This is a genomic window from Halofilum ochraceum, from assembly GCF_001614315.2.
Lineage (GTDB): Bacteria > Pseudomonadota > Gammaproteobacteria > XJ16 > Halofilaceae > Halofilum > Halofilum ochraceum.
This window is the reverse complement of sequence record NZ_LVEG02000001.1, coordinates 339,696-397,366: the sequence shown is the minus strand read 5'-3', so window position 1 is coordinate 397,366 and position 57,671 is coordinate 339,696. Positions and strand designations below refer to the sequence as shown.

Annotated in this window: 45 protein-coding genes and 1 pseudogene (2 of these 46 cut by a window edge); 19 read left to right on the top strand and 27 right to left on the bottom strand. The window is 65.9% G+C overall.

Annotation, left to right across the window (positions count from 1 at the left end; all coding sequences use genetic code 11):
* Positions 1-706 carry the 5' portion of an adenosylcobinamide-phosphate synthase CbiB gene (gene cbiB, locus A0W70_RS01820; protein ID WP_070987765.1) on the bottom strand. Its footprint begins 212 nt before the window's first position, so 706 of the gene's 918 nt are visible here — the first part of the coding sequence; the start codon lies at positions 704-706; its stop codon lies beyond the left edge, outside the window.
* A 354-nt stretch (positions 707-1,060) separates the two neighbouring features.
* A complete protein-coding gene (locus A0W70_RS01815; RefSeq protein ID WP_217495357.1) occupies positions 1,061-1,915 on the bottom strand; it encodes a methylated-DNA--[protein]-cysteine S-methyltransferase in 855 nt (284 codons plus the stop codon).
* A 415-nt stretch (positions 1,916-2,330) separates the two neighbouring features.
* Here A0W70_RS01815 and A0W70_RS01810 point away from each other — a divergent pair, with 415 nt between their 5' ends.
* The 3 genes from A0W70_RS01810 to A0W70_RS01800 all read left to right on the top strand — a co-directional run bounded on the left by A0W70_RS01810 (position 2,331) and on the right by A0W70_RS01800 (position 4,678).
* Complete coding sequence (locus A0W70_RS01810) at positions 2,331-2,603, top strand: hypothetical protein (protein ID WP_070987760.1); 273 nt, start codon at positions 2,331-2,333, stop codon at positions 2,601-2,603.
* A gap of 81 nt (positions 2,604-2,684) precedes the next feature.
* Positions 2,685-3,182: a nucleoside deaminase gene (locus tag A0W70_RS01805; protein ID WP_070987758.1), complete on the top strand. Its 498-nt coding sequence runs from the start codon at positions 2,685-2,687 to the stop codon at positions 3,180-3,182.
* A gap of 191 nt (positions 3,183-3,373) precedes the next feature.
* The gene (locus A0W70_RS01800) at positions 3,374-4,678 is read left to right on the top strand and encodes a mechanosensitive ion channel family protein (RefSeq protein ID WP_070987756.1); all 1,305 of its coding nucleotides are present in this window, start codon (positions 3,374-3,376) and stop codon (positions 4,676-4,678) included.
* A 16-nt stretch (positions 4,679-4,694) separates the two neighbouring features.
* Here the strand turns inward: A0W70_RS01800 and A0W70_RS01795 are convergent, their stop codons facing one another.
* Both A0W70_RS01795 and A0W70_RS01790 read right to left on the bottom strand, forming a co-directional pair.
* A complete protein-coding gene (locus tag A0W70_RS01795) occupies positions 4,695-5,636 on the bottom strand; it encodes an NAD(P)/FAD-dependent oxidoreductase (protein WP_070987754.1) in 942 nt (313 codons plus the stop codon).
* 103 nt (positions 5,637-5,739) lie between these two features.
* Complete coding sequence (locus tag A0W70_RS01790; protein WP_070988261.1) at positions 5,740-6,138, bottom strand: thiol-disulfide oxidoreductase DCC family protein; 399 nt, start codon at positions 6,136-6,138, stop codon at positions 5,740-5,742.
* 203 nt (positions 6,139-6,341) lie between these two features.
* On the opposite strand from A0W70_RS01790, the gene A0W70_RS01785 reads away from it, so the two are divergent.
* Entirely contained in the window at positions 6,342-6,812 is a 471-nt protein-coding gene (locus A0W70_RS01785; protein ID WP_070987752.1) for a CYTH domain-containing protein, read from the top strand.
* Between the two features lie 213 nt (positions 6,813-7,025).
* Here the strand turns inward: A0W70_RS01785 and A0W70_RS17105 are convergent, their stop codons facing one another.
* The 3 genes and pseudogenes from A0W70_RS17105 to A0W70_RS01775 all read right to left on the bottom strand — a co-directional run bounded on the left by A0W70_RS17105 (position 7,026) and on the right by A0W70_RS01775 (position 8,791).
* Positions 7,026-7,316 (bottom strand): cation:proton antiporter regulatory subunit, encoded by a 291-nt coding sequence (locus tag A0W70_RS17105; protein ID WP_425402591.1) that lies wholly within the window; start codon positions 7,314-7,316, stop codon positions 7,026-7,028.
* Positions 7,293-8,216, bottom strand: a pseudogene (locus A0W70_RS01780) (ATP-grasp domain-containing protein); the annotation flags it as partial. The pseudogene A0W70_RS01780 and the gene A0W70_RS17105, both read right to left, overlap by 24 nt.
* Before the next feature lie 200 nt (positions 8,217-8,416).
* On the bottom strand, positions 8,417-8,791 hold the full coding sequence (locus A0W70_RS01775; protein ID WP_070987748.1) for a YajD family HNH nuclease: 375 nt from the start codon (positions 8,789-8,791) through the stop codon (positions 8,417-8,419).
* A 183-nt stretch (positions 8,792-8,974) separates the two neighbouring features.
* Between A0W70_RS01775 and A0W70_RS01770 the strand changes: the two genes are divergently transcribed.
* Both A0W70_RS01770 and A0W70_RS01765 read left to right on the top strand, forming a co-directional pair.
* Positions 8,975-10,489: a cobyric acid synthase gene (locus A0W70_RS01770; RefSeq protein WP_075109822.1), complete on the top strand. Its 1,515-nt coding sequence runs from the start codon at positions 8,975-8,977 to the stop codon at positions 10,487-10,489.
* An 84-nt stretch (positions 10,490-10,573) separates the two neighbouring features.
* Positions 10,574-11,371 carry a transglutaminase domain-containing protein gene (locus A0W70_RS01765; RefSeq protein ID WP_070987744.1) on the top strand — a complete coding sequence of 266 codons (798 nt, stop codon included), beginning with the start codon at positions 10,574-10,576 and terminating at the stop codon, positions 11,369-11,371.
* Between the two features lie 19 nt (positions 11,372-11,390).
* On the opposite strand, the gene A0W70_RS01760 is transcribed toward A0W70_RS01765, so the two are convergent.
* Genes A0W70_RS01760 through A0W70_RS01730 form a run of 7 tightly spaced genes read right to left on the bottom strand, consistent with a single transcriptional unit; the run spans position 11,391 to position 16,420 of the window.
* Positions 11,391-11,756, bottom strand: coding sequence for a DUF6164 family protein (locus A0W70_RS01760; RefSeq protein ID WP_070987742.1), 366 nt, complete (start codon positions 11,754-11,756; stop codon positions 11,391-11,393).
* Positions 11,753-12,394 carry a histidine phosphatase family protein gene (locus A0W70_RS01755; protein ID WP_070987741.1) on the bottom strand — a complete coding sequence of 214 codons (642 nt, stop codon included), beginning with the start codon at positions 12,392-12,394 and terminating at the stop codon, positions 11,753-11,755. Before A0W70_RS01755 ends, A0W70_RS01760 begins: the two co-directional genes overlap by 4 nt.
* 7 nt (positions 12,395-12,401) lie before the next feature.
* Positions 12,402-13,454, bottom strand: coding sequence for a nicotinate-nucleotide--dimethylbenzimidazole phosphoribosyltransferase (cobT, locus tag A0W70_RS01750; protein WP_425402588.1), 1,053 nt, complete (start codon positions 13,452-13,454; stop codon positions 12,402-12,404).
* A 36-nt stretch (positions 13,455-13,490) separates the two neighbouring features.
* Positions 13,491-14,021 carry a bifunctional adenosylcobinamide kinase/adenosylcobinamide-phosphate guanylyltransferase gene (gene cobU, locus A0W70_RS01745; RefSeq protein ID WP_070987737.1) on the bottom strand — a complete coding sequence of 177 codons (531 nt, stop codon included), beginning with the start codon at positions 14,019-14,021 and terminating at the stop codon, positions 13,491-13,493.
* A gap of 21 nt (positions 14,022-14,042) precedes the next feature.
* Positions 14,043-15,290 (bottom strand): molybdopterin molybdotransferase MoeA, encoded by a 1,248-nt coding sequence (moeA, locus tag A0W70_RS01740; protein WP_070987735.1) that lies wholly within the window; start codon positions 15,288-15,290, stop codon positions 14,043-14,045.
* A complete protein-coding gene (gene mobA / locus A0W70_RS01735; protein ID WP_070987733.1) occupies positions 15,287-15,898 on the bottom strand; it encodes a molybdenum cofactor guanylyltransferase MobA in 612 nt (203 codons plus the stop codon). The genes moeA and mobA overlap by 4 nt, the downstream gene beginning before the upstream one ends.
* Before the next feature lie 24 nt (positions 15,899-15,922).
* Positions 15,923-16,420 (bottom strand): Lrp/AsnC ligand binding domain-containing protein, encoded by a 498-nt coding sequence (locus A0W70_RS01730; protein WP_070987731.1) that lies wholly within the window; start codon positions 16,418-16,420, stop codon positions 15,923-15,925.
* Between the two features lie 119 nt (positions 16,421-16,539).
* On the opposite strand from A0W70_RS01730, the gene putA reads away from it, so the two are divergent.
* Complete coding sequence (gene putA, locus A0W70_RS01725) at positions 16,540-19,728, top strand: bifunctional proline dehydrogenase/L-glutamate gamma-semialdehyde dehydrogenase PutA (protein WP_070987729.1); 3,189 nt, start codon at positions 16,540-16,542, stop codon at positions 19,726-19,728.
* Positions 19,729-19,810: 82 nt separating this feature from the next.
* Here the strand turns inward: putA and msrB are convergent, their stop codons facing one another.
* Positions 19,811-20,317, bottom strand: coding sequence for a peptide-methionine (R)-S-oxide reductase MsrB (msrB, locus tag A0W70_RS01720; RefSeq protein ID WP_342670067.1), 507 nt, complete (start codon positions 20,315-20,317; stop codon positions 19,811-19,813).
* 55 nt (positions 20,318-20,372) lie between these two features.
* Positions 20,373-20,735, bottom strand: a complete 363-nt coding sequence (locus A0W70_RS01715; protein WP_070987727.1) for a DUF488 domain-containing protein — start codon at positions 20,733-20,735, stop codon at positions 20,373-20,375.
* A gap of 246 nt (positions 20,736-20,981) precedes the next feature.
* Between A0W70_RS01715 and A0W70_RS17290 the strand changes: the two genes are divergently transcribed.
* Positions 20,982-21,314 (top strand): hypothetical protein, encoded by a 333-nt coding sequence (locus A0W70_RS17290; protein ID WP_425402587.1) that lies wholly within the window; start codon positions 20,982-20,984, stop codon positions 21,312-21,314.
* A 210-nt stretch (positions 21,315-21,524) separates the two neighbouring features.
* On the opposite strand, the gene ppnN is transcribed toward A0W70_RS17290, so the two are convergent.
* The 3 genes from ppnN to A0W70_RS01700 all read right to left on the bottom strand — a co-directional run bounded on the left by ppnN (position 21,525) and on the right by A0W70_RS01700 (position 27,668).
* Positions 21,525-22,913, bottom strand: a complete 1,389-nt coding sequence (gene ppnN, locus A0W70_RS01710; protein WP_070987723.1) for a nucleotide 5'-monophosphate nucleosidase PpnN — start codon at positions 22,911-22,913, stop codon at positions 21,525-21,527.
* A 283-nt stretch (positions 22,914-23,196) separates the two neighbouring features.
* Entirely contained in the window at positions 23,197-25,971 is a 2,775-nt protein-coding gene (gene fdhF, locus A0W70_RS01705) for a formate dehydrogenase subunit alpha (RefSeq protein WP_070987721.1), read from the bottom strand.
* Positions 25,971-27,668 carry an NAD(P)H-dependent oxidoreductase subunit E gene (locus A0W70_RS01700; RefSeq protein WP_070987719.1) on the bottom strand — a complete coding sequence of 566 codons (1,698 nt, stop codon included), beginning with the start codon at positions 27,666-27,668 and terminating at the stop codon, positions 25,971-25,973. Before A0W70_RS01700 ends, fdhF begins: the two co-directional genes overlap by 1 nt.
* A 227-nt stretch (positions 27,669-27,895) precedes the next feature.
* On the opposite strand from A0W70_RS01700, the gene A0W70_RS01695 reads away from it, so the two are divergent.
* From A0W70_RS01695 to A0W70_RS01680, 4 genes are read left to right on the top strand one after another with little or no spacing between them, the layout of a single operon-like run.
* Complete coding sequence (locus A0W70_RS01695) at positions 27,896-28,675, top strand: ABC transporter ATP-binding protein (protein WP_070987717.1); 780 nt, start codon at positions 27,896-27,898, stop codon at positions 28,673-28,675.
* Positions 28,672-29,376, top strand: a complete 705-nt coding sequence (locus A0W70_RS01690; protein ID WP_070987715.1) for an ABC transporter ATP-binding protein — start codon at positions 28,672-28,674, stop codon at positions 29,374-29,376. The genes A0W70_RS01695 and A0W70_RS01690 overlap by 4 nt, the downstream gene beginning before the upstream one ends.
* 4 nt (positions 29,377-29,380) lie before the next feature.
* Positions 29,381-30,244, top strand: a complete 864-nt coding sequence (locus A0W70_RS01685; RefSeq protein WP_070987713.1) for a branched-chain amino acid ABC transporter permease — start codon at positions 29,381-29,383, stop codon at positions 30,242-30,244.
* A complete protein-coding gene (locus A0W70_RS01680) occupies positions 30,244-31,209 on the top strand; it encodes a branched-chain amino acid ABC transporter permease (protein WP_175443036.1) in 966 nt (321 codons plus the stop codon). The genes A0W70_RS01685 and A0W70_RS01680 overlap by 1 nt, the downstream gene beginning before the upstream one ends.
* A 71-nt stretch (positions 31,210-31,280) precedes the next feature.
* Here the strand turns inward: A0W70_RS01680 and A0W70_RS01675 are convergent, their stop codons facing one another.
* Positions 31,281-32,588, bottom strand: a complete 1,308-nt coding sequence (locus A0W70_RS01675) for a multiheme c-type cytochrome (RefSeq protein ID WP_070987711.1) — start codon at positions 32,586-32,588, stop codon at positions 31,281-31,283.
* Positions 32,589-32,889: 301 nt separating this feature from the next.
* On the opposite strand from A0W70_RS01675, the gene A0W70_RS01670 reads away from it, so the two are divergent.
* The 6 genes from A0W70_RS01670 (at position 32,890) to A0W70_RS01645 (ending at position 45,746) form a co-directional block, all read left to right on the top strand.
* Positions 32,890-35,313, top strand: coding sequence for a cyclic nucleotide-binding domain-containing protein (locus A0W70_RS01670; protein ID WP_070987709.1), 2,424 nt, complete (start codon positions 32,890-32,892; stop codon positions 35,311-35,313).
* 4 nt (positions 35,314-35,317) lie between these two features.
* Positions 35,318-36,256, top strand: coding sequence for a hypothetical protein (locus A0W70_RS01665; RefSeq protein ID WP_070987708.1), 939 nt, complete (start codon positions 35,318-35,320; stop codon positions 36,254-36,256).
* Between the two features lie 75 nt (positions 36,257-36,331).
* Positions 36,332-38,065, top strand: a complete 1,734-nt coding sequence (locus A0W70_RS01660; protein ID WP_070987706.1) for an FHA domain-containing protein — start codon at positions 36,332-36,334, stop codon at positions 38,063-38,065.
* A complete protein-coding gene (locus A0W70_RS01655) occupies positions 38,049-40,142 on the top strand; it encodes a GlcG/HbpS family heme-binding protein (protein WP_070987704.1) in 2,094 nt (697 codons plus the stop codon). The genes A0W70_RS01660 and A0W70_RS01655 overlap by 17 nt, the downstream gene beginning before the upstream one ends.
* Complete coding sequence (locus tag A0W70_RS01650) at positions 40,123-41,904, top strand: hypothetical protein (RefSeq protein ID WP_139150661.1); 1,782 nt, start codon at positions 40,123-40,125, stop codon at positions 41,902-41,904. The genes A0W70_RS01655 and A0W70_RS01650 overlap by 20 nt, the downstream gene beginning before the upstream one ends.
* 32 nt (positions 41,905-41,936) lie before the next feature.
* Positions 41,937-45,746 (top strand): LVIVD repeat-containing protein, encoded by a 3,810-nt coding sequence (locus A0W70_RS01645; RefSeq protein WP_083330689.1) that lies wholly within the window; start codon positions 41,937-41,939, stop codon positions 45,744-45,746.
* A 99-nt stretch (positions 45,747-45,845) separates the two neighbouring features.
* On the opposite strand, the gene A0W70_RS01640 is transcribed toward A0W70_RS01645, so the two are convergent.
* The 7 genes from A0W70_RS01640 to A0W70_RS01610 all read right to left on the bottom strand — a co-directional run bounded on the left by A0W70_RS01640 (position 45,846) and on the right by A0W70_RS01610 (position 56,945).
* On the bottom strand, positions 45,846-48,341 hold the full coding sequence (locus A0W70_RS01640; protein ID WP_070987700.1) for a cytochrome c3 family protein: 2,496 nt from the start codon (positions 48,339-48,341) through the stop codon (positions 45,846-45,848).
* A complete protein-coding gene (locus A0W70_RS01635) occupies positions 48,338-49,162 on the bottom strand; it encodes a hypothetical protein (RefSeq protein ID WP_070987698.1) in 825 nt (274 codons plus the stop codon). Before A0W70_RS01635 ends, A0W70_RS01640 begins: the two co-directional genes overlap by 4 nt.
* A complete protein-coding gene (locus tag A0W70_RS01630) occupies positions 49,159-50,883 on the bottom strand; it encodes a cyclic nucleotide-binding domain-containing protein (protein ID WP_070987696.1) in 1,725 nt (574 codons plus the stop codon). Before A0W70_RS01630 ends, A0W70_RS01635 begins: the two co-directional genes overlap by 4 nt.
* A gap of 18 nt (positions 50,884-50,901) precedes the next feature.
* Positions 50,902-51,933 (bottom strand): cytochrome c family protein, encoded by a 1,032-nt coding sequence (locus tag A0W70_RS01625; RefSeq protein WP_139150660.1) that lies wholly within the window; start codon positions 51,931-51,933, stop codon positions 50,902-50,904.
* Between the two features lie 46 nt (positions 51,934-51,979).
* Positions 51,980-53,245 carry a 2Fe-2S iron-sulfur cluster-binding protein gene (locus tag A0W70_RS01620; protein WP_070987694.1) on the bottom strand — a complete coding sequence of 422 codons (1,266 nt, stop codon included), beginning with the start codon at positions 53,243-53,245 and terminating at the stop codon, positions 51,980-51,982.
* A gap of 70 nt (positions 53,246-53,315) precedes the next feature.
* Positions 53,316-54,698: a hypothetical protein gene (locus tag A0W70_RS01615; protein ID WP_070987692.1), complete on the bottom strand. Its 1,383-nt coding sequence runs from the start codon at positions 54,696-54,698 to the stop codon at positions 53,316-53,318.
* A gap of 105 nt (positions 54,699-54,803) precedes the next feature.
* A complete protein-coding gene (locus A0W70_RS01610) occupies positions 54,804-56,945 on the bottom strand; it encodes a multiheme c-type cytochrome (protein ID WP_175443035.1) in 2,142 nt (713 codons plus the stop codon).
* A gap of 138 nt (positions 56,946-57,083) precedes the next feature.
* Between A0W70_RS01610 and ccmA the strand changes: the two genes are divergently transcribed.
* Positions 57,084-57,671 carry the 5' portion of a cytochrome c biogenesis heme-transporting ATPase CcmA gene (gene ccmA, locus A0W70_RS01605; protein ID WP_075109812.1) on the top strand. 87 nt of this gene lie beyond the right edge of the window, so only the first 588 of its 675 coding nucleotides appear in the window; it begins with the start codon at positions 57,084-57,086; the stop codon falls past the right edge of the window.

The following is a 57,671-nucleotide window of genomic DNA, read 5'->3' as shown; positions in this document are numbered from 1 at the left end:
TGGGGCTGTCCGTGCGCCCACCCTGCACCCGGGCACAACGCAGCGCCCGCAGCGGCGCGCGGCCCACCAGACCGTAGGTGAGCGCGGTCAGTCGCGCCGCCGGCCAGTTCATCAGGTCATCCAGCCGCGCCGCGGTCCAGCCGAACGCGGCCAGACGCGCCGTGCGATACCCCCACATGGCGTCCAGGGTATTGACGAGGCGATAGGCCAACGCCCCTGGCGCGCCGGCGACCGCGAACCAGAACAACGTACCGAACACGGCATCATTGCCGTTCTCCAGCACCGATTCGATCGTGGCCGCCGCCACCCCGCGGCGGTCGAGCGCGCGGACATCGCGACTCACCATCATGCCCACGGCGGCACGGGCCGAATCGATATCGTCGGCGTCGAGTGCACGCTGTACCCGACGCGCATGTTTGCCGAGACTGCGCAGCCCCAGCGCCAGGTAGAGCACGAGCACCTCGAAGGCCCAGCCGTGGGGTGCGGCCGCGAGCCACGCAGCGGCCACGACCAGCGGCGCCACCAGCAGCAGGAGTCCGAGCCCCCCGAGCAGGCGGCGCAGGAAAGCGGGGAAATAACGGCGATTCAGCGTGCGCTCCGTGCGCGCGGCCAGCACACCGAATCCGACGAGCGGGTGACCACGGCGCATCTCGCCGAGCAGGGCATCGGCGAACAGTGCCGCCGCGATCACGAGACCGGTCTGCATCCAGTGTCCTTTAACGCAAGTTCGTCGATCTTTCTCGGCGAGGCATCGTGGCGACTGGCAAGGCGCGCCGACGACTCATAGCGCCTCGTATGGCGAGGAGGCGCAACGCCGCCAGGCGCCTCGAGGCCCGGCGAAAAGACGACGAACCTGCGTTAGAGGGCACTTGGGCACGCCCCGCATTCAAAGGGAGCGCATGATACCAGCGCGCTCTGGCCCGCGGGCGCACCGGGAACGGCAGACACGAATGCCGGTGCGACGGCCCCGTAATCGCCCGGCGGCCTCGCGGGGCTCGGGGCTTACGGCGCAAATTTATGGCACGGGCTTACGGCGCGCTGCCGTGTTTCGATGGGCCGATCACTCCTCGTTGCCCCGACCCGCCGCTTCACGTTCCAGCAACGCCCGTTTGCGCGCCAGACCCCAGCGATAGCCGCCCAGTCCCCCGTCACCACGGATGACCCGGTGGCAGGGGATCACCACTGCCAGACGATTGGCGGCACAGGCCCCGGCCACCGCCCTTACGGCCGCGGGCCGGCCGATCGCGGCCGCCACGTCCGAATAACTGCGGGTCTCGCCGGCCGGGATCCGTTGCAGATATTCCCAGACCAGCGTCTGAAACGCGGTGCCGCGGACATCCAGCGGCAGATCACGCCCGTCCGGCGCACCATCCAGGCGCGAACGCAGACCGGCCATCCAGGCATCGAACGCGGCATCCGTGCTCGCCGGCATCGGTGACAGCGACGCCGCCGGATACTCCGCCGCCAGTCGATCGCGCATCGCCGCCTCGTCTTCCCCGAATTGTACGAAGCACAAACCGCGATCCGTGGCCGCCATCATCAACAGCCCCAACGGCGTCGAGACGGTCGCGTACGAAATCTCCAGCCCCGCCCCGCCGACCCGATACTGCCCCGGCGTCATGCCCAACCGCTCCGTGGCCTGTTCATAGACGCGACTCGCCGAACCGAATCCGGCGTCACAGATCGCATCGGTCACCGTCTCCCCCTCGCGCAGCAATTCCCGCAGGGCGCGTAACCGGCACATGCGCGCGTACTGCTTCGGGGAGACACCGGTAATGGCCTTGAAGCGCCGCTGCAGATAGCCCGGGCTCAGATGCACCCGCTCCCCGAGTGCCGCGAGCGTCAGGGATGCATCCGGGTGCGCCTCGATATACGCACACAGTTCGCGGATACGGGTCCGGGTTGAATCCCCCATCGATACCTCCCGATCTGCCGCCGCGTGCCGTATCTCCTCACTCATACCGCCTCCGGCAAAACCGACTCACCCCGGAATCCTGCCCGATCCGCGAACCGGTCACTATCCGATTCCTGCTCATCGCCTGATGGTAGCCGGTGTTTCTCTCCGGTTGGTCGACCGTTCAATCGGGGAACCGACAGGATTCGTCTCGATATAACCAGCCGCGCGCCGCCGCACTGCCGGTTTACCGATTGCACCCGCCCGGCCCACGGCCACGGGCATCCCGGCGGGATCCCCGTCTCTGGATCGGGCAGGCCCGGCGATGTAGGGTCGCGGTCAATGATCGAGAACCGCCCTGCCGCACGGTGACCGGACCGTCGCTTGCCGGGTGACCGGCAGCCGTTGCGCGGCAGCGTGAAGAGGGAGAGTCGGGATGGACGAGAACGAGGCCGCACAGCTGCGCAAGGCGGTGCTGGACGCGGTGGAGAAGCAGATCACGGACGGCGAGCCGCCAGAGACCGCGGAGACACTCGAACGACTCGTAGGCGAAGGCTATCCGCGCAATGAAGCCGTGTTGATGATCGGGCATGTCCTCGCGGTGGAAATGTTCGGGATCATGAAGGAGGAACGCGGGTTCGATCACGCCGGTTATGCCCGCGCGCTTTCCAGGCTGCCGCAACTGCCGGGCGATTCGCCTATCCGGTAGTCCATGATCGGGCCCCTGACGCACATCACCGGGATAGATTCATAGCGCCCGTCGCAAGACATCCCGGACGGAGGTAACCGGATGAACGAACAGGACCGTGCGCATCTGCAGCGCTGTATCGAACTGGCGACCGAGGCCCTGAACGCCGGCGACGCCCCGTTCGGTTCCGTTCTGGTCGATGGCGACGGCAATCGGCTCGCCGAAGACCGCAACCGCGCCGTCACGGACAACGTGACTCACCATCCCGAGTTCGAACTCGCGCGCTGGGCCGCACGGAATCTCGATCCGGCTGCCTGCGCTGCGGCGACGGTCTATACCTCGGGCGAGCACTGCCCCATGTGCGCGGCGGCACATGCGATGGCCGGATTGGGGCGGATCGTCTATATCATGTCATCGCGCCAGTTCGCGGAACGTCTGGCGGAATTCGGGCACCCGCCGGGCGCAGTACGCGATCTGTCCGTCCAGGAGATAGCGCCCGGGATCGATGTCGTCGGCCCGGTCACCGAACTGGTGCCGAGCGTGCTGGAACTCTACCAACGCCGATACGGACACGGCGAAACAACGCCGGATGCCTCATGAACGGCCGGCCCTGGCGGGAGTCCGGTATACTGGCCGCCTGAACCTCCAGGCAGCAGCATGGCCCTGCGCGCGGACGGGCCCGCCATCGAACGCCTTTCAGAACACCACGCGAGCGCCGCGCACGCGTTGAATGCCGTGCGTTGAATCGGGCGGAACAGCTCCACCGCCTCGCTTATCCAACGAGCCAACTTATGAAAGAACAACTGACCCGCTGGCTGGAAGCCGCAGGACTGCCGCACTCGGACCCGATGTACCTGCTGATCGTCCTCGCGCTCATCGCGCTGACCTCCCTGCTCGTGCATTGGCTACTGCACCGGATCGCCCTGCCGGTGCTCGACCGGCAAGTATCGCCGGTCGATCCCGACGAGTCGGTCGACGCGCCGCCGTCCGCCGCCCGGCGCTGGAAAAACGCATTATTCGCCCACCACATCTTCACGCGTCTGAGTCTGACCTTTCAGGGTGTCCTCGTGTACACGCTCGCGCGGATCCTGCTCGATACGGACACGGCGGCACTGCCGGTCATCGAGGTCCTCAGCCACCTCTGGATCATCCTGTTCGCGCTGCTAGCCGTGTTCTCGATACTCGATGCGCTCGGCGATATGACCGCATCGATGAAACTCGCCTCGCGGTTGCCGCTGCGGGGGATATTCCAGGGGGTCAAACTGCTGGGCGCGATCGTCGCCTTGATCCTCGCCATCGCCCTGTTGATCGGCAAATCGCCACTGATCCTGTTCAGCGGGCTGGGCGCGATGACCGCCATCCTGCTGCTGATTTTCAAGGACCCGATCCTGGGCCTGGTGGCCGGTATCCAGCTCTCGGCGAACGACATGCTCCGGGTCGGCGACTGGCTCGAGATGCCGAAATATGGCGCCGATGGCGACGTGCTCGACATCAACCTCACGACGGTCAAGGTCCGCAACTGGGACAAGACCATCACCTCGATCCCCAGCTATGCGTTGATCTCCGACTCGTTCAAGAACTGGCGGAACATCGAGCAGGTCCATGGTCGACGCATCAAGCGTGCGATCCACATCGACGCGACCAGCGTTCGCTTCACCACCGATGAGGATCTGGCCCGACTCCGCAAGTCACGGCTGCTGACCGACTATATCGAGCAGAAAGTCGTGGAGATCGAGGCCTACAATCAAGAGCAGGGCATCGATCCCAGTTCTCCCATGAACGGCCGGCATCTCACCAACCTGGGCATATTCCGCGCCTACCTCGTCGCCTCCCTCGCCGCCAGCGAGCATATCAACCACGACCTGACCTACATGGTGCGGCAGCTCGAACCGGGCACGGACGGCATCCCGCTGGAGATCTACGGCTTCGCCAACCAGACGAGCTGGGTACCCTATGAAGGCATCCAGTCCGACATCTTCGACCATGTATTCGCCGTGATCTCCGAGTTCGGCCTGCGCCTGCACCAGAGCCCGACCGGACATGACATCCGACAGCTCGGGGAGAGCCTGGCTGGGACAAGCGCGGTGCAACCGTAACGCCCAGTGATCCGGGTTATCGCTCCAGGATATCCGCCGCAATGGCACGACCGCTCGACCAGGCGGCCTCGACGCGTGGCCCGATACACCAGTCGCCGCCCGCATGCAGTGTTCCGCAGGGACTCCGCAGAAACGGCTCCCCCAGCGCAGCGGTGACTTTCGCGAAACGCCAGCGGTGGCCCGCCGCATACAGAACCTGATCGGGTCGCGCTGCAATCTGATCGAGCAGCTCCGGCAACAGGTGCTCGACCATCTCCTGCGGCTGCAACTCCAGATGCTCGGCGCTCCACTCCGGTGTGGCATGCGCGACCCAGGCCGTCCCGTTTTCGGTCGAACGACCGGGCTTGCTGCTGTCCTGCGCGATCCATCCGAGCGCTGCCGAGGCATCGGCCCTTGCGCTGAATGGGCGCGGCGCCCGGGCATCGATCGCGGCCATGAGTGTCAGACACGGTGCAAGGTGAACCCTTGCCAGTTCGACTGCCAGCGGATGATCCTCGCCGAGGAGGCGCCCGAGCTGCGGTGCGGGCGCCGTCACCACGACCCGATCGAAATACTCGGCCGCCTCGTTGGAGACGACCCGCCACTGCGAACCGTGCGGCTGGATCGAACTCACCTCGCGTTGCTGGCGGATATCGAGCCCCTGCGCGAGCGAGCGGGCGATCGCCCCCATATCCGGCGTCCCCACCCAGCGAGCGGCCGGGCTTTCGTCTGCCCAACGCGCCGCCTCGCCGTGCGCCTCCAATGACACCAGAAAATCACCGAACGCCGTCCCCTGCGCGGTGACGAACTGTGCACCGTGATCGAACTGCCAGCCGTTGCGGCTGACCCGCGTCGCCAGCCGGCCACCGACTGCGCGCCCCTTGTCCAGTACGACCGGCGATAGCCCGGCCGCTGCAAGGTGTCGGGCGCACGCCAGGCCGGCCACACCAGAGCCGATCACCGCCACGCGTGTACTCATGCCCCTGCTCCGTCCACCACCGACCGCAAGGACCGTAAACCGATACGGCGGGTCACGCGAGTCTCACGTCGGCTGGCCGCGACCGCCTGCCGCCGCGGCAGGATCAATGGTCCACACCCGGGCGCCGCCGGTAGAGTCTCTGGAGTCGGGGTCGTACACGCAGGAACAGCCGGTACACGACTTCCCCGATCCAGACGAAGGGTGGAACGGCGACGACATGTCCCAGAATCCGCCAGCCGCCCGGCGATGCCTTCCATAGTTCGGCGAATGCGCGGGCGCCGGAACGGACGCGGCCTTCGGCGTCCGTGACGTGGAATCGCGCCAGTGCGTCGGCCCGGCAGACACCCGCGGGCGCTTCAGCGTCAGCGGTCAGATCGTGAAAGCGCGCCCGGGTCCCGATCCGTCGATAGAAATCCATCTCCGCCCGGCATAACGGACATGCACCGTCATAATAGATATCACAACCGGGGTGTGGGGACGGCGTGACGGCGTTGCGATTCATCCTGATGAGGTCCCATGGATCGTTTTCTGCGAATGACGCCGGGTCACTGACGTTTCCACCCTCGTTCGCGCTCCGGTTGATTCGGGTTTCGATCGTTTTTTGCGTACCGCGGTTCTCCGCCCATAACATCACTCTTCCAATGAACAGCGCACCCGTGGGCGTTGCCGCCCGGCCGGGTCAGGGGCCGCGAACAGGGATTAACGATGGGCACCGAAATCGAGCGCAAATTCCTGGTGACCGCCGGCAACTGGCGCGATGACGCCATCAGCAGGACCAATATGCGCCAGGGCTTTCTGAGCACGGAACCGGCCCGTACGGTTCGCGTGCGCCTGACCGACGGCGCAGCGGAGTTGACGATCAAGGGGATTACAGTCGACGCCCAGCGGGCCGAATACGAGTATTCGATCCCGCCCACCGATGCCGCCGAGATGCTCGACGGGCTCTGCCAGCCCGGCCTGATTGAGAAAACCCGGTATCGGGTACCGCACGCCGGCCACATCTGGGAGGTCGACGAGTTCCAGGGCGCGAACACCGGACTGATCGTCGCCGAGATCGAACTCGAACACGCCGACGAGGCATTCGCGTTACCCGGCTGGATCGGCGAAGAGGTAACCGGTAATCCGCGCTACTACAACGCCAGTCTGGTGAACCAACCCTACTCGGGCTGGGAGTGAGGACGCCGATGATGATCGCGTGTTCTGCCGGCGAACGATCCCGATAGACATTCTTGAGCCATTGATCTGTCGGGCTGGAAGCCCGACCTACGGATTCGCTCCAGGGAACGTCGAGTGAAAACCATCAGTGCGGCCCGTAGACCATTACGCGTCGTCAGTGTGGTCAACGATCCCCGCCGCGTGACAAAGGTCTTGCGCGCCGCACAAACCGGTTCAGGTACCGACCTCGGTATCGAGCGTCTTGACCTCGGGCCGCCGGCGTCGACGGGCCTTGACCGGCACCATTCGGCGCATGGATTCGAGTTTGCCGTAGCAAAGCAGCTTGTCGCCGCCCTCCAGTACGCGCTCATATTTGGGATTGGGGATGACCTTGCTCCCCCGATAGAGCGTGAGTACGTTGATATCCTGCTCCGAAAGTTTCGTCTCGGTGACCGTGAGGCCGACGAAATTCGATCCTTCAGGGATGTAGATTTCGCTGACGCCGTACCCTTTGCTGACCGTCAATCGCTGGCGAATATCGATCTCGGGGAAATCGACCTGCGCGGCGATGTACTCGATCACGGCGCCGGCGATGTCGAGCTGCGTGCAGTTCTCGATACCCTCGAGCCCCGGCGACGAATTCACCTCCATGATCTGGGGCCCGGTCTTGCCTTCAAGCATGTCCACACCGGCGACGCGAAGCCCCATGATCTGCGCGGCCCTGACTGCCGTCTCGGCATATTCGTCGGGCAGTTCGACCGCCTCGGCAACACCCCCACGATGGACGTTGCTGCGGAATTCCTGACCCTGCGCGACCCGGCGCATCGCTGCCACGACCCGGTCACCGACGACGAACGCCCGGATATCCTTGCCCTTGCTCTCGGCCACGAACTTCTGGATCAACACGTTCTGTTTCTGGCTCTGCAACAGCTCGACGATCGATTCCGCCGCCTTGACCGATTCGGCCAGCAGCACCCCGATCCCCTGGGTTCCCTCGATCAGTTTGATGATGACCGGTGCACCGCCCACCCGATCGATCGCCGGGAGCACATCGCGCTTGTCGCGCACGAAGGTGGTTCGCGGGATACCGACATGATGGCGACTGAGAAGCTGCAGGCTGCGCAGCTTATCGCGCGAGTTCAGGATGCCGTGCGCCGGGTTGGCGCAGAACACGTCCATCTGCTGGAACTGCCTGACCACGGCCGTGCCGTAGTAGGTAATCGACGCCCCGATGCGCGGCAACACCGCGTCGTAGTGGGTCAACGGCTTCTGGCGGAAGTACAGATCGGGATCGCCGCCCTGCAGATCGATCGCGAACTTCAGCGTATTCAGCACCTTGACGTCATAGCCGCGTTGCAACGCGGCCTCTTTGAGGCGGCGTGTGCTGTAGGAGTTCGGGCCGCACGAGAGAATGGCGAGTTTCATCGAATGGGGTCTCCGCGCCGTGGTCCCGGCACGTTTGAGGGGGGGGGGCAGAGCCCAGTCCGGACTCACTGGAAATCGATTATAGCAGTCGGCCGGAAACAAGAACCGCCGACGCGCGGCGCCGGCCTGGAGCGCCGCCCCATAGAACTCTCGATCAACAAAAACCCCTGGGAGTCTGTCCGGGAAACCCGGACAGACTCCTAGTCCTGCTCCCCATCACCCTCCAGCAACGACTTCAGCCCAGCGAACGGCGAGTGGGTAGCCGCCTGACGCTTCTCTTCCGAAACCTCAGAATAATTCTGGGCCTCGAGCTCTCGCTGGTGTTCGTTGTCGTGACAGTAGATGCAGAGCAGCTCCCAATTGCTGCCGTCCGGCGGGTTGTTGTGATGGTCATGGTCACGATGGTGGACGGTAAGCTCCCGCACGTTGGCCCGCGTAAACTCCCGCGCGCAGCGCCCGCAGACCCACGGGAACAGTTTCAACGCACGTTCACGGTAGCCCTGACTGCGCTCATCGGCCGCGCGACGGGCCTCACCGACAATCCGGTCGAGCTTTGCCGTGTCGATTTTTTTCATGTTTGCCCCCGATGTCTCAGCATAACGGAAAGTTACAACGGGCAGCTTCAGATGCAACCCAAAATTACAGGGTGCTCCAGGCTGTACGGCGACGCGTGTAGCCCTTAAACCTCCGTTCCGGTAGGCTCCGCGCGCGCACCGAAACGTCTGGAGACCGCCGTGCCCAGCCCCGCCGTGACCTTGATGATCCAGGGCACCACCTCGGATGCCGGCAAGAGCGCCGTGGTCACCGGGCTGTGCCGCCTGCTCGCGCGGCACGGTATCCGCGTGGCGCCGTTCAAGCCGCAGAACATGGCGCTCAACAGTGCCGTCGCGTCCGACGGCGGCGAGATCGGGCGTGCCCAGGCGGTGCAGGCGCGGGCGGCCGGTATCGAACCGGTCACCGACATGAATCCCGTACTGCTGAAGCCGACCGGCGACCGCAACGCCCAGGTGATCGTCAACGGTTATCCGGCGGCGGATCTCGACGCCCGCGATTACCACGCCTACAAACGGATCGCCCGCGCGGCCACGCTGGAGGCGCATGCGCGGCTGGCGGCGGCGTATGACGTGGTGCTGGTCGAGGGCGCCGGGAGCCCGGCGGAGATCAACCTGCGCGAGAACGATATCGCCAACATGGGTTTCGCCGAGGCGGTCGACTGTCCGGTGATCCTCGTCGGCGATATCGATCGGGGCGGCGTGTTCGCGCAGTTCGTCGGCACCCTGGCGCTACTGTCGGCCAGCGAGCAGGCGCGCTTGAGCGGTTTCCTGGTCAACCGCTTCCGGGGCGACGTGTCTTTGCTGCAGCCCGGACTGGACTGGCTGGAGGGTCATACGGGCAAGAAGGTGTACGGCGTGCTCCCGTACCTGCACGGCCTGTATCTCGAGGCGGAGGATTCGCTGTCGCGCGATGTGGCGCCGGCGGAGGCCGGTACCGATCCCGACGCGACGTTGCGGGTGATCGTTCCGGCCACGCCGCGGATCAGCAATCACACGGACTTCGATCCGCTGCGGCTGCACCCGCAGGTCGATTTCCGCTACATTGGTCCCGGCGATGCGATTCCGCCCTGCGATCTGGTCGTACTCCCCGGCTCCAAGAACACCCGCGGCGATCTGGACTGGCTGCGCGAGCGCGGCTGGGCCGCGTATCTGCAGCGCCATCTGCGCTACGGGGGTCGGGTAATCGGCATCTGCGGCGGATTCCAGATGCTCGGACACGCCGTGCACGACCCGGAAGGGGTCGAGGGCAGCCCGGGCTCGACGCCGGGTTTCGGTCTGCTCGACATCGAGACGACGCTGGCGCCGGACAAGCAGCTGCGTCGGGTCAGCGGCCGGCTGGCGTTCGTGGACGCACCGGTAAGCGGTTACGAGATCCACGCCGGGGTCACCCGCGGCGAGGGCCTCGCGGGGGCGGTCGCGGACCTGCCGCATGGCCCGGACGGCGCACGCTCGGCGGATGAGTGCGTGCTCGGGACCTATCTGCACGGGCTGTTCGACGAATCCACCGCGCGCGACGCGCTGCTGCACTGGGCCGGCCTTGCGGTGAGCGCCGCCGCGCCGGATTACGAGCGGATGCGCGAGGAAGGCTTCGACCGGCTCGCCGACGCCTGCGCCGAAGCGATCGACCGCTCGGCACTCGCCGCGCTGCTGGGGCCGGCCGGCGAAGCCCTGTGCGCGCCCGAAGGTTCCGCCACGGAGACTACGGATAGCCGCGGTTGACGCGGACCGCTACCCTAGTGGGCCTTCACCATTTTCCCACGGTCGCGACCCGGCCCTGCACGAAACGGAGTCACCGCCATCGACATCTGGCTCGAAACCCAATGCGAGATCACCTTCGACAACGGCATGAACGCGCCGATGGTCCTCGTGCTGCGACCGCAGAGCAACGCGTATCAATGGGTGGCCGAGAACCACTTCCACCTCGATCCGATCGTGACGGTCAGCGAGTATGTCGATCCCTACGGCAACCGCGGCCAGCGCCTGACCGCGCCCGCCGGCCCGTTCCGCATACGCACGCAGTCGACGGTACTGACGGCGGGGGCCGCTGACCGGGCCCCCGGCGCGCCGTTCGTCCTGATCCAGGATCTCCCGCCGGAGGTCCTGACCTACCTGCTGCCCAGCCGCTACTGCGAATCCGACCGGCTCGGGCCGGACGCGCAGCGGATCGTCGGCAATGCACGGCCGGGTTATGACCAAGTGGCGCGGATCGTCGAGTGGGTACAGCAGGAGGTCGCGTACGTGCCGGGTTCAAGCAACACGCTGGTCTCGGCCATGGAGGTGAAGGCGCGTGGAGCCGGTGTGTGTCGCGACCTGACCCATCTGGCGATCTCGCTGTGCCGCAGCATCAGCATCCCGGCGCGCATGGTGGTGGGCTACCTCGAAGGCCTGGAACCGATGGATCTGCACGCCTGGTTCGAGGCGTTCGTCGGTGGGCGCTGGTATACCTTTGATCCGGTTCAGGCGCATCTCGGCGGCGGACGGGTCATGCTGGCGCTGGGACGCGACGCCACGGACGTGCCGATCTTCAATCAGTTCGGCCCGCCGGTGATCCCGCGCTCGATCGACGTCGCCGTGCGCCGCACCGCCACGCGGGACGGCTGATCCGCGCGGGTAAACAACCTCACTCGGCGAGCCAGAAGAACGGCCGGATACTGAAGTACAGCAATACGCCGACGATCAGCAGGTAGAGGATCACGCGCGCCGGGTTGCGCTGAACCATCTCCGCGAACGTGTCCTGCGTGCCGTTGCGGCGCCGTTCGGCCTCGGCCTCCCGGGCCGCTTCGAGCCGTCGCGCCTGGTAGTCATCCAGCAGACGGCGCACCCGCTCGTAGTCCGCCTCGTCGCGCAGCCAGATGCCGCCCATGCTGATACCCCAGCGGTTGGGCGGTGTTTCGTAATAGTCCACCGCGTGCTCATCGAGCAGTTCACGGACCTCGGCGGCCTCATCCTCGGGCACGCCGCGCAGGTTCATCAGCAGTCGTGTCACGAACCCTCCTCGCGGTTGCCGGGTATCGGCGCCGTCCGGCCATGGAATACAAGCGAGCGGCTGCGCGGATACGGCGGATCGTCGTACACGCGGATCCGGCTCATGGCCGCGTGCGGCCACTCCAGGGCCGCGTGCGGATTGCCCGGCACCCCAAGGGTATCGGCCACCAGCTGACGCAGCACACCGCCATGGCCCACGATCAGGATACGGCCGCCGGCGGTGCCCGCGATAAGGTCTGCCCACGCGGCCCGTACCCGCGCCCGAAATACGGCCGCCGTCTCACCATTCGGGGGCGCCGCTCGATCGGGATCGCCAAAGAACGCCGCCAGTGCATCGCCTTGCTCGGCCCAGAGCGAGTCGAACGGCTGCCCGTCCCAGTCGCCGAAATCATACTCGAGCAGACGCGGGTCGACGGACACCGACAGCCCAGTCTCCGCCGCGAGCGCATCGGCGAACGCCCGACAGCGCGCCAGCGGCGAGCTCGCGATCCGATCCCAGTCGCGGCGGCCGCCAACCGCGGCGTGCAGTTCGCTCCAGCCGGTCGCGCTCAGCGAGTCGTCGGTGCGTGCACCGCGCAGCCGGGCGCCGCCCTCGGGCTCACCGTGGCGCAGCAGATCGACGACGGTCTCGGTCACCATGACGCCCTCAGCCCTGCGAGACCCCGGCCTCGCTGAACGTGGCCATGCCGGCATGCACCGCGCAGGCCGAACGCAGGATGGGCACGGCCACGGCCGCCCCGCTGCCCTCGCCCAGCCGCATGCCGAGATCGAGGATCGGCTCGAGTTCCAGCTCGGCGAGGATGCGGTCATGGCCGGGTTCCGCGGAACGGTGCGTGGCGATCAGCCAGCGACCGACGGCGGGGACCTCGCGGACCGCGACGAGCGCCGCGACGCTGGTGATGAAGCCGTCCACCAGCACGGGCAGGCCCTGCTGCGCGCTGGCGATGAATGCCCCCGCCAGCGCCGCGATCTCGAATCCGCCCAGCGCGGCCAGGATATCCAACGCGTCGGCGGTCGACGCGTGGTGCTCGAGCGCCCGCTCGATCACCTGGACCTTGTGGGCCACTCCGGAGGTGTCGAGCCCGGTACCGGACCCCGCGAGCGTCGCTGGCGCCGCACCGAGCAGCGCACAGGCCACGGCAGTCGCGGCGGTCGTATTGGCGATTCCCATTTCGCCGCCGAGGAATGCCTGGGCGCCGCCCTCCGCGGCCTCCGTGGCGACGCGCCGGCCGGCATCGAGCGCGGCCCGGCACTGCGCCACGCTCATTGCGGGCCCGGTGCAGAAGTTGGCGGTGCCGGCCGCGATCCGCACGCGCTGGACGCCGGCGAGTTCGCCGTCGTCATGCGCGGTGCCCATATCGATGACGTCGAGTTCCGCGCCGAGGCCGCGCGCCAGCACGCTGATCGCGGCGCCTCCGCGGGCGAAGTTGCGGACCATTTCCAGCGTCACGGCCTGGGGAAACGCGGATACACCTTCGGCGGCGACGCCGTGATCGGCGGCGAAGATCGCGATATGGACACGATCGAGGATCGGGCAGTCGACGCCCTGCATCCCCGCCAGATCGGTGGCGATCCATTCCAGCCGGCCCAGCGAGCCCGGCGGCTTGGTCAGCTCGGCCTGGCGTGCGGCGGCGGCAGCAGCGGCCGCTTCATCCGGCGCCGGTACGGGTGCCCGCCACCACGGTTCAGTCTCCATCACGGAATCTCCAACAGGGCATCGGCATGAGGGACCGAATCAGCGTTCCACGCGGGCACCGGCCGGTGCTTTCAGGGTCAACGGGAGGCCCGCGGCGACCAACGTGACGCGCTCGCAGAGGCCGGCGGCCGTCTGGTTCAGCCAGCCCGCCTCGTCACGGAAACGGCGGGCGAGCGCGTTGTCCGGCACGATCCCGAGTCCGACCTCATTGCTCACCAGCACGATCGTACCCGGCAGCCGGGGCAGGCGAGCGAGCAGATCCGCGCGTTCCCGTGCGAGCGCATCGGCGTCGTCGATCAGATTGCCGAGCCACAGCGTCAGGCAATCGACCAGCAGCAGTCGATCGTCGCCCGCTTCGCGATCCAGGGTGGCCGCCAGAGTGACGGGCGCCTCCACGGTGCGCCAGTGATCCGGGCGCCGGTCACGATGCTGCCGAATGCGGTCGACCATCTCGTCGTCGTGCGCCTCGGCCGTAGCGACATAGGTCACGTCGAGACCGCTTTCCCGGGCGCGGGTCTCGGCCAGCGCGCTCTTGCCCGAACGCGCCCCGCCCAGGATCAGTTCACGCATGGTGCGGGCCGGTCCGGCCGTTCATACCAGCCCCTCGAACGGCTGGACATCGACCCATTCCCCGGCGCCCACGCCCTCGCTGTCGGCCGGCAGGACGACAAAGCAGTCCGCCCGGCTCATCGAACTGAGGCGGCCCGAACCCTGAGGGCCGACCGGCTCGACGTCGGTGGTCCCGTCATCCGCGATCACGAGGCGCGCCCGCTGGAACTCCGTCCGGCCGGGCTTTTTCGGGAAGTCGGCGGCGGTGCGCGCGCGCAAAGTCGGCGTGCGCCGATAGCCGGCGCCGGAGAGCGCCCGCAGCGCCGGCTGGACGAATTGGTAAAAGGTGACCATCGCGGACACGGGATTGCCCGGCAGGCCGAACATCAGCGCCCGGCCAAAGAATCCGAAGTTCAATGGCCGACCGGGCTTCATGGTCAGCTGCCAGAAGCCCACATCGCCGTGTTCGCGCAGCACGACCGCGACGTGATCCGCTTCCCCTACCGAGACGCCGCCGGTGGTCACGATCGCGTCGTTCTCGGCCGCCGCCGCCAGCAACGACGCCTCGACCGCCGCGCGGTCATCCGGGAGATGGCCCCGGTCGTCGATCTCCATGCCGAGGCGCGTCAGCATGCCCCAGACGGTGTATCGGTTGCTGTCGTACAGTCCGCCCGGCTTGAGTTCCTGCCCGGGCTCGTAGAGTTCGTCGCCGGTCGCGAACAGGGCGACCCGCGGGCGCCGGCGGACGGCGACTTCGGTCAGCCCGAGCGATGCGATGACGCCCAGTTCGGCCGGGCGGATCGCGGTGCCGGCGGTGAGCGCCACGCCACCCGCAGGCAGATCCTCGCCCGCGGCGCGGACGTTGCTGCCGGCCTCGCCCCCACGGATCGTGATCGTATCCCCGTCGGCCGTGGTCCGCTCCTGCATCACGACCGTATCCGCGCCGGCCGGGACCGGTGCACCGGTCATGATGCGCGCGCACTCTCCAGCGCCGATCGTGCGCTCAAGCGGATGACCGGCCCACGCGGTACCGACCATACGCAGGCTGGCCGCGCCATCGGCGTCCAGATCCGCGCCGCGCAGCGCATAGCCGTCCATTGCCGCGTTGGTGTCCGGCGGGATATTGAGCGGCGCGTGCAGATCCTCGGCCAGCACCCGGCCCAGCGCCGCGCGCAGCCCCACGCGTTCGATCGCCTCGATCGGCTCGATCGCGGCGGCGATGCGCCGGTGCGCACTGTCGATATCGAGTGCCCCGGGGCGATGCGGATCGTCACAACTCGGTGCGCTCATTGATTGCGCTCCCGCGCGGCGAGCCGATCGGCGGCTGCGTCGCGCTCATCCGGCGTATTGATGTTGATGAAGGTCTCCGGGACGTCGCTGAAGTCGGCGTCGGCGATCGTATGCTCCTCGTACCACGCATCGATCTTGCGCCCGCCCTGCTCCAGCCAGGCCCGCAGGTCCGGTGCCAGATCGGTGCGCAGCAGCATGAACACGGGCTGACGCCGCTCGCCGTCATGCGCGACCACGATCTCGGCCCCATCCCGCTCAAGCGCGACCCGCATGCGGGCGACCATATCCGCGGGGATGAACGGCGAGTCGCAGGGCAGCGTCGCCACCAGCGGCGTCGACGCCGCCTCCAGGCCGGCCAGCACCCCGGCCAGCGGACCCAGAAAGCCCTCCAGTGGGTCGCGTACGACGGCCGCGCCGAGCGCGCTGTATTCGTCCTCATGACGATTCGCGTTGATCAGCAGCGCATCCACTTGAGGGGCGAGCGCGGCCAGCACGTGGGCCGCGAGGGGGCGGCCGGCGAGATCGATCAGGCCCTTGTCGCGACCGCCCATGCGGGTGGCGCGGCCGCCGGCCAGCAGCAGTCCGGTCACTTCATGTCCGGGGCTCATGCGAAAGTTTCCATCGTGTCCCCGTCAGTCCCGGATTTCGATTTCGGTCGTCTCCTTGATCTCTTCCATGACCACGTAGGTGTGGGTCTCGCGCACTCCGGGCGCGGCGGTCAGCCCCTCGCCGAGGAAGTGGCGGTACGCCTGCATATCCGGAACCCGCACCTTGACCAGGTAGTCGAAACCGCCAGCGACCATGTGGCACTCCTGCACCTCGGGTCGATTGATGATCGCCTCTTTGAAGCGATCAAAGACCTCGGGGGTGGTGCGATCGAGCGTGACTTCGACATACAGCAGCAGCGATGCCTCGATCCGCTGGGGATCCAGGATGGCCACGTAGTCGCGTATGAAACCGGCCTGCTCCAGCCGCCGTACCCGCTCGAGGCAGGGCGTGGCGCTGAGGTTCACGCGCCGCGCGAGTTCGACATTGGAGATGCGCCCGTTAGACTGGAGTTCACGCAGGATGCGCTTGTCGGTACGGTCGAGTCGGTGGTCGGATGATTTGCGTGGAGCGCGTTTCGACATTGTTCCGACCAGTGATTTCAGGCTGTATCAGGATATTATATTGTACGCTGTCCCAGAACAGCAAAACATGCGACCGCGAGTCCCCTATATTTTCGCGAAATGTGGCAGAGGTGAGCAAGATGATTTTCGAGCAGCCCCCCAGCAAGCCGGACCCGCTGCGCGCGGAAGTGCAGCGACATTACCGCATGGACGAGGAGGCCTGCGTCGATGCACTGCTCGGACAACTGGAACTGCCGCGCGAACAGCACGATGAAATCGAAGCGCACGCGCGACGTCTGGTCGAGGCCGTTCGCGCCGGTCGGATCGGCAAAGGCGGCATCGACGCCTTCATGCTCGAATACGAACTCTCGAGCGAGGAAGGGATCGCGCTGATGTGCCTCGCCGAGGCGCTGCTGCGGGTGCCCGACTCGGAGACGGTCGACAAACTGATTCGGGACAAACTCGGCAGCGGCGACTGGGAGGAACACCTCGGCCACTCGAACTCGCCGTTCGTCAACGCCTCCACCTGGGGCCTGATGCTGACCGGGCGGGTCATCAAGTTCGGTACCGGCAAGGAACGGAATCTGCGCAGCGTTCTGGGCCGCCTGGTCTCACGCAGCGGCGAACCGTTTATCCGACAGGCGGTCCGCCAGGCGATGAACATCATGGGCCGGCAATTCGTGCTCGGCCGTGATATCGATGAGGCGCAGAAGCGCGCCCGAAGCATGGAGAAGATCGGTTATCGGTACTCCTACGATATGCTCGGCGAGGGGGCCCGCACCGAGGCCGACGCCAAACGCTATTACGATTCGTATGCCAACGCGATCCGCCGCATCGGCGCCCAGGTCGGCGAACGCGGCCTGCTCGACGCCCCGGGGATCTCGGTCAAGCTGACCGCGCTGCATCCGCGTTTCGAATTCGCCCAGGCCGACCAGATCCAGGCGAAGCTCCTGCCGCGCACGAAGGAACTGGCGCTGATGGCAAAGGAGTACAACATCGGCTTCAACATCGATGCCGAAGAGGCCGAACGCCTGGAACCGACGCTCGATATCCTCGAGGCATTGGCGACCGACCCGGATCTGTCCGGCTGGGACGGCCTCGGCATCGCCATCCAGGCCTATCAGAAACGCAACCTGCCCCTGATCGACTGGCTGGCCGAACTCGGACGGCGGGCACGCCGCCGGTTCCTGGTGCGCCTGGTCAAGGGCGCGTACTGGGATACCGAGATCAAGCTCGCCCAGGAGAGAGGGCTCGAGGACTACCCGGTATTCACGCGCAAATCGAACACGGACGTCTCCTACCTCGCCTGTGCCCGGCGCCTGCTGGCGAACCGTGACGTATTCTATCCGCAGTTCGCGACCCACAACGCCCATACGGTGGCCGCGGTCTGCTCCTTCGCCGGTGACCGCGACGGTTTCGAGTTCCAGCGCCTGCACGGGATGGGCGAAGCCCTGTACAACCAGGTCATCGGCGAGGACGGCCTCGGCATCCCCGTGCGGATTTACGCCCCCGTCGGCAGCCACGAAGAACTCCTGCCCTATCTCGTCCGGCGACTGCTGGAAAACGGCGCCAACAGTTCCTTCGTCAATCGCCTGGTCGATGATCGTGCGCCGATCGATGAGATCGTCCGCGATCCGATCGACTGGGTACGCTCCCTGGCGAGCAAGCGCCATGGCCGCATCCCGCTGCCCAGGGATCTGCTCGGCGATGAACGGGTGAACTCGCGTGGCGTCGATCTCTCCGACATCAATGTCCTGCGCGAGATCGATGCCGGCATGGACGCGGCGGCGAAAGACGGCTGGCACTGCGCGCCGATCATCGGCGGCAAGGTGGAACTCGGAGAGGCCCAGCCCGTCCTCGATCCATCGGACCATCGCCGCCAGGTCGGTACGCTGGTCAACGCCACGGCCGAGCAGTGCGACAAGGCGATGTCGATCGCCGGCAAGGCGCAACCGGGCTGGGACGCGACGCCGGCGACCGACCGTGCCGCCATGCTCGATCGCACGGCCGATATCCTCGAGCGCGATCTGGCCCGGTTCATGGCCATCGCCTCGCGCGAGGCCGGCAAGAACCTGATCGACGGGGTCGCCGAGGTGCGCGAGGCGGCCGACTTCTGCCGCTACTATGCCGCCCGTGCGCGGGCCGATTTCGACGGTCCCACCCGACTCCCGGGGCCCACCGGTGAACTGAACCAGATCGAACTGCATGGCCGCGGCGTGTTCGTGTGCATCAGCCCGTGGAACTTCCCGCTGGCGATTTTCACGGGCCAGATCGCCGCGGCCCTCGTGGCGGGCAACAGCGTCATCGCGAAGCCGGCGGAACAGACACCGCTGATGGCCTTCGCGGCCGTTCAGGCGTTTCATGAGGCCGGCGTTCCCGGCAACGTACTGCACCTGATCCCCGGCCGCGGCGAGGACGTCGGGCCACCGCTGATCAATCACCAGGCGCTGGCCGGTGTCGCCTTCACCGGGGGCACCGACACGGCCAAACTGATCAATCAGCAGCTCGCCAACCGCCCGGGGGCGATCCTGCCGCTGATCGCCGAAACCGGGGGCCAGAATGCGATGCTGGTCGATTCCTCCGCCCTGCCCGAACAGGTCGTCAGCGACATCATCGAGTCGGCCTTCCAGAGCGCCGGTCAGCGCTGTTCGGCGCTGCGGGTGCTGTTCATCCAGACCGATATCGCGGACAAGGTCCTGAACATGCTGGCCGGCGCGATGGAAGAACTGCGCATCGGCGATCCGGCACTCATCCACCACGACATCGGGCCGGTCATCGACGAGGATTCGCGCGATATGCTCGAGGCCCACGCCGCCCGCATGGAGCGCGAGGGACGCGTGATCGCCAGCGCAAGGCTGGAGCCGGGCACCGAGAACGGCACGTTCTTCACGCCGCGCGCCTACGAACTCGACAGCCTGTCACAACTCGAACGGGAGGTCTTCGGCCCGATCCTGCACGTCGTGCGATTCCGCGAGAGCGAGCTCGATCAGGTGATCGACAACGTCAACGCGACCGGCTACGGCCTGACGCTGGGCATCCACTCGCGGATCGAAGAGACCATCGAGTACATCCACGAGCGTCTGAAGGTCGGCAATACCTACGTCAATCGCGACCAGATCGGCGCCATGGTCGGGCAGCAACCCTTCGGCGGCGAGGGCCTGTCCGGTACCGGCCCCAAGGCCGGCGGACCGCGCTATCTGTATCGCTTCGCCACGGAGCGGGCGCTTTGCATCGATACGACCGCCCAGGGCGGCAATGCCGCACTGATGTCGCTCGACGAACTCGATATGGAAGAAGAGACGGAGGCCCCGCAGAAAGGCCTGGGTTGATCCAGACACGCGGGATCGAGCTCACGGCACGTACGGTGACCTGACGGTCACCGGCGTGCCGTGATCCCCGCTCGCCCCGGCGTCACCCGGTGCGCGGCCGGAATTCCAGCGCGAGGCCGTTATTGCAGTAGCGCAGACCGGTGGGGTCCGGGCCATCTTCGAATACGTGGCCCTGATGCCCACCGCAGCGGGCGCAATGATACTCCGTGCGCTCGTAGAACAGCTTCTTGTCGACCTTCGTGCCGATATGGTCGCTGTACACGTCGTAGAAGCTCGGCCAGCCGGTGCGGCTGTCGTATTTCCATTTCGAATCGAACAGGACCAGCCCGCAACCGGCGCACAGATAGTCGCCGTCGCGTTTCTCCGCGTTCAGTTCACTGGTACCCGCACGCTCCGTGCCCTCTTCGCGCAGGATCCGATACTGTGCCGAAGTCAGGCGATCTTTCCATTCGTCCGCGGACAGTTTGATCGGCTCGACCGAATCCGGCCGCGCCGGGGCGTCCACGGCGGCCGCATAACCCTGACGGCCGAATATCAGGCCGCCGGCGAGGCCCGCAAGGCCGGCAAGAAAACCACGTCGCGCCATCATGTCTCTTTCTCCTGCATGTCGGGGGTGGACACGGTGTTGGAACACACTGCGCCGCTCAGGTTCCCGACGCCAACCGTTCCCGCAGATATTCGGCAAGCACCCGCGCATGGTTGCAGTCCGGATCGCGCGCGGCGTACAGGAGCGTCAGGTCGCCTTCCCGTGCCAGTTCCACGAGTTCCGCCACCGCTTCCGGGCGGGCATCGAGTTCGTTGCGGTAGGCCACCGCAAAGTCATCGAACCGCGCCGGATCGTGCCCGAACCACTTGCGCAGCTCCGTACTCGGCGTCACGTCCTTCGCCCACAAATCCAGCCCGGCATCCGCCTTGCGCACGCCCCGCGGCCACACCCGATCCACCAGCACCCGGGTGCCGTCCTCGGAGCTCACCGGCTCGTAAATCCTCCGGATATGTATCGTCATATCGCGTGCCCCGGGGTTATCAGGTAACTGCTAGAACCACGAATGAACACGAATGGACACGAATGCTGCCGCAGGGCACCCGAAAGTATTCTGGAGCATCGCTGCCGTTGCGTGCATAGATCAGAAGGAAATGCATAACCAAAAAATGAACTAAAAATAGACGAAAAATGGCTCCGTTTCTGAGTTGGTGTTCTTGACAGCGCTTGCTCGGATGCCGCAATCGTAGAAACTTATCCCTAGCCTCATGTGAACCGCAAGCCCTATTTTTCGTCCATTTTTAGTTCATTTTTTGGTTATGCATTTTTAAAGGCTCGAACAGCGAAGCTCCAGAAGCGTCCGGTAGCCCCGAACCCATTCGTGTTCATTCGTGTTCATTCGTGGTTCTTTTCTTTCTCAGGAAACGATCCGATAACAGGGCACATACTCGGTACCGGGGAGTTTCATGCGCCCCTGGTCGGCGAAAGAGGCGAGGAGTTCGTCGAGCGTGGACATGATCTCGGGGTCGCCGTGGATCTCGAAGTGCCCGTGTTCTTCGATCGCAATGAACTAAAAATAGACGAAAAATGGCTCCGTTTCTGAGTTGGTGTTCTTGACAGCGCTTGCCCGGATGCCGCAATCGTAGAAACTTGTCCCTAGCCTCATGTGAACCGCAAGCCCTATTTTTCGTCCATTTTTAGTTCATTTTTTGGTTATGCATTTTTAAAGGCTCGAACAGCGAAGCTCCAGAAGCGTCCGGTAGCCCCGAACCCATTCGTGTTCATTCGTGTTCATTCGTGGTTCTTTTCTTTCTCAGGAAACGATCCGATAACAGGGCACATACTCGGTACCGGGGAGTTTCATGCGCCCCTGGTCGGCGAAAGAGGCGAGGAGTTCGTCGAGCATGGACATGATCTCGGGGTCGCCGTGGATCTCGAAGTGGCCGTGCTCTTCGATCGCGCGGATGCCCTCTTCCTTGACGTTGCCCGCGACGATGCCCGAGAAGGCGCGACGCAGGTTGGCCGCGAGCTGGTGCGCGGGTTGATCGCGGTGCAGCGCCAGCCCGGCCATGTTTTCGTGGTTCGGTGTGAAGGTCTCCTGGAAATCCGGCTCGATGTGCAGGCGCCAGTTGAAGTAGAAGGCGTCCTGATGCGCCTTGCGGTACTCGCGCACCGCGACCATGCCATCGCGCATTTCCCCGGCGACCGCTTCCGGGTCGTCGATGATGATGCGGTAGCGTTGGCGAGCCTCCTCGCCCAGGGCCCGGCCGATAAATCGATCGATGCGGTGGAAGTACTCGGCGCTCTCGGGCGGTCCCGTTAGCACGAGCGGGAATGGCATATCCGCGTTGTCGGGGTGCAGCAGGATGCCAAGCAGGTAGAGGATTTCCTCGGCGGTCCCGACGCCACCAGGGAACACGATGAATCCGTGCCCCACCCGCGCGAATGCTTCCAGCCGTTTCTCGATATCGGGCATGATGACCAGATCGTTGACGATCGGATTCGGCGCCTCGGCGGCGATGATGCCCGGTTCGGTGATCCCGAGATAGCGGCCTTCGGATATCCGCTGTTTAGCGTGGGCGATGGTCGCGCCTTTCATCGGCCCCTTCATCGCGCCCGGTCCGCAGCCGGTACAGATGTTCAGCTCACGCAGGCCGAGGGCATAGCCGATCTCCTTCGTGTAATCGTATTCCTCCCGGCCGATGGAGTGCCCACCCCAGCAGACAACCAGATCAGGATAGAGTTGCGGCCGCAGCACCTGGGCATTGCGCAGGATGTGGAATACGGCGTTGGTCACGCCGCGTGGCTCCTCGAGGCTGAAGCGGTCGCTGCCCTCGATCTCGGTAGATACGTAGACGATATCGCGCAATACCGCGAACAGATGATCGCGGATACCACGGATCATTTCACCGTCGACGAAGGCCTGCGCCGGGGCGTTCGTCAGTTGCAGCTTGATCCCGCGTTCGCGCTGCAGCACTTGGATGTCGAAATTCCGCGCCCGCTCCAGCAGCAGCTTCGTATCGTCGATGTCGCTGCCGGAGTTGAGCACCGCAAACGAACAGCGCCAGAGCAGATCGTACATCCGGGTGCGACTGGCATCGCGGAGTCGGTTGACTTCTTCCTGGGAAAGCAGTTCGAGTCGCCCCTCCGGGGAGACCTGGGCATCAATGCCCGCGGGAAGGTCGGATACGGCCTGCTGCATATCGGATTGAGTCGGTAGCGTGGGGGAGGTTCAGATTATCACACGGCGCTCGGGCCGAGCTTGGGCAGCGGTACCGGCACGGCGCTGTAAGCCGTAGGTGCGACAATCCAGTGCCAGATCGCCGCACCCCTCGTAGGTTGGGTTGACGAAGGAAACCCAACGCGACCAACGATTCGCCAGTACCGAATTACACCGGACCGGCCGCACCAGCCTTGACGCGTTGGGTATCGCTGGCGCTCAACCCAACCTACGGGGATACCGACTCCGTCGTGATCGCCGGCATTCAGTACTGCGCGGCGGTTACGGCCTCGCCGAGACCGACCTGAACCGCGCAGAACTTGAACTCCGGGATCTTCCCGAATGGGTCGACCGCCTCGTTCGTCAGCAGGTTGGCCGCCGCCTCGTGATAGGCGAACGGCAGATAGACCTCGCCCCGCTGCATGCCGTCATCACCGCGGGCAAAGGCATTGACCTCGCCCCGCCGTGACCAGATCCGCAACGGATCGCCCTGGGTGACGCCCAGGTCGTACATATCCAGCGGGTGCATGCTGACCACCGGTTCGGGCTCGATGGCGTTGAGGACGCTGGCGCGGCGCGTCATCGATCCGGTGTGCCAGTGTTCCAGCTGGCGGCCGGTGATCAACACGTACGGGTACTCATCGTCCGGGGTCTCATCGGCACTGATGAGGTGCGCCGGCACGAATTTCGCCCGCCCGTTCGCGGTCGGGAACTGCTCGCGGAAGACGACGCCCTGGCCCGGATCGTCCAGCGATGCACAGGGATAGGTCACCGAGTCCTGCGCCTGCAGCCGCTCCCAGGTGATGCCGGTAATCGATGGCATCGCCTGCCGCATTTCCTCGTAGACCTCGCCGACGTCCTGGTACTGCCAGTCCAGCCCCATGCGCTGCGCGATCGCCTGGACCAGTTCCCAGTCCTGACCCACACCCTCCGGTACATCGAGGGCCTTGCGCCCGAGCTGAACGCGGCGGTCGGTATTGGTGAACGTGCCCGTTTTCTCGGGGAAACCGGAGGCCGGCAGGACCACATCCGCGTAGGCGGCCGTCTCGGTCAGGAACAGGTCCTGAACGACGAGGTGATCCAGCATCGCCAGCGATTCGCGGGCATGGTTCAGGTTGGGATCGGACATCGCGGGGTTCTCGCCCATGATGTACATCCCGTGCAGCTTGCCGGCGTGGATCGTGTTCATGATCTCCACGACCGTCAGGCCCGGGTTGGGGTCGAGATCGCTCACGCCCCAGAACTGCTCGAACTTGCGGCGCACATCCTCGTTACCGACCGGCTGGTAGTCCGGATAGACCATCGGGATCAGGCCGGCGTCCGAGGCGCCCTGGACGTTATTCTGGCCGCGCAGCGGATGCAGGCCGACACCCGGCTTGCCGACGTTGCCGGTCATCAGCGCCAGCGCGATCAGGCAGCGTGAGTTGTCGGTGCCGTGGATGTGCTGCGAGATCCCCATGCCCCAGAACATGATGGACTTCGTGGTGGCATAGATCCGGGCCACTTCGCGGATCGTGGTGGCCGGAATACCGCAGACCGGTTCCATCGCCTCGGGGCTGTATTCGGCCATGACGACGCGCTTGAGTTCGTCGAAGCCCTCGGTCCGCGCCTCGATGAAGTCCTCGTTCGTGAGCCCTTCCTCGATGATGGTGTACATCATCGCGTTCAGCAGGGCGACGTCGGTATCAGGCTTGAACTGCAGCGTATGCGTCGCATGACGCGCCAGCTCGATGCGGCGCGGGTCCATCACGATCAGGTTCTTGCCACGCTCGGCCTCGTTCTTCATGAACGTGGCTGCAACCGGATGATTCGAGGTCGGATTGGCGCCGATGACGACCATCGTCTCGGCGTCCTCGACGTCGCGCACCTGGTTGGACACGCCGCCCGAACCGACGCCTTCGATCAGCGCCGCGACCGACGAGGCGTGGCACAGGCGCGTGCAGTGATCGACGTTGTTGGTGCGGAACCCGGTGCGCACCAGCTTCTGGAACAGGTACGCCTCTTCGTTCGACCCCTTGGCAGAGCCGAAGCCGGCCAGCGCCTGCGGGCCCTGCTCATCCCGGATCCGCAGCAGTCCCTGCGCCGCGCGGTCCAGCGCCTCTTCCCAGGTCGCCTCACGGAAGATCTCTTCCGGACGGCCCGGATCGAAGTCGCTGCGCAGTTCCTTCTTGACGCCTTCCCTGCGGATCAGCGGTTTCGTCAGCCGGTTCGGGTGATTGACGTAATCGAAACCGAAGCGGCCTTTCACGCACAGGCGCTCGTGGTTGGACGGCCCGTCGCGGCCTTCGATATGCAGGATCCGGTTATCCTTGATGTTGTACTGCAATTGACAGCCAACACCGCAGTACGGGCATACGGAATCGACCTTCTTGTCTTCCTCGACCAGGCCGACACCGTTCGCGGGCATCAGCGCGCCGGTCGGGCAGGCCTGCACGCATTCGCCACAGGCGACGCAGGAAGACTCGCCCATCGGATCGCCCAGGTCGAACACGATCTCGGCCTGATCGCCGCGGAACGCGAAACCGATGACGTCGTTCACCTGTTCCTCACGGCAGGCGCGCACGCAACGGGTGCACTGGATGCAGGCGTCCAGGTTGACGGCCATCGCCGGATGGCTGAGATCGGCGCTCGGCTGGCTGCGTGATTCGAAGCGCGGCGTCCCGATCCGGAATTCCTGGACCCAGTACTCCAGTTCACTGTCCGGGGCGTAGGTTGTCTCGGGCATATCGGACTGGAGCAGTTCCAGCACCATCTTCTGAGACGCGCGCGCGCGCTCGCTCCCGCTGCGAATGACCATGCCTTCCCTGGGCAAGCGCCAGCACGAAGGCGCGAGTGCGCGCTCCCCGTCGATCTCGACCATGCAGGAGCGGCAGTTGCCGACCGGGCGCTGGCCCTCGGTATAGCACAGCCGGGGCACCTGGGTGCCCAGGCCTTCGCGGTCGGCCGCCTGGAGAATCGTCTCGCCCTCGAAGGCGGTGATCTGCTCGCCGTCCAGGGTGAATGTGACGGTTTCGACGACATCCTCGGGTTGAGCAGCCATCAGGACAGTTCCTCCGGGAAATGCTTGATTACGCAGCGCATCGGATTCGGCGCCGCCTGGCCGAGGCCGCAGATGGAGGCATCGACCATGCAGGTGGCCAGTTCATCGAGCAGGGCCGTATCCCAATGCTCGGACTCCATCAAATGGGCCGCCTTGGCCGTACCCACGCGGCAGGGCGTGCACTGCCCGCAGGACTCGTGGTGGAAGAAGCGCATCGTGTTCAGCGCGGCCTTCTTCGCGCTGTCCTGATCGGACAGCACGACGATCGCCGCGGAACCGATAAAGCAGTTGGGATCGGCCTCCTGCAGGGTATCGAAGTCGAGCGGGATGTCCGCCTTCGAGGCTGGCAGGATGCCGCCGGAGGCCCCGCCCGGGAAATACCCGTAGAGGTTATGGCCGGCCTCCATACCGCCACAGTACTCGTCGACCAGTTCCCGCAGCGTGATACCGGCCGGCGCGATGTGGACGCCCGGCTTGTTTACGCGGCCGCTGACGGAAAAGGAGCGAAAGCCGGTGCGGCCGTGGCGACCATGGCGGGAGAACCACTCGGGGCCGTTCTCCAGCACATCGCGCACCCAGTGCATCGTCTCGAGATTCTGCTCCAGCGTCGGCCGGCCGAAGATCCCGACCTGCGCGACCAGCGGCGGGCGCAGGCGCGGCATGCCGCGCTTGCCCTCGATCGATTCGATCATGCCGGACTCCTCGCCGCAGATGTAGGCGCCGGCGCCGCGACGGATGTGAATCCGTGGCAACTGGCAGGGCGGATCGTCGGTCAGTTCTTTCACCGCGCGGTGCAGGATCCGCTCCGCGGCCGCGTACTCATCGCGCAGGTACAGATAGACGTCCGGCGCGTTCACCGCCCAGGCGCCGATCAGGGTGCCCTCGATAAAGCGGTGCGGATCGCGCTCCAGGTAGTAGCGGTCCTTGAACGTGCCCGGTTCGCCCTCGTCGATATTGATCGCGACATAGCGCGGCTCGGGCTCGTTGCGCAGCGCGCGCCACTTGCGGCCGGCGGGGAACCCCGCGCCGCCAAGCCCGCGCAGCTTCGCGTTCTCCAGGGTCGTGACGATATCCTCGGGATCGCGCTCGCCATGGACGCATTCCGCCAGCAGGCGGTACCCCCCGTCCGCGCAATAGGCCTCGAAGTGCACGGTCTCATCCGGCACTTCCGGCAGCGTGGCCCGGGCATCGACCGCCGTGCGGACATTGTCGAATGTGGCGTGACCGATCTGATTGCGGCCGACCACGGCCACCGGTGCGTCGTAACAGCGGCCCACGCAGGGCACGCGCTGGACGCGGACGTTGTCGCCGAGGCCCTGTTGCAGCGAGTCGACCAGTTCGTCGCAGCCGCACATCTCGCAGGTGATCGAGTCGCAGACGCGGACCGTGATCTCGGCAGGGCGGGACTCACCCTCTTTCACCACATCGAAATGGTGGTAAAAGGTGGCGACTTCGTAGACCTCCGCCGGCGCGAGCTTCATTTCGCGGGCGAGCGCGACCAGATGATCGGCCTTGATACAGCCGTAATGGTCCTGGATCAGGTGCAGATGCTCGATCAGCAGATCCGACTGACGGGAAGCGTCACCGAGCAGCTGCTGAACCTCGACCAGGGCATCCGGGTCGACGGCGCGGCCCTTGGGCTTGCCCCGCTTGCGAATCGGCTTGGGCGCCGCGTCGACTTTCGGGCTTTCGGCCATACGTCACTCCTCCTGCTGCACCACCACCGGACCGGCAAAGCGATACATGTTATGCGCGGTACCGGTCCGGCAGAGGTCCGGATGCGACGCCGGACATTCCGGCAACGACACCCTTCCAGACAGTCAGAATAGCGCCGAAAACCGGTTGTACGAAAGCGCCCCGGCTTGAGCTTTCCTGGGTCGGTCTGTATGGTTTCGCGCTTATTTCCCCGCCCAGACGGTCCCGTATGATCGAGGTCGAGAACATCGTCAAGACGTTCGGCGGCCTGCGGGCCGTAGATGGCTGCTCATTCAGCGTGCCGCGCGGTTCGATTACCGGACTGATCGGCCCGAACGGCGCGGGGAAATCGACCCTGTTCAACATCGCGGCCGGGTTCCTGACGCCGGATTCGGGCCGAGTCCTGCTCGACGGCGAGGACATCACCGCCCTGCCCGCCCATAAGCGTTTCCACCGCGGCCTCGTGCGCACGTTCCAGATCCCGCACGAATTCGGCCGCATGACGGTGATCGAGAACCTGATGCTGGTGCCCGCCGGGCAGTCTGGCGAACGGGTGCCCAACACCCTGTTCCGGTTCGGGCAGGTACGCCGCGAAGAGCGCGAGGTCCGCGAGCGCGCGCAGGATGTGCTGGAATTCCTCCAGCTCACGCACGTCCGCGATGAGCTGGCCGCGAACCTCTCCGGGGGGCAGAAGAAACTCCTCGAACTCGGGCGCACGATGATGACCGACGCCCGGGTCGTGCTCCTGGACGAGCCCGGTGCGGGCGTGAACCGCACCCTGCTCGGCCACCTGGCGGAAGACATCCGCCGCCTCAACCGTGAGCGCGGTTACACCTTCTGCATCATCGAACACGACATGGACCTGATCGCCGAACTCTGCGACCCGGTGGTCGTAATGGCCCAGGGGAGCGTGCTCACGCAGGGCACGATGGACGAGGTCCGCCACGATGAGGCGGTGCTCGAGGCCTACCTCGGCGGCGGCGCCGCAAAGGAGGCCGAGGACGCATGAGCCTGTTGAGCGCGGAAGCACTGTACGGCGGTTACGGCGGCGGCGACATCCTCAATGGCGTGTCCATGCATGTCGACGCGGGCGAGGTCGTCGTCATCGTCGGCCCCAATGGCGCCGGCAAATCGACCGCCATGAAGGCCCTGTTCGGGCTGGTTAACGTCCGCTCCGGACGGGTCACTTTCCGCGACCAGGACATCACCCGACTCTCCCCCGACCGCATTGTCAGTCGTGGCGTGTGCTACGTGCCGCAGGAGAACAACGTCTTCCCGTCGCTGAGCGTGCTCGAGAACCTGGAGATGGGCGCCTTTATCCGCAGGGATGATTACAGCGCCCAGATCGAGCGCATATTCGAGCTGTTCCCGCCACTGAAAGAAAAACGCGGCCAGGCCGCGGGCACTCTCTCCGGCGGCCAGCGCCAGATGGTGGCGATCGGGCGCGCCCTTATGCTGGATCCGAAGGTGCTCCTCCTCGATGAGCCCACGGCCGGGCTTTCTCCGAAATTCATCGATCTGATTTTCGAGCGCATTCAGGAGATCAATGCGTCCGGGGTGAGCATCCTCATGGTCGAGCAGAACGCCCGCCATGCCCTCTCGCTGGCGGATCGGGGCTACGTGCTGGTGCTCGGGGCCAACCGCCATGAGGACACCGGGCCGAACCTGCTGGCCGACCGCGAGGTCGCCGAGATGTTCCTGGGAGGCTGACGCGATGATCGACTTCCTCCAGATCGTCATCTACGGCATCGTGCTCGGCAGCATCATCGCCCTGGGCGCGATCGGCGTATCGCTGATCTTCGGCATCCTGCGCTTCGCCCACTTCGCCCATGGCGACCTCATGACGCTGGGCGCGTATTTCGCGCTGGCGGGTGTTGCCGGCATGAGTCTGCCCATGTTCGCGGCGTTCGGCCTGGCGCTCGGCGCCACCGCGCTGGTCGCCATCGGCATTGACCGGGCCCTTTACAGCCGCCTGCAACAGGTGTCCCCGATCATTCTCCTGATCAGTTCGGTGGGCGTGGCCCTGATGCTGCGCAGCCTGATCCAGATGATCTGGGGCCCGGACAACGAGATCTATCAAAGCGGCATCTCGATGCCCTGGACCTTCGGTGGCCTGCGCATCCAGCCGACCCAGGTGATGATCGTCGGCGGCGCCGCCGGTCTCATGCTCCTGCTCCACCTGTTCCTGCAGCACACGCGGTTCGGCAAGGCCATGCGGGCGATGTCGGACAACCCGGATCTCGCGCGGCTGTCCGGCATCAACACCGACCGGATCGTGATCCTGACCTGGATCATCGCCGGCGTGTTAGCGGCGGCGGCCGGGATTTTCCTCGGCATGGACACGCGGCTGCATCCGATCATGGGCTGGAAGCTGCTGCTACCCGTGTTCGCGGCCGCCATTTTCGGCGGCATCGGCAAGCCGTACGGGGCCGTTGCCGGCGCGCTCGTGATCGGTCTGGCACAGGAGATGTCGACGCTGATTCTCCCCGCGGCCTATAAGCCCGCCGTCGCCTTCGCGCTGATGGTCATCATCCTGATCTGGCGGCCCACCGGAATCTTCGGGGGGAAGGTGCTCTGATGGAACTCTCGGGCCTGTTCAGCTATCTGGTTTTTTTCCTGTCGATGGTTTCGGTGTACGCCGTACTCGTGCTCGGCCTCAATATCCAGTGGGGCTACAACGGCCAGCTGAACATCGGCGTGGCCGCTTTTTTCGCCGTCGGCGCCTACACGACGGCGATCGCGACCGGACCGGCCAGCGAAAACTACCTCGGCGGGTTCGGTCTGCCGTTTCTCGTCGGGTTGATACTGGCGATGGTGGTCGCCGGCCTGCTGGCCCTGCTGGTCGGTCTGATCACGGTCAATCTGCGCTCGGACTATCTGGCCATCGCGACCATCGGCATCGCCGAGATCGTGCGGCTGTTCCTCAAGAACGAGGGCTGGCTGACCAACGGGGTGCGCGGCATTTCCTCGATCCCGAGCCCGTTTGATGAACTGCAGGGGATCGCCGAGGGCATGACCTATCTCGCCATCCTGCTGGCATTCGTCGGCGGTGTGTACTGGATCTGTCAGCGGCTGTTCCGCTCGCCCTGGGCCCGGGTGCTGCGCGCGATCCGGGCAAACGAGGACGCCGTGCTCGCCGCGGGCAAGAACGTGCTGCTGTTCCGGGTGGAGGCGTTCGTACTGGGATCCATGTTCATGGGGCTCGGCGGCGCCCTGTACGCGCATTTCGTCGGCTTTATCAGCCCCAGCGCATTCGATCCGATGTTCGCCACCTTCGTCGTCTGGGTCATGCTGATCGCGGGCGGCAGCGGCAACAATCGCGGTGCGTTGCTGGGCGCGCTGGTCATCTGGGCCGTCTGGACGCTGAGCTCGTCCATGATCGATATCCTCGCCGATATCGGCCTGCTCCCCGACCAGCTCGCGACCCAGGCATCGGCCCTGCGGATCTTCCTGATCGGGCTCCTGCTCGAGATCATTCTCCTGACCCGTCGAGAGGGTCTACTCCCGGAGCGCCCGCCGAAGGCGATCGACCGGGCGGACTGAGTCCCGTCACCAGGAGCCTGTCCGGGAAACCCGGACAGCCTCGTGGCGGCCGAACCGGGTTGTTCTCAGCCTTATGGCAGCGCCCGTGCGAACCCGCCCAGGGCATCGCGATAGCGCCAGGGCGAATAGTCGCGCGGATCGTCCAGACTGACATAGATCCGGTCCAGTGCATTCTCGAGCCGATCCAGCCGTGCCGATGCCAGCAGCTCTTCCGCGCGCGCCGTGGTCAGCAGCGATGCAAGCGCCATCGCGGCCTGGTCGGCTGAGGTCCGGTCACCGAATCCATCGCGGCGCCCCGCCGCGATGATACGCCCCATGACCCGCACGACGGCGTCGCCGGCGAAGCCCTGTGTTTCGATCCGATCACCCGCCACCCCGGCGATGGCGTGCAGTCGATCGGCGGCCGCCCGCACGGCGCCGGCACCCTCGCCGGTCGCCGCGTGAAGACGATCGAGGCCATCCGACCAGCGTTGCGCAAGCCCGGCATCAACTACGCTCAGCAGGTGACCCAGCATCCGCAGGGAGGCGTCCTCCAGCGGGACACTGCCCGGCTCGGGATTGGCGGCCGGCCGACTGACCCAGTCCGCGGCGCCGAAATCGTGATGGCATGCGTTGCAGTCAAAATAGTAAAGCTCCGGGAAGAGCCCTGCCCGTAACAGATCATCGCGCAGCAGACCCAGCACCCGGCGCGCGTCCATCACCTGCCCGACCGCCCAGGTACGGGCGGCCGAAGCGACGGTCTTGCGGTCGCGATAATCCGCGTCTATCCGGTAATGCGGAGGCTGCAACTGACCGAAAGTCGCGAGTTCGAACTGCAGCGGGGGATGACCGGCCGCCATGATGCGATGACGCATCGGCGTGTCGGGATGACTGTAGTGGCAGGACAGGCAGAGGTTGGCACGGGCCTCGGGGCGATCCGTGGGATACATCCCCCGCGCGAGATTGTCGGCATGAGACGCCTCGCCGCTGACGTGGGAACGGATCCAGTCCTCGGCACCGCCATGACATGCCTCGCAGCCGATGCCATCAGCGATCTGGAAACGCCGTCCCCGCCGCTCATCCGGCACATTGTCGGCGTGGCAATCGAGACAGGTATCGGCCTCGTAGGCAGCGCCGAGACCGAGATTCCGCGCGATTCGGGCCGAACGCTCGCTGCGCAGGGTCTCGTACGCCCGTGCGTGAGCATCGCGCCGGTGCCACGTCAGATATTCATTCTGCAGCACGGATGCGGCGTCGAGCGGCTCCGCGGAGCCGTGACAGGTGCTGCCCGCGCAGGTCGCGACCCCGAGATGATCCGGATCACTGTGCTGCGGCAGCTGCAGGCCCTCCGCCGCAAAGGCGCTCAGCGCTGGGCTGAAGAGCAGTACAAAGCCGGCCAACCGGGCAAATATCTTGCTCCGTGAGCGGGATTTGTTAGGCTGCGGGCATCGACAAGTGTGTTTGTGTCCGTCCATCGGCACGCGACTCCCTTGCCGTTCGATATGACGCGGCACAAAGAAACCGCGCTGGTCGGCAGGGTAGCGGCTCCTTCGCCGCATTCCCAGCCCGAAAGACAAAACAACCGGATCACTGCAGCCGCAACATGGCCCCCAACCGGGGCTCAGGGATATCCGGACTGCGTTCGTGGCACCTGCCCGCCGGACCGTATCGTCCAGGGCAGTGTGGCCTCGAGGGGGAACAATGGAACGATACCGGGTCGCCATCGTCGGCTCTGGACCGGCCGGCCTGAGCGCCGCCTGTCATGCCGCCGAGCTCGGTGTTTCGCACGTCCTGCTCGAAGGCGCTCCACACTGCGCCAACACCATCTATCGATACCAGCGCGGCAAACACGTGATGGCGGAGCCGGCGGTGCTGCCATTGCGGGCCCCGATGCCGTTCCAGCCCGGCCGACGCGAGGAGATCCTCAGCGCCTGGGACCAGGCGGTCAATGCACTCCAGGCCCACATCCGCTTCAATGCGACCGTCCAGAGCGTCACCGGCGAGCGTGGCGATTTCACCCTGACCCTGGCGGATGGCACTTCGGTCGCGGCCGAGCACGTCGTGCTGGCGATCGGGGTACAGGGCAATCTCCGCAAACTGGGCCGTCCCGGCGAAGACCTGCCCTTTGTCCAGTATCAGCTCGACGATCCCGAGGCCTACAGCGACGAGACCATCGTGGTGGTCGGTGCGGGGGATGCCGCGATCGAGAACGCACTCGCACTGGCTCGGCAGAACCGGGTCATCATCGTCAACAAGCGCGACGAATTCAACCGCGCCAAAGACGCCAACAATCAGGCGGTGCTCGATGCGATCGACGACGATCGGATCGGCCTCGAGTGCTTTTACGAAAGCACGGTCGATCGCGTCGATGCGCTCGATGACGACAGCGGATATGCCGGCCAACTCACGCTCGACACCAAAGACGGCAAGGCGGAGATCCCGGTCCATCGCCTGATCGCCCGCCTCGGGGCGATCCCGCCGCGTGCGTTTGTCGAGTCCTGCGGAGTCATCTTCCCGAGCGACGAGCAGTCGGCGGTCCCCGAGGTGACCAGCGAGTACGAATCGAACGTCTCAGGCCTATATATCGTCGGCGCGCTTGCCGGCTATCCACTGATCAAGCAGGCGATGAACCAGGGCTACGAGGTCATCGAGTACATCGAGGGCCGTGAGGTCGAGCCCGCGGACACGCCCCTGCTGCGGGAGAAATTCGCCGCGATCCCGGGCGGCGACGATGTACCGGCGACACTGGCGATGATCCAGCAACGGGTACCGATGCTCGCGCCGATCACGCAACTGCAGTTGCGCGAGTTTCTCCTGGACAGTGATATCCATGCGCCGACGGAAGGCGAAGTCATCTTCCGCTACAAGGATTACTCGAACTCGATTTACTCGATCCTCGCGGGCGAAGTCGAGATCCAGCCCGGTGATCCCGCGGATCCCAAAACGCCCCGGGCATCGATCCCGCTGGGTCAGGGGCAATTCTTCGGCGAGATGAGCCTCATTTCCGGGCGTCGGCGCTCAGCCACGGTCGTCGCCGGTCGTGACTGTATCGTGATCGAGAGTTCGCGCCGCTCCCTGCTCACGCTGATGTACTCGGTCGAAGCCGTCCGCCGGGTGGTCGAGGAATCGTTCCTGCTGCGCGCCATCCAGTCGCAGATCGCGCCGGGGTGCAGCGCCGACGACCTGTCGGAACTCGTCGGCAGCGCAACCGTGGAGAAGTTCGCCGCCGGCGACACGGTCTTCCGTGAAGGCGAGCCGGGGGACTGCCTCCAGCTCATCCGCCGTGGATCGGTCACGATCTCGCGCGAGATCGGCGGCCGCGAAATCGTTCTCGCCTACGTGCCCGCCGGTCAGTACGTGGGCGAGATGGCGCTGGTATCGGACTCCCCGCGCAGTGCGACCGTACGCGCGGCCGTCGCGACCGAGACCGTGCGGCTCGAAGGCGATGCCTTCAAACGGCTGATGGAGCAGCATCCCGACGTACGCCGTCGTGTCCAGCAGGTCTACAAGGAGCGCCTGACCGAGGATATGGACATGGCGAACCGGACCCAGGCCGGCAACATCATCTCATTCCTCGTCGAGCAGGGAATTGGCGAAGCCACGGATGTGCTGCTGATCGACGAATCGCTGTGTATCCGCTGCGACTACTGCGAGCGCGCGTGCGCATCCACCCACGGCGGCGTTTCCCGCCTCAATCGCGAGGCCGGCCCGACCTTCGCGAATGTCCATGTGCCGACCTCATGCAGACACTGCGAGCACCCGCACTGCATGAAGGAGTGTCCGCCGGACGCGATCCATCGCAACCCGAATGGCGAGGTCTACATAGACGACACCTGTATCGGCTGCGGGAACTGCGAGAAAAACTGCCCCTATGGGGTGATCCGCATGGGTACCGAGACGAAGCGTCAGCCGAGCCTCTGGACATGGCTGCTGACCGGCCTCGGACCGGAGCCCGGCAGCGAGCTGAAACCGCGGAAAAAGGAGAGCGACCGGAAGAAAGCGGTCAAGTGCGACATGTGCAAGGACCTCGACGGCGGACCCGCCTGCGTACGCGCCTGCCCGACCGGCGCGGCGATGCGGATCAGCCCCGAGGCGTTTTTCAATATGGTCAGCGAGGACGACTGAATCGATGGCGTATTCCTTCCTTACGCATAAGGAATTCCGCTGGCTGAAGTTCGCGCTGGCGCTGACCGCGGGCTCGATCGCGGTGTACGCGTGGCATGACCCGATCGGCGGTCCGGATGGCGGCACCTGGGTCGGCTACGGCCTTGGCGGCCTGGGTGCCGCGATCATCCTGCTTCTCCTCTGGTACGGCATCCGCAAACGACGCTTCGCCTCGAATGCCGGAAGCGTTCGGGGCTGGCTGTCAGCACATGTCTACCTCGGCGTGGCCCTGGTGGTCATCGCCACACTGCATACGGGATTCGAGTTCGGCTGGAATATCCATACCGTCGCTTTCGGGCTCATGATCGCCGTCGTGCTGAGCGGTCTCTACGGCGTCTATGCCTACCGGCGATACCCGTCACAGATGACGGCGAACCGTACCGGCATCGGTCCGCAGGCCATGCTCGAGGAGATCGGCTCGCTGGAGCAGCAGGCGGTGGAACTCGCCGACCGGATCGACGATTCCACCCATCAGATCGTACTGCGGTCGCTGCGCAACACGAGCGTCGGGGGCGGCGTCGTGGCTCAGCTTCGTGGCGGCCGTCCGAAGAAGGCCGAACGCGAGGACCAGAAAGCGGAAGCGTTCCTCGAGGAGAAAAACCGCACGCTCGTGGCGAATCTGGACGAGATCAAGCAGCGCGAGGCCGACCGCATCATGCGGGCGGAGTCGACCATGCGTTTTGTCGCCGGGCAGCTGGCCGAGGCGCAACCGGGCCAGCAGGTCGCCCGGATACGGGAACTCATGGACGTGCTGGGCCGCCGCCGACAGATCGTGCGGCGACTGAATCAGGATATCCAGCACCGGGCGCTGCTCCAGATCTGGCTCTACTTCCATGTCCCGCTCTCCATCGCCCTGCTGGCGGCGCTGAGCGCCCATATCGTCGCCGTGTTCACGTACTGGTAAGGGGCGGACGATGAAACGGATCAGGCGATCACGGCGTTGCATCCCGGCGCCCCACCACTGCGGAGGGGTCGCCCGATGCGCTGTCTGATCCGGCGGATCACCCGCAAGTCCGGCGCCGGTGTCGGGCACACCGATCACGAACTCGATGCCGACACGCTATCCATTGGCCGGGCGACCGATCAGGACCTGTTCCTCTCCGATCTGCATGTCGCCCTGCGCCACGCGGTCCTGCGGCCGGCATCCGACGACACGTTCGCACTGCAGGCGCGGACACCGAGCGGCGTCCAGATCAACGGGCGCACCGTCCAGGCGGGGGTGGTCAAGGTCGGCGACCGGATCGCGATCGGGCTCTCGACGATCCGCCTGGTTGCACCGCCGCGCGGGTACACGCTCGCACTCGAGGTCGAAGAGGTACGCGCCGAACGTGGCAATCCGCCGGGTGCCGGGCCCACCTCCCTGAAGGCCGCCGGACTCGGTAAGCGCCGCTGGGCATGGGCACTGTTTCTCGTCGTTGCCGGTCTCGGTCTGGGCGTCCCCTTCGCCCAGATCCAGCAGTCGCCCGCGCCGGATATCGACATGGAGCGGTTCCGGGGAGCGGCCGACGCCGGCATGCCCTGGCGGCTGGCCGGGGGCGATCACCTCTGGGACAGCGGGCCGATGAGCCGGGCCCACCGGTTTTTCGCCCAGGAGTGTCGCGCCTGCCACCGCAAACCGTTCCAACGGGTGACGAATGACGCCTGCATCGCCTGCCATGCCGACCAGCCGCACCATGGCGAAGATGCCGATCTGCTGCGTGTATCCGGTCTGGCGGGGCAGCGCTGCGCCAGCTGCCACCTCGAACACAACGGGACCGAGGGCCTGGTCGCGAAGGAATCCGCCCTTTGTACCGACTGTCACAAAAAGCCCGGCACGAGGCTGCCTGGCTCGGATATCCAGGCCGTATCGGGCTTTGGCGCCGCGACCCATCCGGAATTCCGCGTCCGCATCGTATCCCCCGCCCAGGGCGGCAAAGATGCATTCGATTGGCGCCGGATCCGGATGGACCAGCACCTGCGCGAAGACAATGGTCTGGCTTTTCCGCATGACGTCCATCTGGGCAGCGATGGCATCGAGAGCCCCGGGGGCAAACGGATCCTCGAGTGCGCCAGTTGCCACCGCCCGGACGCCGGCGGTGCGGCCATGCAGCCGATCCGCTTCGAAAGCGACTGCCAGGACTGCCACCGACTCAATTTCGAGCCCACGGAGCCCGGGCGCGAGTTGCCGCACGCGGCACCGGACCGGATCCTGCCCATACTGCAGGACTATTACGCACGGATCGCACTCGCCGGCGGCTATGCCGATTCCGGGGGCGGAACGCCCGCCGTCGTGCAACGCAGCCGCCCCGGCTCCGCGGAACTCGACCGGGAGGAGCGCCGGGCAGCCCTGGAATGGGCCGATCGGAAAGCCGTCGAAGTTGCCGAGGAGGTCATCGAATATCGGACCTGCAAGACCTGCCACGAGGTCGAACGGGAAACGCCTCCGGGCGAGGCGCCGCGATGGTCGATCCCGCCGGTCGCACTGACCGCCGAGTGGTATCCCAAAGCCCGGTTCAGCCATTCCCCGCACACGGCCATGAGCTGCACCCGGTGCCACGCCGCCGAAGACTCCTCGGCGAGCGCCGATGTACTGATGCCGACCGCGGACACCTGCCGCGAATGTCACGGGGACGAACATTCCGAGGCCCGGGTGGCATCGCGGTGCGTCGACTGCCACGGCTTCCACGACAGCGACGAATTCACGATGGGGGCGCGGGATGTCGCGGCCGAGTAAGCGGGTCATCGTCGGACTGTTCGCGGCGACCGCGTTTGCACTCTTGCTGACGGGCTGTGGCGGAGGATCACGGTCGGGCGAAGCCGGAACGGGCTCGGCGTCCTCGGGCGGCTGCAGCGGCTCGTGTCAGGACACCGCCACGCGCCTCGAAGCCAGCCAGGCGCGCGACATCGTGGCCCAGGCCGTAACCGAGGCCCAGGCCCGCAACGCGCCGGCAACCATCGCCGTGGTCGATCGCGTCGGTAACGTGCTCGCCCTGTTCGGCATGAACGGCGCGGACGACTTCGTCACGATCACGTCGCGCGATGGCGTCGATGGTGGCCTCGAGGACATCGAGTTCATCCCGGGTACGCTCGCGGCCATCGCCAAGGCGAAGACGGCCGCGTACCTGTCCTCCGAGGGCAATGCGTTCACTACCCGAACCGCGAGCCAGATCGTTCAGGCGCATTTCAATCCGGGTGAATTCAAGACGGCCGGGGGCCCTCTGTTCGGCGTGCAGTTCAGCCAGCTGCCCTGTTCCGACCTCGCTACGCGCTTCGAATCCGGCAGTGGCAGCGATGCGGTCGGCCCGCGCCGCTCCCCGCTCGGCCTGTCGGCGGACCCCGGTGGCGTACCGCTGTACCACAACGGCACGGTGGTCGGTGGCATCGGCGTCATCGCCGACGGGATCTACGGTCTGGCCCCGAAATCCCTGGGCGGCGGCGACCCCGCCAATGCCGCGATTACCGACGAGGCCATCGCCGTAGCGGGCGCCTTCGGGTTCTCGGCACCGCCGGATCGGCGTGGCGATCGAATCACGGTCGAAGGCAAAACACTGCGGTTCACGGAGATCGGGCCTTCCGGCCTGGCCACCGACCCGCGTAATGCCCCCGCGTTCGCCACGCTTGATGGCGGCGTCGCCGGCCAGCTGGTCGACGACGGTCCCGCCCAGGCGTACTACCGCGCCGCCGCGGGCGTGGTCACCGGCAGTGCCTTCTCCAAAGCGGATTCGGGCATCCGGTCCAGTACCCGTCCGGCATTCGCCGGTCAGGACGCGTTCGTACTGGTCGATAACGCGGACACTCCGCGTTTTCCGCCACGCGCCGGCACGGATGGCGCCAGCCTCCCGGTGGCCGAGTTGGCCGCGAATGAGGTCGAGACGATCCTCTCGGAGGCGCTCGCGGTGGCCAATCGCGCACGCGCCCAGATCCGGCGGCCACTCGGCAGCCGTGCGCGCGTCACGATCTCCGTGGTCGATACCCGCGGCGAGGTCCTCGGGATCGTGCGGGGCCGCGACGCCCCGGTGTTCGGCATCGACGTCTCGCTCCAGAAGGCGCGGACGGCGGCGTTCTTTTCCAGCGCGGATGCGGCTTCCGGTCTCAACGGCGTACCCGACGCGGAATACCTCGATGCAAAACTCGACGCGGGCACGGCTCTGCCGACGGTCAAACGCGCCGAACGCATCGGTCAATACGTGGACGCGGCCCAGGATTTCCTCGGCCTGCCCACCGCGCTCGAGGACGGCGCGGTCGCATTCGCCGACCGCTCCGGAGGCAACCTGTCACGGCCGTTCTATCCCGATGGCATCGACGGCAATCCGCCCGGTCCGTTCAGCAAACCCGGCGGTCACGATGCCCCCACGGAGTGGAGCCCGTTCTCGGTCGGTCTGCAGCTGGATCTCTCCTATAACGCCATCATCCAGCACGTCGCGTTCGCCGCCGGCCTGATCGGTGCCGACACGCCGCGGAACTGTACCGGCGTCGGCGGCCTGAGTGCCGGTTTCGCGGTCGGGTCTCCGATCGACACGGTGCGCAGCGGCATCCAGATCTTCCCGGGCAGCGTCCCGATCTATCGGGGCGATGAGCTCGTCGGCGGCATCGGCGTCTCGGGCGATGGCATCGAGCAGGATGACCTGATTTCGTTCCTCGGACTGCACAACGCCAGCGAGAGACTCGATACCGGCATCGGCAATGCACCACCGCGGATGCGCGCCGACCGGATTGCGCCGGCCGGTTTCGACGAACGCCTGCGCTATGTCCAGTGTCCGCAGAAACCCTTTCTCGACAGCGATGACCAACGTGTCTGTTCCGGTAAATAGCGCCAGGTGGCTACCGGCCACGCTGCTCGCGGCCGTGCTGACGGCCGGACCCGGGCTCGTCCATGCGGACGACGAGCTCCAGCGCCGCCCCGGCCGCGACCGCCCGGAGCCCGAGATGCCGAAACAGCCGGATCCCAACCGGGCGAGCGGCATCGAACGCATCGAACCGATCCGGCCACCGGATGATGCGGTGGGCCGGTCCGTGCCGGTCCCGGATCGCTGGCGTATCGTCGATACGCTGGGCATCGTCGAGCAGAACTGGTGGGATCCCTATAGCCAGAACGTGTACAAGGCGGACAAACCGCTGCACGACGACTGGTTCCTCGACGTCTCCCTGACCTCCGACACCATCTACGAGCCGCGGCGGTTCCCGGTGCCCGTATCGCCACAGGCCACCACCCGCTCAGGCGAACTCGATCTCATCGGCGACGGCCGCCAGCAGGTATTCGCCGAGACGCTCATCGCCGGCCTTGTGTACTACAAGGGCGACACCGTGTTCCGGCCGCCGGATTACGAGTACCGCCTCACGCTCGCAGGCCAGTACAACCGAGTCGAGACGGAGCAGGCCCGACTGCTGCGCGCCGATCCCGGCGAGGGCACCGACCGCACGGACCATCACCTCGGGGTGCAGGAGGCGTTCGTCGACATCCACCTGCGCGATGTCTCGCCCCGCTATGACTTCGACTCGGTCCGCTTCGGCATCCAGCCGTTCAACGCCGACTTCCGCGGTTTCCTGTTTCAGGACGAACAGTTCGGGGCCCGCCTGTTCGGCACGCGCGACAACAATATCTTCCAGTACAACCTCGCGTGGTTCCGCCGAATCGAGAAGGACACCAACAGCGGCCTCAATGACATCGAAGAAGGCCTGCGCGCCGACGACGTGTTCGCGGCCAATCTCTACTGGCAGGATTTCCCGGTGCTCGGTTTCTTCACCCAGGCCACGGTCGTGCACAACCGAAACCGGGAAGGCGATGAAGGCCCGCACTACAACACCAACGACTTCATCGAACGCCCGGCGTCGATCGGGCTCGAGAAGCCGCGCAACTATGACGTGACGTATCTCGGCCTCTCCGGCGACGGGCACTTTGGCCGGCTCAATTTCACCGGCTCCATGTACTACGCCTTTGGCGAGCAGGACCGCGGCGTATTCCTGGACCAGCCGACCGATATCCGCGCGGGCTTCGCCGCCGGGGAATTCTCGATGGATTTCGACTGGATGCGCGTGCGCCTCTCGGGCCTGTACGCGAGCGGCGACGACGACCCGTTCGACGATGTCTCGACGGGCTTCGACTCGATCTTCGAGAACCCGCTGTTCGCGGGCGCGGATACGAGTTTCTGGATCCGTCAGCCGGTACCGCTGATCGGTGGCGGCCGGGTCACGCTCTCGGGCCGGAACGGGATCCTCAACTCCCTGCGCAGCTCAAAGGAAGAAGGCCAGTCCAATTTCGATAATCCGGGCACGATGCTGGTCGGCGTGGGCACGGACCATGATCTGACGCCGCAATGGCGCGTATCGACCAACATCAACCAGCTATGGTTCGACGAGACCGCCACGCTCGAGGTCGCCCGACAACAGGCCGACATCGATCCGGAGATCGGCACTGACATCTCGATCGCCTCGATCTATCGCCCATTGTTCAGTCAGAACATCATTTTCCGGGCCTCGGCAGCGACGCTGGTTCCGGGTGACGGCTACAGCCAGTTGTTCGATGACGATAAAGACCCGTATTCGGTCCTGTTCAATCTGATCCTCACGTACTGATGGACGGTCAAGCGGGTGTGGAAGAACCACGAATGAACAAGACGAACATACCGGCAGACATCGCGCGCGCAAATCCTGCGTGCTGCATACAGACGCAAACGCCGGCCGCGGCGCACGCGCCGTTTCTTTCCGTCTTTCTCGCTCTGTTTCTCGCTCTGGTTCAGCTGCCATCCTCCGTGCTGGCGGCGGAGGACGCCGCGCCCCGTGAGATCGAGTACGACACCCAGCCGGCAGCCCCGGCCCGGCAGACCGAGGCCGCAATGGAGCGCAAGAGTGCCGGCTGCGTGTCATGCCATACCGAAATGGATGAGAAGACCATGCACGCCAACCCGGGGGTGAGCCTCGGCTGTGTCGACTGTCATGGTGGCGACGCGACGACGGTGCGTCCGGACACTACCGACCGCGGCTCCACGCAGTTCGACGAGGCGATGCTTGCGGCCCACGTTCAGCCGCGCTATCCCGAGGCTTGGAATGGCGCGGACAGCGCAACCCCGGAGCGCACCTACACCCTGCTCAACCGGGAAGCGCCGGAATATATCCGTTTCATCAACCCGGGCGATTACCGCGTCGCGGAGGCCTCCTGCGGCGCCTGCCATGGTTCGATCGTGCAGGCCGCGAAGCGCAGCCTCATGGCGACCAACGCGATGTTCTGGGGGGGTGCCGCCTATAACAACGGCATCCTGCCGTACAAACGTTATCTACTCGGAGAGGCCTACACCCGCGACGGCGATCCGGCCCGGATTCACAATCCGGTGGAGCCGACACCGACGATGGAACGCGCCGGGATCATCGACCGGCTGTACCCGATGCCGACCTGGGAGACCGTCCCCCCGGCGGATGTGTTCCGGGTTTTCGAGCGCGGCGGCCGCAACAAGGAAAACCTCTTCCCCGAGACCGGTCTGCCCAATCCGATCTTCAGTATCCAGTTGCTGGAAGAACCGGGGCGTCCGGATATCCGTCAGTCGAACCGCGGCCCCGGAACGGGCGCCCGTATCGCCGTACCGGTCCTCAATCTGCACAAGACACGCCTGAATGGCCCCAATACCTGGTTCATGGGCACGAACGACCAGCCGGGCGACTTTCGGTCCTCCGGCTGTACTTCGTGCCATGTGGTCTATGCCAACGACCGCAGCGAGAAAGCGGCCGGCCCATACGCGCAATACGGCCACTGGGGGGAAAGCATCACCGCGGATCCGATGATCCCGAATGATGAGCGCGGCCACCCGCTGAAACACGAGTTCACCAACGCGATCCCCACCAGCCAGTGCATGATCTGCCACATGCACCAGCCGAATTCGTTCGTGAACTCTTTCCTCGGATACACGATGTGGGATTACGAGTCGGATGCACCCCGCATGTGGCCCGAGGAACAGAAATACCCATCTCATGAAGAAGAGCGCCGCATCAACGAGCGCAACCCGGAAGGGGCCGCACCGCGCGGCAAATGGGGCGACGTCGACTTCCTCGCCCGGGTCGCGGACCTCAATCCCGAGATGGAACACACGCAGTTCGCCGATTACCACGGCCACGGCTGGAATTTCCGGGCGGTATTCAAGAAAGACCGCAAGGGCCGCCTGCTCGATGATGATGGCGATATCGTGTCGCACGACGATCCGGACAAGTTCGACAAGGCCGTGCACATGGCCTCGATCCACGCCGACAAGGGCATGCACTGCGTCGACTGCCATTTTGGCCAGGACACGCACGGCAGTGGCCACATCTACGGCGAGGTCGCCCAGGCGATCGAGATCGAGTGCTCGGACTGCCATGGGACCGCCGACCGTTATCCGCCGCTCGTAACCAGCGGGCCAGCGGCGAAGCCGGGTGGTCGCGACCTGTCCGCGATGCGGGTACCGGATGGCCGCAAGCGGTTCGAGTGGCGCAACGGTGATCTCTACCAGCGCTCGCAGCTCAATCCGGATCTCGAATGGAAGATGAGCCTGGTAAAGGACACCGTCACCGAGGGCAGTGACGCGTTCAATCCGAAGGCCGCGCGGGCCAAACTGATGTCCGACAACGAGCACTCCCAGGACTGGGGGGAACGAATCGCACCGGAGAATCGCGCCCACCAGGAATCGGAGATGATGTGCACCACCTGCCACACCTCCTGGACCACGAGCTGTGCCGGGTGTCATCTGCCCATCGAGGCCAACTGGAAAACGGAGCGCAAGCATTACGAAGGGGGCGAGGCGCGCAATTACGCGACCTATAATCCCCAGGTCGTGCGCGACCAGATCTTCCAGCTCGGGCTGCACGGTCCCGCCAAGGGCAACCGGATCGCACCGGTCCGCTCTTCTTCGGCGCTCGTACTGTCATCGCGTGACGCGAATCGCCAGCTGATCTACACGCAGCAGCCGCCGGTCGCTTCCTCGGGCTATTCATCGCAGGCGTTCGCACCGCATTTCGCCCATACGGTGCGCAAGAACGAGACGAAGACCTGCGATGACTGCCATCTGTCCGAAGAAGGAGACAACAACGCGATCATGTCGCAGTTGCTGCTCCAGGGTACGGATTTCGTCGATTTCGTCGGCTACAACGCCTGGGTCGGCCAAAAGGATGGCATCGCCGCGGTCCGCGTCACCGAATGGGAAGAACCGCAGGCCGTGATCGGGAGCTACCTGCACGAACACGCTTTCCCCGACTGGTTCAACCGCCATGTCGAAAACGAGCGCGAGCTCGATCAGGCCTATGACCACACGGCCGATGGCACGGTCGGTTGCCTGCAGTTGCGTGGGGAGTACGTCTACGTCGCGGAAGGCTCAGGGGGCATGCGCGTTTATGACGCACAGGCGATCGGCAACAAGGGTTTCTCCCAGCGCCTGATCACGCAACCGTTCTCGCCGCTGGGTCACGACACCCACATCGACAGCACCGATGCCTCCTGCATCGCGCTGCCGACCACGCAACCGATCCACCCCGACCGCAACAGCGGCGAGCTGATGCGCGAGACCAACATGGAGCAGCCGTTCCATCCGATCTACGACTATGCGGCGATCACCGACCGCCGAGAGGGACTGATCCTCACGGACGTGAACACCCTTGCCGACGGCGAACCACGCAACAACTTCCTCGAGCGCGCGGTGACATTCAACCCGAATGGTGCACTCGACGGCGCACGCCATATCGTTTTCGGCGGCCATTTCGCCTATATCACGACACCCGACTCGCTCATGGTCGTCGATCTCGACAACCCGCTCGAACCGAGGATCGCGCGCCGGATCCCGCTCGATGACCCGCGTGCCAGCGTCGTCCAGTTCCGTTATCTGTTCGTGACCACCGCCAACGGCCTCGAAGTGATCGATATCACGCACCCGCGTGACGCGCGCCGGGTCCAGGGCGCCCGCGTCGAACTCACGGATCCGCGGAACTTCGTAGTGGCGCGGACGTACGCGTATGTGGCCGATGGCGCCGGAGGGCTCGCGATCGTCGACGTAACCAGGCCGAAACAGCCGAAAATGTACCGGCGATTCACGGCCGGGGGACGCATCGGCGACGCCCGCGATGTCGTGGTCGGCGCGAGTTACGCGTCGGTCTTCGCGTACATCGCCGACGGACGCAACGGCCTCCAGGTCGTGCAGCTGACCTCCCCCCGTCGCACGCCGGGTTTTTACGGCTACAGCCCAGAGCCCGAGCCAAAGTGGGTCGCCGGCTACCCGACGGAACGCCCGGCCACCGCCCTCTCACGCCCACTCGAACGGGATCGCGCCGTCGACGAGACCGGTCACCAGATCGCCGTGTTCGGGCGCATCGGCTCTCGGCCGTTCGACCAGCAGGAAATGCGGGAACTCTATCTCGATGACGCGGGCGAGCCCTGGTTCGTCAGCGACGAGCCGGAGTACTGAGTCGAGGGCGACCGGAACCCGGCCGCACTTCATACCAAACCCCGAAACAATCCGTGAACGTCGGGCATGATCGGCGGCGTTACGCCGCAGGCCCGGCGCTCACTCGGGCGCGACCGACTCCATTCGCTCGATGCGCGTCCGGGTGGCCGCACTGGTGACGCGGCCGACGTGATAGTTGTGGCACTGGGTGCAGTCGTTGCCGGCCTGGCGATCGTTGTGGCAGTCGCCGCAGGTGTCGCGGTCGATCGGCTTGAAGTTCGAGTGGTACGTCCCCGGGTCGCGGTCCTCGAACGAGGCCGCGTAGTCGCTGTCTCGATTGAAGGCGTGACAGGTCGCGCAGCCCTCGTCATCGGTCAGCAGCGTGAAGTGCGGTCCGTGGGAGAACCGGGTGAAAGCCTGGCGATCGGGGTCCGGGGTCCGTGCGGCCCAGTTGATCCGCATTTCGCCGTCGCCGACCGCGTCGACGCTGTGGCACTTCGTACAGCGCCCGGGACCATCCGAGCGGCCAAGGTGCTGGAAGATCGCCTCGGCACCGGCACGCCCGCCGCCGGCCATCGCGCGGCCGGACAGGTCGAGCCAACCCTTGAGGAATCGGTCCGCATGTCCGCTCGGGCGGTACAGCAGCGCGTAGAAGTCCCGGTACCAGCCGCCGAGTTGCCCCCAGTCGGCAGGATCGGGGTCGGGGAGTTCCGCGTCGGCTGCCGCCGACACCTCAGGCTCCTCCGGCTCGTCGCCGCCGCCTCCGAGCAGATCGCCATCCGACGAGTCTGACTCACCACCCAGGATGCTGTCTCCGCCGTCACCGCCCCCGGATCCATCCCCCTCATCGCCAAGAATCGATTCGCCGGAATCGTCCTCGTCACCGCCGAGGATGCTGTCGCCCCCACTGCTCTCCTCGCCACCGAGAATATCGTCGCCACCACCGCTATCCTCGCCCCCGAGGATACTGTCGTCGTCACTGCCGGTTCCGCCGTCGGCGTCTCCATCACCGTTGCCGCCGCCGAGAATCCCTTCGTTCGCGCCAGCCTCATTGTCCAGGATGTCGCCGTCGCTTTCGGTGGCATCCGGATCGTCCGCGGTGGCTGACTGCCCCTCGTCGGCGTCCTGCCCACCCGGGATCGGTACCCGCTCACCAGCCCGGTGCCGCGCGAGTTCAGCGGCGAGGTCGGGGAACCATTCGGACTGCGCGCGCCGCACGGCATCGAGCGACATGCCGCCCAGCAGGTCACGCGCCGAGGCGTGGCCCACCTCGCGTCCCATGGCATCCGCGAGCGCCGGGCGCAACGCGGCGGGGCCATCGGCGAGCAGGTCATGGAGAAGGCGTTTCGTCGCCCAGGCGATACGCTTCACCGCCTCCAGGTCCGCGGCACTCGCCTCGCGCAGATCGAAGGGATCGAGTTTCTCGAAACGCGCGAGCGCATCGGCGAGTGCCGGATCCGCCGCGAAGATCGTGCGCATGAACGGCGTGAGCTCCCGATCGGCCAGTTCCGGCCAGTGCCCGATCCCGATGTCGTTTGCACGCAGGCTCGGGACGTCCAGCCCCGGCACCACGATCACGGGGATCCCCGTGGCGCCCGCGGCGTTCTCGCCACGGACCTCGCCCGCGTGGCAGGCCGCGCACGCACGCTCGAAACCGCTCACTTGCATCTCCCGGGACGCCTCGCCCGGTTGATGGCACCCCGTGCAGCGCTCGGGCGCCGCGCCCGCATCGGCGTCCGCGAAGTGACGGTCCGCGTGACTGACGTGATTGAAGCGGATGCGTGTACGCCGCTCGTGCGGATACGCACCGAACTCCGGATGGCCCACGTTCAGAGAAGCGAACTTGCGCTCATGGCAGGACTGACAGCGCCCGTCGCCCATGGCCGTCAGGTCGGCAGCGCGGCCCTCGTGCTCCGCATGGCAGGTCGCGCAGGCGAGGCCACCCTCGCTCTGGTGAGGCGAAGACATCAGTCCGGCAGCGAGCTCGAGATCGATGGGTCCGTTCGCCGAACCACCCTCCCCGCCGGCGCGGGTCAGGCGAGCGGCGGGCACGCCGTGCGGCTCCAGGGGTTGGCTGCCCGCCTCATGGCAGGACAGGCACAGCCCGGAATCGCTTTCGGCCGCAGGTGCGGACTCGGCGAACGCGGCGTGCAGCCAGGCCCCCGGGCCCCCTTCGAAATCCTGGTGACAGCCAGCGCAGTCGCCGATCTGGGAATGGGGCGCGCTCAGCGTCCCGGGCGACAGCCAGCCCGCCGCGTTGGTACCGAACACCGTGACCGCCATGAGGCCGACGGTGACGGCGAGCGCCCAGCGCGCGACCAGGCCACGCTTGGCACGGATGCTGCGCACCGGCTGGCAGGGCGGAATCGGGCGCGCGCAACTGCCATCCGGACATGCACCTTCCGGGCAGGCGCCGCCAGCCGACTGCGGCCGCGTGCACACCCAGCGCGTGCCGTCCGAGCGGGGCGAACACTCGGCCCCGGCGCGGCAGCGGCCGCGGCGATCCGGGCCGATGCGGCAGGGGCATCCCTCGGCCGCGCGCCCACAGACCCATTTCTGGTTGGGTCGCTCGTACGGGCTGCGGTTGAAGGCGAAGGTCTGGAGCCGGCGGATCATGGCGTCGCCCCGGCGAAGGCGTAGGCGACGATCACATGGACGACCACGACCAGCATCGCGGCCCAGGTCAGCGGGATGTGTGCGAACAGCCACCCCTTGAGCAGGCCCTGCCACGCGTAGTGGTAGTCGAGATTGTCCTTGGCGAGCACCCGGGCCTCGAGTTCATCGAGCGTCGTTCGCCCATCGGCTGGCACGTAGCGCTCGAGCCCGCGCAGTTCACGGCACAGGCGCCGGACCGGCGCACGGGACCCGCACAGGTGGCGCAGCAGATGCCGGGGCCGGGCGAAGAAGGGCCGCAGGCGGTGGGCATAGAACGTGGCCAGCGTGACCGACTCGATCTCCTGTACCGCGCTCGTGGCGAGTTCCTCCGCCTCGCGCGCGAGCTGCGCCCGGTAGCGCGGTATCCGCTCGAAAATCACACGCTCGCCATGTTCCGTCAGCATCCGGGGCACGAGCCTTGACAGCGCGATCCCGATCAACCCGGTTACCAGTAGCGCCATGACCAGCGTCCAGAGCACGGTATCGATACCCCCGGCCGGCAGGCCGACGCCGGCGTGCAGGAAGAACACCACGACCGTGACGACACCGAGCCAGACGTGGAGCTGCAGCCAGGTGGCCGAACGCAACAACGGCAGGAACGGCAACTTCTTGCGTCCGTTGTAGGTCGCGAGGACCAGGAAGAATCCGACCAGCAGCCACCCCGTAAGGAAGCTCGTGTCGCGTAACGCCAGGTCCTGGAGGTGGACGGCGCCCGCGATCATCCCGGCGGCGGCGACGGCGAGCGTCGCATTCAGCAGGCGCCGGGTGGCAAGCGACCTCATTTGCGGTTCACCCACTCGGCGAGCCGGAAATGGTCGTGCATGTCGATCCGTATCAGCGCGTCATGCGGGCAGGCACGCTCGCACGCCGGACCACCGAGCTGGTCGTGGCAGAGATCACATTTGGTGGCCTTCATGATCGGCTGGCCGCTCTGGTCATCGACGATGAACTCGCCGTCGGCGTCGCGGATTTCGACCATCGAGATGTTGTCGTAGGGGCAGGCGTTCGCGCAGGTGCCGCAACCGATACAGGTGGCGTCATCGATCACCACCGGGCCGGACTCATGGCGGTGGATGGCCCCGGTCGGGCAGCCGATCAGACAGACCGGGTCGGCGCAGTGCATGCAGGCATTCGTGACCTGCACACCGTCGTGGATCGGCCCGTGGCGCTTGAAGCGCGGATTGTTGTTGTGCGCCTCGGCGCAGGCGCGCACGCACTCATCACACGCGGTGCAGCGATCCGTATCGATCAGCATCGTCGCCCGACCATTGATCGTGCGTTCATCGACGAAAAAGTCCACGAGCGACTGCGGCAATCCGAGATCGGTGCACTGCTCGAGGCCGGCCGGCGTCACGTCCGCGGCCGGAGGATCCGGCAACAGACGGGCGGGCACGTTCGGCAGCACGTACTGCTCGACCAGGTACGTCGGCACGCGCAGGATGTCCACGGTCCCGATCGCGCGCAGGCTGCGTGCAAACGACGGCTCCCCGCCTTCGCGCCAGCAGTGCGCGATCTCCGCGAGCCCGAATACGTCGCTCTGGCCCGCGTAGCCCGTCGTGCGCTGGCCGTGGTCCAGGCGCTCGCTGATGCGCGCGAAACCGAACCGGATCATGATCAGGCCGTCAAGATAATGCCCCTGCTCGGCGATCACGGGTTCCTGTTCGAGCACGGTCGTCGGCGTCGGATCGGCCTCGCCCTTGACCCGCTTGAAGTCCCGGAACCATTCCCCGGTGCCATGGCTCTCGAAGGCCGTGTGGCGTGCGATTTCGTCAAGCACGTCGTCGTCAAGGTGGGCGAACAGGGGCGCCTCGCGGAGATGCTGCGCGAGACTGCGCTCACGGTAGAGCCCGTCGATATGATCGCGGAAACCGGCATCGCGCCGGCGGATATCGCGCAGGCCCTGCCAACGCAGTTCGACCACGTCGACGTCACTCTCGGCGACGGCGGTAGCGGTCCGCGAGGACCGGGCGAGCGCGGCGATCTCGCCGAACGCCGTGCCTTCGTCCAGGGCCACGGTCTCGTGCCGATCGATAAAGGCATCGACGTCGCGGAGCTGGATCCTGGCATCGTCTGCCTCGCCGCGCAGATCCAGGTCGTTGAGACGCTGGAAATAGCCGGCGACATCGCGCACCTCGGGCTGGTCGGCGTTGGCCCAAAGCTGACGCAGCGCCTGCAGCAGCGTGCGCGGGCGCTTGCGGATACGCCGGCCGAGTTCGGCATCATCGGTGCCGTCGGTGACAACCTGCACGCGACCATCGATGATGACGAACATTGAGTTGCCGTAATCGCCCTCGCGCACGATCACGTCACCGCGCGCGTACCGGCGCACCCGCGCGTCGTTCCGCACGATCTCGCGCAGCGGCAGGCTGGCCGGGAACTGCGACGCATCGATGTCCCGGAACAGCGGCTGCTCGAGTACGCGCTCGACGTCGAGGTCCGTCATGTCGGGACCGAACGGTCGATCCCAGCGTTGCGGACGGGCAATCGCGGTGCTTTCCGCCATATGAGAAATCCCCCCGGCCTACTCGCGTTCCGGCGAACCCTTCCAGTCCCCCTCGCCCGGCAGCGCGGGGTCGATGCCCCCCATGCCGCTACCGTCGTACTCGGCGACGATCTGCTGCGTAAGGTCGCCAATGCGGTCGGCCGCCTCGGTGAGTGGGCCCTTGTTGTTCAGCTTGAGCTGCGCATCCTTCGCGATGCTGGTGATCTCGCCCATCTCCGGCACACCCTCGACCAGCTGCGCCGCCTGCGCGAAGCGCTTGCGTGCGCGTTGCGCGCGCTTGGCCATCGTTACCGCATAGTCGGCCTTTTCCGTGGCGTTGCCGACGGCGCGCAACGCGCTCTCGAGTTCAACGGCCATGCCGACGATGAACATCTTGCGCCGGCGTTCCGTGTCGGCCGGCGGATTCGACTCGCCCTCGTTGTACCAGACGTTGTGGCGTACCTCGCCCTGCGACCAGGCGACGAGTTCGAATGGACTGCCGGCCGGGTGACCGCCCTTGTTGACGAGCTTTTCCTCCGGAACCACGTGGCAGCTGTAGCAGTTCTTCGCCCAGGTATACATCATGTGCGGGCGGATCATTCCCCCTTCCTCGGCCTTCTGCCAGCGCGCCTTCTCCTCGGCCTCGGTCTCTTCTTCCTCCTCCTTGCCCGAGAACTCGGAGTGCACCTCGAGGTAGCCCTGGCCGGCGCCGTGACAGGATTCGCAGGAGATCCCGGCGATCGGCTCCGGTTTGCCTTCCTCGTCGAGCTTCGACGTGAAGTGACAATCGAGGCAGAGACTGTCCTCCTTGATACGGCGCAACCCCATGTTCCGCGCGATCTCGATCGCCTCCTTCTTCCGCGGCATCTCGCGGAAGGTCGAGAAATGGTGCGTGTTGCGCCAGATCGCGGTGGCGTTTTCGTGGCACTCGGCGCATTCCTGCGGGCCGACGACACGGGCGGGATCCCGCTCGCCCGGTTCCACTGCCGAAGCACTGCCGGCAATGGCCCAGAGGCCGAGGATCAATGGCAGCGCGTAGCGCCGTGCGGACTTGCTGCGTTCGGACACCATGAGGTCGCTCCCGTCTCGTCGTTCGTCGTGTCTGCGTGTACCAAGCTCATGCGTCGAGCACCAGCTTGCCGTTCGGCACCGCGATGCAGGACAGGCACGATCCTTCCTCCGGCGGTACGCCCGGCTCACCGAGGTACTCGACCTGGCCCTCCTTGATCGCCGTGAGGCAGGTCCCGCAGTTGCCGGCGCGGCAGCCGAAATCCAGCGCGATCCCCTGCGCTTCGGCGAGGTCGAGGATCGTGCCCACCTCCTTGATCCACGTGCAGGTCTTGCCCGAGCGGGCAAACTCCACCGTCACGCCGGAGGTCGTCGTAGCATGGGCCTCGCGCGACTGGGGCGTCTTCGTAACCGTCGCCGGACCGAACGCCTCGTAGTTCACCGAGGAATCCGGCACGCCCCATTCCTCGAGCCCCTCGGTGATCACGCGCATCATCGGCGGCGGTCCACAGAGATAGAACTCGTAGTTCGTGCTCCCGAGGTATTCCTTCATTGCGTCGACACTGACATGACCGTGGTGCGCGTAGTCGCTCCCCTCGCGATCCTCGCTGCGCGGATCCGAGTAGAAGGTAACGATGTGCGCGTTCGGGTACGCGCGATCCAGTTCGGCGAGACGCTCCTTCATCGCGTGCTCACCGCCGTGGCGTACGCCATAGAAGAACCAGACTTCACGCTCGCTGCCGCTGTCGCAGATGGTCTGCAGCATCGACACCATCGGCGTGTGACCGACGCCACCGGCAATCAGCACCACCGGGGTCTCGCGCGTCTGATCCAGATAGAAGTGGCCACTCGGGGCACGTACGTCGAGGGTATCGCCCTCGGCGAGCTGCTCATGGAAGTAGGTCGAGCTGACCCCCGGTGGCGCCTCCGGCTGGTCCGCCGGTGGCGGGAGTTTCTTGATCGTCACGCGGTAGTAATCGCGTCGGCGTGCGCTGTCCGACAGCGAGTAGCAGCGCACCACGTTCTTGGTCTGCCCCGGGATGCGCAGTTGGAAGGTAAGGTACTGGCCGGGCTCGAAGGGAGGCAGCGGCTTCTGGTCATGCGGTTTGAGATAAAACGAACAGATGCCCTCCGCCTCGACTACCTTGTGCGCGATCGTGAACTTGCGCAGCCCGTTCCAGCGCAGCGTCTCGCGGTCGCGTTCGGCCTCGGCGGCCTCCAGCAGCGCCATGGCACGCTTTTCGAACAGGCGCGCGTCCCGGCGGTCATGGCGGACGCCGACAAAGCCGCGCCAGATGGCGCCCATACCCCCCGCGCCCGCCTGTGTGGCCGCCGCGGCAAGGATCACCAATCCCGCCATCTCGATCACGCTCATCACTGCCCCTCCCCGGCCCAGGTACACGGATCACCGGGTTGCCTGGACCGATTCCGCAAGACCAGACGGCCTAGAAACGCACCTGCAGCTCGGTCCGCAGGCCGGCGCCATCGTCGGCTTCCTCCTGCGTGGAAACGAAACCGTCAAGGCGGAACACGAATCGCCGCCCCAGTGCCTGCTGGTAGCGCGCTCCGACCGCGGCCTGGTCCTGCGTGCCGTCTTCCGTGCCGGCGCGGCCGCCGGCCTCGAGAATCACCTGCTTGCGCTCGCCATCCCAGAAGAACTGTCGCCCGATCGACGCGCCGGCCACGTTGTCCGCCTGGTTCGACAGTGCGGCGCCATAGCGGCCGAGGCCCACCGCCGCGAAAAGGATGCCGGTCTGACCCAGCGGCCCGCCGGCGGTCTCGTCACGCAACGCCGAGCTGTAGCGGTCCTCGCCCCAGAACGCATTCAGATACACCACGTCGTTGGTACCGTGCGGGATGATGTTGAACTCGCCGAACAGCAGCGTGCCGTCGCTCGCGGCCGGCGTTTCGCGGTCCAGGGCTTCGGACGTGTTGAGACGGACGGCCGTGTTCACGGTACGCCCGAACAGGGCGACTCGCTGGGTCGAACCGACCCCGAAGTGGAAACTGTCACGATCGACCCCGGCAGCGTTTTCACTGTCCACGTAAGCGGCATCGATCTGCACGGTGCTGGCACCCCAGTCACCCTCCACGAACAGTCCGAGCAGTTCCGCCTCGTCGTCCTCGACATTGTTGTCACGGTTAACGCCGTTCCAGCCGAAAAACAGCGTCGCCCGGGTATCGACCGACAGGCCCGGGATGATGATGGTGTCGCGCGTGATGCCGACACCATCGACCTCGCTGTCGTTGATCATGATGCCCTCCTGGAACAGGAGGGGCTGGCGACCGATCGCGAATCCGATGTCGAACAGGCCGCGATCGCCGGGATCCAGGCGGGGGAATATCTCGACCAGTTCGCCCTCGAAGAAGAAACGCGTGATGTCCGAGTTCGTCTCGTTGATCGTGCCCTCGTCACGGTCGGGCTCGAACGTGTACCCGGAGAAAGTACCGTCGTCGTTCAGCGGCGAGATGCCGATGAGCAGGCGTTCGGTGCCGCTGAGGTGGAGATTGCCGTAGAGGTCGAGGCGGTTCGCCCACTCGCCGATGGGGTCGTTGACTCCGTCGTCGTAGTAGTTCAGGGCCGTGCGGAAATCGCCGTAGACCCAGAAGGCCGGATTCCACACGGCACCGGTCGGCAATTCGATGCCCTGGGGGAGGTTGCCGGTCCCCAGGAAATGCGGCCCGATCTCCACCGGCGGCGCCGTGCGCTCGGGCAGTTCTTCCTCGGTCGCCATCGGGATCGGCTCTTCCGACAGCGCGCTGCCGGCCGCGTACAGTCCACCGGCATACAGCCCGGCCACCGCGAGACCGACGAAGGTCGCGGCCATCGTACGCCTCCCGTGATGGGAATGGCGGTCGGCCATCTGACTCCCCTTCCCTGCCGTTCGTTTGTTCGTGTGTCCGCCGATGCAGCGGGACCGGGCGGGTCGCCCCTACCGGCCCGCGTCGGCGGATGCCGTCTTTGCGGCTTCAGGCAGCCCGGTTTCGGCCTGTGTCGGCTTCTCCGGGTCTGCGATCTCGATGGTCGTGCGCTTCTCACGAACGATCTCCGCGCCCTCGACGACCCGATCGGCGATCTCTTTCGGGCTCATGCCGTAATCGAAACCGACATCCTGGATCGCCGCGATCAGATTCACCGGAACCATCTGCGCGATGAGTTCGACATCGATCGTATACGGGCCGTTGCCGTTCAGGGCCTCCGGCGCGACGCTGTAATCGGCCGTTCGCTTGCCGAGCGGCGGTATCGTCATCTTGTGCTTACGCGCACCGCGCGGCCGACCGTAAATCGTGGTCGCCCGGGTTTCGGGCCGAATGAACGGCTGCGGCGAACCGGAGTGGTTGAGCGACAGGACCTCTTCGCGTTCACCACCGCGCGCCATGCGCACCACGAACTTGCTCTGCAGGCTGAAGAGGTCCTCGTCGAGCGGCAAACGGCCGTCGTGGACATAGAGCGAATGCGAATCGCGGATGTCCCCGTTGGGGTCGCGGTCGCCGGAGACATAGATCAGCCGGCCGTCCTGATCCCGCACTTCGACCTGCAGGAAGATCACGCGCTCCGCATCGAAGCCCGTCGGCACGGCGTGACCGTTGGTGGGGTTGCGCACGTCGATCTCGAAGTCGAGTCCGTCCTCCGACGAAGACTCGGTGACCTGGATATCGCTCAGTTCGAAGCCGTTGCGAAGTACTTCCAGGCGCTCCTGGCGCGCCCACTCGAGACGCTCGAACTGCTCGTCGAGGATCTCGCGCGCGTCGTAGCGGTCGTCGATCGCGAACCAGGCATCCGGGAACTCGCGGTCTAGCGAAATGCTCTCCTCGAACTCGTCGGTGCCCCAGCCCGCCTCGTGATCAAACTTCAGCCACTGGCGCATGGATTTGAACTTCGCCGCTTCCACGTTATGAGGGAACAGGCCCGGATGGATGATCGGGTAGTCCGGTCCGGCGAAGTAGTGGTTGGTCAGTTTCCGCGGCTTTGTCGGCTCACCGCCAACGACGGCCGCCGGACCGCGCTCGTAGCCGGAGGGCACGCCCTGCTCCTTGCCCATGTGGCAGTCCTGGCAGCTGACGTCGTTCTCCGCCGCTTCCGTGCGCTGGTATTCGGAGAACGCCTCCTCGAGCCGGAACCCGTTGAGCAGCTTGACGTCGTGGCAGGTCCCGCAGAAGTCCGGCTCGGTAATCTGGAAGAACTGCCGCGCTTCCTCGTGGATCTTGCGGCCGGCTTTCTCGGGGTCGGTCACCACCCGGTAGGTCTCGGGATTCGACAGCACCCGCTCGAGTTCCTCGCCACCACTGGGGCCGTACACCGGTGCGGTGAGACCACCCTCCTCCAGCGGCAGGCGCCCCGACACCTTGCCGTAGGGTTGCTTCACGCGGTGACAGACGACGCAGGTGACGCCCTCGCGCGAGGTCGGATGGCGGTCGAGATTGGAGGTGTAGACCGACTCGCCCAGGTTCATGCCGACCTGGTTGTGGCAGCGGATACAGAAATCGCCGTTGGTCCCGGAGGTCTTGGCGTTGATGGTCATCTGCATCGCCATATACACCGGGCTCAGCTGTGCATAGGCATGCTGCGATACGGACCATTGCCGGTACTGGCGTGGATGGCAGGTGGCACACTCGTTGGCCGAGGGGTAGCGGTTGCCGGCGTCCTCGAATGCCGCCTTGTGCATCTCGTAGGCGCTCTTGTCTCCCTCCTCCTCCTCGGCAGTATCCGTCGAGTCGGCCTCGTCGCCTCCGTCGTCATCGCCGCCGAGCAGATCGCCGGAGGGGAGATCACCTCCGTCGGATCCATCGTCATCGCCGAGCAATCCGCCATCGCCGCCGTCGCTCTCGCCTTCGCCCCCGAGCAGGTCATCCCCGGAGCCGCCGCCGTCATCGTCGGCATTGAGCAGATCGTTTCCGGACGCATCGCCATTGTCGCCGCCGAGCAGATCGTCACCGGACGAAGTCCCTTGTCCATCCCCGTCACCGCTCAGCAGGTCATCGTCCGCCGCCGAGGCGGGGACGGCGCCCAGCGGCAAGGCAAGGACAAACACCGTAACGAGGTGCAGCGCTTTCTTATTCCTGGTCAAGGCCATCTTGACGCTTCCCTGGCCATCCGACCGATTTCCGGACCCGAACAACATTAATACTTTGTAAGCCGGGGGTGCAAACAACCACGCGCACCGGTTGCGTGCAATCAATTGCGGGCCTCCAGACCCAGGTCGAGCGCGGGCATGGTACCCTCCCGCCCCGTGGACGCCGCCGCCCGACATCCCCGCTCCTCCTGCGACCCCGCGCTCGGCGTCGAGGGGCTGTGCTGCATGCGTGGCGACCGGGCCGTATTCGAGGACTTCGCGTTCGCACTCGAACCGGGCGGAATCGTGCAGATCGAGGGGCCGAACGGCAGCGGCAAGACCACCCTTCTTCGGGCGGTCTGCGGACTGGCGCCGGTCGAGGCCGGGACCATCTACTGGCGCGGCACACCCCGCGACGAGGTCGATGACGAGTTCCGGGCGGCGCTCACCTATATCGGACACGTTCCCGGGGTGAAAAGGGACCTGACAGCCCGCGAGAATCTAGCGGCCTGGCGGGCGCTCGGGACAGGACAATCCACCCGGACGCCCGACGCGGCATTCGATCGGGCCGGTCTCTCCGGTCTTGAAGACACGCCTTTGCGGTATCTTTCAGCCGGTCAGGTACGGCGCGTCGCCCTGGCGCGCCTGCTCGCGATACCCACGCCGCTATGGCTGCTGGACGAGCCGCTCACCGCGCTCGATGCGGATGGCAAGGCGCTGCTCGAAACGCTGCTGTGCGAACACGCT

Coding starts and splice junctions, on each gene's coding strand:
- A0W70_RS01815 (WP_217495357.1), bottom strand. CDS start 1,915: ATGGGGGATTCAACCCGGACCCGTATCCGCGAACTGTGTGCGTATATC.
- A0W70_RS01810 (WP_070987760.1), top strand. CDS start 2,331: ATGGACGAGAACGAGGCCGCACAGCTGCGCAAGGCGGTGCTGGACGCG.
- A0W70_RS01805 (WP_070987758.1), top strand. CDS start 2,685: ATGAACGAACAGGACCGTGCGCATCTGCAGCGCTGTATCGAACTGGCG.
- A0W70_RS01800 (WP_070987756.1), top strand. CDS start 3,374: ATGAAAGAACAACTGACCCGCTGGCTGGAAGCCGCAGGACTGCCGCAC.
- A0W70_RS01795 (WP_070987754.1), bottom strand. CDS start 5,636: ATGAGTACACGCGTGGCGGTGATCGGCTCTGGTGTGGCCGGCCTGGCG.
- A0W70_RS01790 (WP_070988261.1), bottom strand. CDS start 6,138: ATGAATCGCAACGCCGTCACGCCGTCCCCACACCCCGGTTGTGATATC.
- A0W70_RS01785 (WP_070987752.1), top strand. CDS start 6,342: ATGGGCACCGAAATCGAGCGCAAATTCCTGGTGACCGCCGGCAACTGG.
- A0W70_RS01775 (WP_070987748.1), bottom strand. CDS start 8,791: ATGAAAAAAATCGACACGGCAAAGCTCGACCGGATTGTCGGTGAGGCC.
- A0W70_RS01770 (WP_075109822.1), top strand. CDS start 8,975: ATGATCCAGGGCACCACCTCGGATGCCGGCAAGAGCGCCGTGGTCACC.
- A0W70_RS01755 (WP_070987741.1), bottom strand. CDS start 12,394: ATGGTGACCGAGACCGTCGTCGATCTGCTGCGCCACGGTGAGCCCGAG.
- cobU (WP_070987737.1), bottom strand. CDS start 14,021: ATGCGTGAACTGATCCTGGGCGGGGCGCGTTCGGGCAAGAGCGCGCTG.
- moeA (WP_070987735.1), bottom strand. CDS start 15,290: ATGAGCGCACCGAGTTGTGACGATCCGCATCGCCCCGGGGCACTCGAT.
- mobA (WP_070987733.1), bottom strand. CDS start 15,898: ATGAGCCCCGGACATGAAGTGACCGGACTGCTGCTGGCCGGCGGCCGC.
- A0W70_RS01730 (WP_070987731.1), bottom strand. CDS start 16,420: ATGTCGAAACGCGCTCCACGCAAATCATCCGACCACCGACTCGACCGT.
- putA (WP_070987729.1), top strand. CDS start 16,540: ATGATTTTCGAGCAGCCCCCCAGCAAGCCGGACCCGCTGCGCGCGGAA.
- msrB (WP_342670067.1), bottom strand. CDS start 20,317: ATGATGGCGCGACGTGGTTTTCTTGCCGGCCTTGCGGGCCTCGCCGGC.
- A0W70_RS01715 (WP_070987727.1), bottom strand. CDS start 20,735: ATGACGATACATATCCGGAGGATTTACGAGCCGGTGAGCTCCGAGGAC.
- ppnN (WP_070987723.1), bottom strand. CDS start 22,913: ATGCAGCAGGCCGTATCCGACCTTCCCGCGGGCATTGATGCCCAGGTC.
- fdhF (WP_070987721.1), bottom strand. CDS start 25,971: ATGGCTGCTCAACCCGAGGATGTCGTCGAAACCGTCACATTCACCCTG.
- A0W70_RS01700 (WP_070987719.1), bottom strand. CDS start 27,668: ATGGCCGAAAGCCCGAAAGTCGACGCGGCGCCCAAGCCGATTCGCAAG.
- A0W70_RS01695 (WP_070987717.1), top strand. CDS start 27,896: ATGATCGAGGTCGAGAACATCGTCAAGACGTTCGGCGGCCTGCGGGCC.
- A0W70_RS01690 (WP_070987715.1), top strand. CDS start 28,672: ATGAGCCTGTTGAGCGCGGAAGCACTGTACGGCGGTTACGGCGGCGGC.
- A0W70_RS01685 (WP_070987713.1), top strand. CDS start 29,381: ATGATCGACTTCCTCCAGATCGTCATCTACGGCATCGTGCTCGGCAGC.
- A0W70_RS01680 (WP_175443036.1), top strand. CDS start 30,244: ATGGAACTCTCGGGCCTGTTCAGCTATCTGGTTTTTTTCCTGTCGATG.
- A0W70_RS01670 (WP_070987709.1), top strand. CDS start 32,890: ATGGAACGATACCGGGTCGCCATCGTCGGCTCTGGACCGGCCGGCCTG.
- A0W70_RS01665 (WP_070987708.1), top strand. CDS start 35,318: ATGGCGTATTCCTTCCTTACGCATAAGGAATTCCGCTGGCTGAAGTTC.
- A0W70_RS01660 (WP_070987706.1), top strand. CDS start 36,332: ATGCGCTGTCTGATCCGGCGGATCACCCGCAAGTCCGGCGCCGGTGTC.
- A0W70_RS01655 (WP_070987704.1), top strand. CDS start 38,049: ATGTCGCGGCCGAGTAAGCGGGTCATCGTCGGACTGTTCGCGGCGACC.
- A0W70_RS01645 (WP_083330689.1), top strand. CDS start 41,937: ATGAACAAGACGAACATACCGGCAGACATCGCGCGCGCAAATCCTGCG.
- A0W70_RS01640 (WP_070987700.1), bottom strand. CDS start 48,341: ATGATCCGCCGGCTCCAGACCTTCGCCTTCAACCGCAGCCCGTACGAG.
- A0W70_RS01635 (WP_070987698.1), bottom strand. CDS start 49,162: ATGAGGTCGCTTGCCACCCGGCGCCTGCTGAATGCGACGCTCGCCGTC.
- A0W70_RS01630 (WP_070987696.1), bottom strand. CDS start 50,883: ATGGCGGAAAGCACCGCGATTGCCCGTCCGCAACGCTGGGATCGACCG.
- A0W70_RS01625 (WP_139150660.1), bottom strand. CDS start 51,933: ATGGTGTCCGAACGCAGCAAGTCCGCACGGCGCTACGCGCTGCCATTG.
- A0W70_RS01620 (WP_070987694.1), bottom strand. CDS start 53,245: ATGAGCGTGATCGAGATGGCGGGATTGGTGATCCTTGCCGCGGCGGCC.
- A0W70_RS01615 (WP_070987692.1), bottom strand. CDS start 54,698: ATGGCCGCGACCTTCGTCGGTCTCGCGGTGGCCGGGCTGTATGCCGGT.
- A0W70_RS01610 (WP_175443035.1), bottom strand. CDS start 56,945: ATGGCCTTGACCAGGAATAAGAAAGCGCTGCACCTCGTTACGGTGTTT.